53 protein-coding genes (1 of these 53 running past the window's edge) are annotated in these 56603 nt (G+C 68.2%); 34 read left to right on the forward strand and 19 right to left on the reverse strand.

What is annotated here, in order from left to right; translation table 11 throughout:
- The 3 genes from ABNX41_RS14380 to ABNX41_RS14390 form a co-directional block, all read left to right on the forward strand.
- On the forward strand, positions 1-3513 hold a 3513-nt coding region (locus ABNX41_RS14380; RefSeq protein ID WP_438670422.1), incomplete at its 5' end, for a MupA/Atu3671 family FMN-dependent luciferase-like monooxygenase.
- On the forward strand, positions 3506-4150 hold the full coding sequence (locus ABNX41_RS14385) for a 4'-phosphopantetheinyl transferase family protein (protein ID WP_438670423.1): 645 nt from the start codon (positions 3506-3508) through the stop codon (positions 4148-4150). The genes ABNX41_RS14380 and ABNX41_RS14385, both read left to right, overlap by 8 nt.
- A 121-nt stretch (positions 4151-4271) precedes the next feature.
- On the forward strand, positions 4272-4496 hold the full coding sequence (locus ABNX41_RS14390; protein WP_438670424.1) for a hypothetical protein: 225 nt from the start codon (positions 4272-4274) through the stop codon (positions 4494-4496).
- Between the two features lie 14 nt (positions 4497-4510).
- Here the strand turns inward: ABNX41_RS14390 and ABNX41_RS14395 are convergent, their stop codons facing one another.
- From ABNX41_RS14395 to ABNX41_RS14420, 6 genes are all read right to left on the reverse strand, one after another.
- Positions 4511-4729, reverse strand: coding sequence for a formate dehydrogenase subunit delta (locus ABNX41_RS14395; protein ID WP_438670425.1), 219 nt, complete (start codon positions 4727-4729; stop codon positions 4511-4513).
- Positions 4729-5544 (reverse strand): formate dehydrogenase accessory sulfurtransferase FdhD, encoded by an 816-nt coding sequence (gene fdhD, locus ABNX41_RS14400; RefSeq protein ID WP_438670426.1) that lies wholly within the window; start codon positions 5542-5544, stop codon positions 4729-4731. The genes ABNX41_RS14395 and fdhD overlap by 1 nt, the downstream gene beginning before the upstream one ends.
- Positions 5541-8456 carry a formate dehydrogenase subunit alpha gene (gene fdhF, locus ABNX41_RS14405; RefSeq protein WP_438670427.1) on the reverse strand — a complete coding sequence of 972 codons (2916 nt, stop codon included), beginning with the start codon at positions 8454-8456 and terminating at the stop codon, positions 5541-5543. Before fdhF ends, fdhD begins: the two co-directional genes overlap by 4 nt.
- Positions 8453-9982 carry a formate dehydrogenase beta subunit gene (locus ABNX41_RS14410; protein WP_438670428.1) on the reverse strand — a complete coding sequence of 510 codons (1530 nt, stop codon included), beginning with the start codon at positions 9980-9982 and terminating at the stop codon, positions 8453-8455. The genes fdhF and ABNX41_RS14410 overlap by 4 nt, the downstream gene beginning before the upstream one ends.
- Complete coding sequence (locus ABNX41_RS14415) at positions 9979-10446, reverse strand: formate dehydrogenase subunit gamma (RefSeq protein ID WP_438670429.1); 468 nt, start codon at positions 10444-10446, stop codon at positions 9979-9981. The genes ABNX41_RS14410 and ABNX41_RS14415 overlap by 4 nt, the downstream gene beginning before the upstream one ends.
- Positions 10447-10541: 95 nt before the next feature.
- Positions 10542-11426 (reverse strand): LysR family transcriptional regulator, encoded by an 885-nt coding sequence (locus tag ABNX41_RS14420; RefSeq protein ID WP_438670430.1) that lies wholly within the window; start codon positions 11424-11426, stop codon positions 10542-10544.
- Positions 11427-11544: 118 nt separating this feature from the next.
- Here ABNX41_RS14420 and ABNX41_RS14425 point away from each other — a divergent pair, with 118 nt between their 5' ends.
- From ABNX41_RS14425 to ABNX41_RS14465, 9 genes are all read left to right on the forward strand, one after another.
- The gene (locus tag ABNX41_RS14425; protein WP_438670431.1) at positions 11545-12339 is read left to right on the forward strand and encodes a S49 family peptidase; all 795 of its coding nucleotides are present in this window, start codon (positions 11545-11547) and stop codon (positions 12337-12339) included.
- Between the two features lies 1 nt (position 12340).
- Complete coding sequence (locus ABNX41_RS14430; protein WP_438670432.1) at positions 12341-12505, forward strand: hypothetical protein; 165 nt, start codon at positions 12341-12343, stop codon at positions 12503-12505.
- On the forward strand, positions 12502-13278 hold the full coding sequence (locus ABNX41_RS14435; RefSeq protein ID WP_438670433.1) for an SDR family oxidoreductase: 777 nt from the start codon (positions 12502-12504) through the stop codon (positions 13276-13278). Before ABNX41_RS14430 ends, ABNX41_RS14435 begins: the two co-directional genes overlap by 4 nt.
- A 301-nt stretch (positions 13279-13579) precedes the next feature.
- Positions 13580-15433: an excinuclease ABC subunit UvrC gene (uvrC, locus tag ABNX41_RS14440; RefSeq protein ID WP_438670434.1), complete on the forward strand. Its 1854-nt coding sequence runs from the start codon at positions 13580-13582 to the stop codon at positions 15431-15433.
- Between the two features lie 288 nt (positions 15434-15721).
- On the forward strand, positions 15722-16288 hold the full coding sequence (locus ABNX41_RS14445) for a manganese efflux pump MntP (protein WP_438670435.1): 567 nt from the start codon (positions 15722-15724) through the stop codon (positions 16286-16288).
- Positions 16289-16379: 91 nt separating this feature from the next.
- The gene (gene pgsA, locus ABNX41_RS14450) at positions 16380-17045 is read left to right on the forward strand and encodes a CDP-diacylglycerol--glycerol-3-phosphate 3-phosphatidyltransferase (protein WP_438670436.1); all 666 of its coding nucleotides are present in this window, start codon (positions 16380-16382) and stop codon (positions 17043-17045) included.
- Positions 17042-17290 carry a molybdopterin converting factor subunit 1 gene (moaD, locus tag ABNX41_RS14455; protein WP_438670437.1) on the forward strand — a complete coding sequence of 83 codons (249 nt, stop codon included), beginning with the start codon at positions 17042-17044 and terminating at the stop codon, positions 17288-17290. The genes pgsA and moaD overlap by 4 nt, the downstream gene beginning before the upstream one ends.
- A gap of 7 nt (positions 17291-17297) precedes the next feature.
- On the forward strand, positions 17298-17738 hold the full coding sequence (locus ABNX41_RS14460) for a molybdenum cofactor biosynthesis protein MoaE (RefSeq protein WP_438670438.1): 441 nt from the start codon (positions 17298-17300) through the stop codon (positions 17736-17738).
- Positions 17739-18047: 309 nt separating this feature from the next.
- Positions 18048-18959, forward strand: coding sequence for a L,D-transpeptidase (locus ABNX41_RS14465; RefSeq protein ID WP_438670439.1), 912 nt, complete (start codon positions 18048-18050; stop codon positions 18957-18959).
- Positions 18960-19020: 61 nt separating this feature from the next.
- On the opposite strand, the gene ABNX41_RS14470 is transcribed toward ABNX41_RS14465, so the two are convergent.
- Positions 19021-19320: a cupin domain-containing protein gene (locus ABNX41_RS14470; protein WP_438670481.1), complete on the reverse strand. Its 300-nt coding sequence runs from the start codon at positions 19318-19320 to the stop codon at positions 19021-19023.
- 251 nt (positions 19321-19571) lie between these two features.
- On the opposite strand from ABNX41_RS14470, the gene panB reads away from it, so the two are divergent.
- Positions 19572-20420, forward strand: coding sequence for a 3-methyl-2-oxobutanoate hydroxymethyltransferase (gene panB / locus ABNX41_RS14475; protein ID WP_438670440.1), 849 nt, complete (start codon positions 19572-19574; stop codon positions 20418-20420).
- Positions 20417-21256 (forward strand): pantoate--beta-alanine ligase, encoded by an 840-nt coding sequence (gene panC, locus ABNX41_RS14480; protein WP_438670441.1) that lies wholly within the window; start codon positions 20417-20419, stop codon positions 21254-21256. Before panB ends, panC begins: the two co-directional genes overlap by 4 nt.
- A gap of 36 nt (positions 21257-21292) precedes the next feature.
- Here panC and ABNX41_RS14485 read toward each other — a convergent pair whose 3' ends face one another.
- From ABNX41_RS14485 to ABNX41_RS14510, 6 genes are all read right to left on the reverse strand, one after another.
- Entirely contained in the window at positions 21293-24715 is a 3423-nt protein-coding gene (locus ABNX41_RS14485; protein ID WP_438670442.1) for an error-prone DNA polymerase, read from the reverse strand.
- Positions 24712-26292, reverse strand: coding sequence for a Y-family DNA polymerase (locus ABNX41_RS14490; RefSeq protein WP_438670443.1), 1581 nt, complete (start codon positions 26290-26292; stop codon positions 24712-24714). Before ABNX41_RS14490 ends, ABNX41_RS14485 begins: the two co-directional genes overlap by 4 nt.
- A complete protein-coding gene (locus ABNX41_RS14495; RefSeq protein WP_438670444.1) occupies positions 26207-26791 on the reverse strand; it encodes an ImuA family protein in 585 nt (194 codons plus the stop codon). The genes ABNX41_RS14490 and ABNX41_RS14495 overlap by 86 nt, the downstream gene beginning before the upstream one ends.
- Positions 26792-26805: 14 nt before the next feature.
- Positions 26806-28860, reverse strand: a complete 2055-nt coding sequence (locus ABNX41_RS14500) for a sensor histidine kinase (RefSeq protein ID WP_438670445.1) — start codon at positions 28858-28860, stop codon at positions 26806-26808.
- Positions 28853-30109, reverse strand: coding sequence for a sigma-54-dependent transcriptional regulator (locus tag ABNX41_RS14505; protein ID WP_438670446.1), 1257 nt, complete (start codon positions 30107-30109; stop codon positions 28853-28855). Before ABNX41_RS14505 ends, ABNX41_RS14500 begins: the two co-directional genes overlap by 8 nt.
- A 129-nt stretch (positions 30110-30238) precedes the next feature.
- The gene (locus ABNX41_RS14510; protein WP_438670447.1) at positions 30239-31243 is read right to left on the reverse strand and encodes a LysR family transcriptional regulator; all 1005 of its coding nucleotides are present in this window, start codon (positions 31241-31243) and stop codon (positions 30239-30241) included.
- A gap of 446 nt (positions 31244-31689) precedes the next feature.
- On the opposite strand from ABNX41_RS14510, the gene fdnG reads away from it, so the two are divergent.
- From fdnG to ABNX41_RS14550, 8 genes are all read left to right on the forward strand, one after another.
- Positions 31690-34782 (forward strand): formate dehydrogenase-N subunit alpha, encoded by a 3093-nt coding sequence (gene fdnG, locus ABNX41_RS14515; RefSeq protein WP_497883252.1) that lies wholly within the window; start codon positions 31690-31692, stop codon positions 34780-34782.
- The gene (fdxH, locus tag ABNX41_RS14520; RefSeq protein WP_438670448.1) at positions 34779-35720 is read left to right on the forward strand and encodes a formate dehydrogenase subunit beta; all 942 of its coding nucleotides are present in this window, start codon (positions 34779-34781) and stop codon (positions 35718-35720) included. The genes fdnG and fdxH overlap by 4 nt, the downstream gene beginning before the upstream one ends.
- 14 nt (positions 35721-35734) lie before the next feature.
- Positions 35735-36391: a formate dehydrogenase subunit gamma gene (locus ABNX41_RS14525; RefSeq protein WP_438670449.1), complete on the forward strand. Its 657-nt coding sequence runs from the start codon at positions 35735-35737 to the stop codon at positions 36389-36391.
- On the forward strand, positions 36388-37260 hold the full coding sequence (fdhE, locus tag ABNX41_RS14530) for a formate dehydrogenase accessory protein FdhE (protein ID WP_438670450.1): 873 nt from the start codon (positions 36388-36390) through the stop codon (positions 37258-37260). Before ABNX41_RS14525 ends, fdhE begins: the two co-directional genes overlap by 4 nt.
- Before the next feature lie 364 nt (positions 37261-37624).
- Complete coding sequence (locus ABNX41_RS14535) at positions 37625-39232, forward strand: OpgD/OpgG family glucan biosynthesis protein (protein WP_438670451.1); 1608 nt, start codon at positions 37625-37627, stop codon at positions 39230-39232.
- The gene (locus ABNX41_RS14540) at positions 39229-39429 is read left to right on the forward strand and encodes a hypothetical protein (RefSeq protein ID WP_438670452.1); all 201 of its coding nucleotides are present in this window, start codon (positions 39229-39231) and stop codon (positions 39427-39429) included. The genes ABNX41_RS14535 and ABNX41_RS14540 overlap by 4 nt, the downstream gene beginning before the upstream one ends.
- A complete protein-coding gene (gene mdoH / locus ABNX41_RS14545; RefSeq protein ID WP_438670453.1) occupies positions 39426-41303 on the forward strand; it encodes a glucans biosynthesis glucosyltransferase MdoH in 1878 nt (625 codons plus the stop codon). Before ABNX41_RS14540 ends, mdoH begins: the two co-directional genes overlap by 4 nt.
- On the forward strand, positions 41300-42469 hold the full coding sequence (locus ABNX41_RS14550) for an OpgC family protein (RefSeq protein WP_438670454.1): 1170 nt from the start codon (positions 41300-41302) through the stop codon (positions 42467-42469). Before mdoH ends, ABNX41_RS14550 begins: the two co-directional genes overlap by 4 nt.
- Before the next feature lie 131 nt (positions 42470-42600).
- Here the strand turns inward: ABNX41_RS14550 and ABNX41_RS14555 are convergent, their stop codons facing one another.
- On the reverse strand, positions 42601-43830 hold the full coding sequence (locus tag ABNX41_RS14555; RefSeq protein WP_438670455.1) for an argininosuccinate synthase: 1230 nt from the start codon (positions 43828-43830) through the stop codon (positions 42601-42603).
- 165 nt (positions 43831-43995) lie between these two features.
- Between ABNX41_RS14555 and ABNX41_RS14560 the strand changes: the two genes are divergently transcribed.
- Both ABNX41_RS14560 and ilvA read left to right on the forward strand, forming a co-directional pair.
- A complete protein-coding gene (locus ABNX41_RS14560; protein ID WP_438670456.1) occupies positions 43996-44757 on the forward strand; it encodes a hypothetical protein in 762 nt (253 codons plus the stop codon).
- A 39-nt stretch (positions 44758-44796) separates the two neighbouring features.
- Complete coding sequence (gene ilvA / locus ABNX41_RS14565; RefSeq protein WP_438670457.1) at positions 44797-46056, forward strand: threonine ammonia-lyase IlvA; 1260 nt, start codon at positions 44797-44799, stop codon at positions 46054-46056.
- On the opposite strand, the gene ABNX41_RS14570 is transcribed toward ilvA, so the two are convergent.
- A complete protein-coding gene (locus tag ABNX41_RS14570; protein WP_438670458.1) occupies positions 46019-46432 on the reverse strand; it encodes an Hpt domain-containing protein in 414 nt (137 codons plus the stop codon). The genes ilvA and ABNX41_RS14570 overlap by 38 nt on opposite strands.
- A 408-nt stretch (positions 46433-46840) precedes the next feature.
- Positions 46841-47194: an ArsR/SmtB family transcription factor gene (locus ABNX41_RS14575; protein WP_438670459.1), complete on the reverse strand. Its 354-nt coding sequence runs from the start codon at positions 47192-47194 to the stop codon at positions 46841-46843.
- Positions 47195-47421: 227 nt separating this feature from the next.
- Here ABNX41_RS14575 and ABNX41_RS14580 point away from each other — a divergent pair, with 227 nt between their 5' ends.
- The 5 genes from ABNX41_RS14580 to ABNX41_RS14600 all read left to right on the forward strand — a co-directional run bounded on the left by ABNX41_RS14580 (position 47422) and on the right by ABNX41_RS14600 (position 50062).
- Complete coding sequence (locus tag ABNX41_RS14580) at positions 47422-47808, forward strand: AtpZ/AtpI family protein (protein WP_438670460.1); 387 nt, start codon at positions 47422-47424, stop codon at positions 47806-47808.
- A gap of 44 nt (positions 47809-47852) precedes the next feature.
- Positions 47853-48563, forward strand: a complete 711-nt coding sequence (locus ABNX41_RS14585; RefSeq protein ID WP_438670483.1) for a F0F1 ATP synthase subunit A — start codon at positions 47853-47855, stop codon at positions 48561-48563.
- 46 nt (positions 48564-48609) lie between these two features.
- On the forward strand, positions 48610-48846 hold the full coding sequence (locus tag ABNX41_RS14590; protein ID WP_226936586.1) for a F0F1 ATP synthase subunit C: 237 nt from the start codon (positions 48610-48612) through the stop codon (positions 48844-48846).
- 90 nt (positions 48847-48936) lie between these two features.
- Positions 48937-49488 carry a F0F1 ATP synthase subunit B' gene (locus ABNX41_RS14595; RefSeq protein ID WP_438670461.1) on the forward strand — a complete coding sequence of 184 codons (552 nt, stop codon included), beginning with the start codon at positions 48937-48939 and terminating at the stop codon, positions 49486-49488.
- Between the two features lie 4 nt (positions 49489-49492).
- Complete coding sequence (locus tag ABNX41_RS14600) at positions 49493-50062, forward strand: F0F1 ATP synthase subunit B (protein ID WP_438670462.1); 570 nt, start codon at positions 49493-49495, stop codon at positions 50060-50062.
- A gap of 171 nt (positions 50063-50233) precedes the next feature.
- Here the strand turns inward: ABNX41_RS14600 and ABNX41_RS14605 are convergent, their stop codons facing one another.
- Both ABNX41_RS14605 and ABNX41_RS14610 read right to left on the reverse strand, forming a co-directional pair.
- On the reverse strand, positions 50234-50881 hold the full coding sequence (locus ABNX41_RS14605; RefSeq protein WP_438670463.1) for a YiaD family glycine zipper/OmpA-like lipoprotein: 648 nt from the start codon (positions 50879-50881) through the stop codon (positions 50234-50236).
- A 175-nt stretch (positions 50882-51056) separates the two neighbouring features.
- Positions 51057-51896: a methylated-DNA--[protein]-cysteine S-methyltransferase gene (locus ABNX41_RS14610; protein WP_438670464.1), complete on the reverse strand. Its 840-nt coding sequence runs from the start codon at positions 51894-51896 to the stop codon at positions 51057-51059.
- Positions 51897-52055: 159 nt separating this feature from the next.
- On the opposite strand from ABNX41_RS14610, the gene nth reads away from it, so the two are divergent.
- Positions 52056-52697: an endonuclease III gene (nth, locus tag ABNX41_RS14615; RefSeq protein WP_438670465.1), complete on the forward strand. Its 642-nt coding sequence runs from the start codon at positions 52056-52058 to the stop codon at positions 52695-52697.
- Positions 52694-53677 (forward strand): adenosine kinase, encoded by a 984-nt coding sequence (locus ABNX41_RS14620; protein WP_438670466.1) that lies wholly within the window; start codon positions 52694-52696, stop codon positions 53675-53677. The genes nth and ABNX41_RS14620 overlap by 4 nt, the downstream gene beginning before the upstream one ends.
- Positions 53678-53790: 113 nt before the next feature.
- Here ABNX41_RS14620 and ABNX41_RS14625 read toward each other — a convergent pair whose 3' ends face one another.
- Positions 53791-54846, reverse strand: coding sequence for a zinc ABC transporter substrate-binding protein (locus ABNX41_RS14625; protein WP_438670467.1), 1056 nt, complete (start codon positions 54844-54846; stop codon positions 53791-53793).
- Positions 54847-54915: 69 nt separating this feature from the next.
- Between ABNX41_RS14625 and ABNX41_RS14630 the strand changes: the two genes are divergently transcribed.
- The 3 genes in view from ABNX41_RS14630 to ABNX41_RS14640 are tightly spaced (each overlapping or abutting the next) and all read left to right on the forward strand, a layout consistent with a single transcriptional unit that may run on beyond the window.
- Positions 54916-55431, forward strand: coding sequence for a Fur family transcriptional regulator (locus ABNX41_RS14630; RefSeq protein WP_438670468.1), 516 nt, complete (start codon positions 54916-54918; stop codon positions 55429-55431).
- A complete protein-coding gene (locus ABNX41_RS14635) occupies positions 55428-56195 on the forward strand; it encodes an ATP-binding cassette domain-containing protein (protein WP_438670469.1) in 768 nt (255 codons plus the stop codon). The genes ABNX41_RS14630 and ABNX41_RS14635 overlap by 4 nt, the downstream gene beginning before the upstream one ends.
- A protein-coding gene (locus tag ABNX41_RS14640) for a metal ABC transporter permease (RefSeq protein WP_438670470.1) crosses the window boundary here: on the forward strand, positions 56188-56603 show its 5' portion. The gene runs 376 nt beyond the window's last position; the window shows 416 of its 792 coding nt (coding positions 1-416); it begins with the start codon at positions 56188-56190; its stop codon lies off the right edge, out of view. The genes ABNX41_RS14635 and ABNX41_RS14640 overlap by 8 nt, the downstream gene beginning before the upstream one ends.

A 56603-nucleotide genomic window follows, 5' to 3' on the forward strand; every position in this document is an offset into this window, starting at 1 on the left:
CCCGACTGGCGCGCCCTGCCGCTTGCCGCGCCGCTTCCGGCGCTTGCCCTGGCGGCCCTGCGCGCGACCGGGGCGGAGGCGGCGGATTTCGCCCGTGCGGCGCCGGGGCTTCCCGGTTACGTCGCGCCCTGGCAGCCCCTGCGCGCGGCGCTTGCCGGATCCATCGGGGAAAGCCTGGGCCGGGTGGCGGCGGAACTCGCGCGCCCGGCGCCTGGCTGGCCGCTCGACCTGATGACGCGCGACGGCGCCTTGGCGGGGTTGGCGGTGCCGCAGGTCGGCCTGTCCGAGGCCGGGCCGGTCGCGGGGACAGCGATCACCCTGACCCCCGAGGCGCTGCATTACGATGCCGCCCGCCTCGCGCCCGAGGCGGCGCAGGTGTTGGCCCGCCGCATCGGCTTCATCGCCGGGCGGATCGCCGCGCTTTCGCCGCAGGCCCCCGCGCGCGACCTGCCCGCCCTGACCGAGGCCGAGCGGGACGAGGCGATCGACCGCTGGAACCGGACCGAGGTGGCGCATGACCGCAGCCTCATGGTCCATACCGCCTTCGAGGCGCAGGTCGCGCGCACCCCCGAGGCCCCGGCACTGGCCTTTGAGGGACAGGTGCTGACCTATCAGCAGTTGAACGCGCGCGCCAACCGTGCCGCCCATGTGCTGATCCAGATGGGGGTGCGGCCGGGCACGCTGGTGGGCCTCTCCACCCGCCGCAGCCTTGATCTGGTGGCGGGCGCGCTGGCGATCCAGAAGGCGGGCGGGGCCTATGTGCCGATGGACCCGGCCTATCCGGCCGAGCGGCTGGCGCTGTTCGCCGAGGATTCGGCCTGCCCGGTGATCGTGACGCAATCGGACCTCTCGGCGCGTCTGCCCATGGGCGTGGCGCGGCTGGAGCTCGATACCGACGGGCGGCTTGCGGATGCGGCCGCGACCAACCCCGAAAGCGGCGTCGCCCCCTCGGACGTGGCCTATATGATCTATACTTCGGGCTCCACCGGGCGGCCGAAGGGGGTCATGGTCGAACATCGCAACGTGCAGAACTTCTTCACCGGCATGGATGCACGGATCGGGCCCGAGCCGGGGGTCTGGCTGGCCGTCACCTCGCTTTCCTTCGACATTTCGGTGCTGGAGCTGTTCTGGACGCTCGCGCGCGGGTTCAAGGTGGTGATCTCCTCGGACGAGAACCGGGCGCTGGTTTCCTCGGGGCGGATCGCCTCTGCCCAGCCGATGGATTTCTCGCTCTACTACTGGGGCAACGACGATGGCCAGGGGCCGAAGAAATACGAACTTCTGCTGGAAGGCGCGCGCTTTGCCGACCAGCACGGCTTCAAGGCGATCTGGACGCCCGAGCGGCATTTCCACGCCTTCGGCGGGCCCTATCCGAACCCCAGCGTGACCGGCGCCGCCGTGGCGGCGGTGACGAAGAACCTTTCGGTCCGGGCCGGATCCTGCGTGGTGCCGCTGCACCATCCGGTGCGGGTGGCCGAGGAATGGGCGGTGATCGACAATCTGACGAACGGCCGCGCGGGCCTTGCCATCGCCTCGGGCTGGCAGCCCGAGGATTTCGTGCTGCGCCCGGAAAACACCCCGCCCGCGAACAAGGCGGCGATGTATCGGGCCGCCGATCAGATCCGCCGGTTGTGGCGTGGCGAGGGGGTGGATTTCCCCAAGGCCGACGGCACGCCCTTCACCGTTCGCAGCCAGCCGCGCCCGGTGTCGAGGGAACTGCCCCTGTGGGTGACCACGGCGGGCAATCCGCAGACCTGGCGCGAGGCGGGCGAGATGGGCGCGAATGTCCTGACCCATCTTCTGGGCCAGTCGATTGCCGAGGTGGCCGAGAAGATCGGCCTCTATCACGCCGCCCTGCGCGCGGCGGGCCATGATCCGCAGGATTTCACCGTCACCCTGATGCTGCACACCTATGTCGGGCGCGACCGCGCCCAGGTGCGCCGCGTGGCCGAGGGGCCGATGAAGGCCTATCTCGCCGCCGCCGTGGGCCTGGTGAAGCAATATGCCTGGGCCTTCCCGGCCTTCAAAAAGCCCGAGGGCGTCACTGATCCGATGGACATCGATCTGCGCACGCTTTCGGCCGAAGAGAACGAGGCGATCCTCGATTTCGCCTTCCAGCGTTATTTCGAGGAATCGGGCCTGTTCGGCACGGTCGAGGATGCGCTGGCGCGGGTTGAGCAGCTCAAGCGCATCGGCGTGGATGAGGTGGCCTGCCTGATCGACTACGGCATCGCGCCCGACAAGGTGATGGAGGGGCTCTATCCCCTGGCCGAGGTGGTGCGCCGCGCCAATTCCGGCGGCGGCGTCGAGGAGGACGATTTCTCGATCGCGGCGCAGATCATCCGCCATGGCGTGACCCATCTGCAATGCACGCCCTCGATGGCGCGGATGATCGCGATGAACGACGACAGCCGCATGGCCCTTGGCCGGATCGGCACGATGATGGTGGGGGGCGAGGCGCTGCCCGGCGCGCTGGTCTCCGATCTGCGTCGCGCGGGCGTGGCGCGGCTTTTGAACATGTATGGTCCCACCGAAACCACCATCTGGTCGAGCGTGGAGGAGGTTGGCGAGACCGAGCCGGTGTCGAACATCGGCACCGCCCTGGCGAACCAGCAGCTTTACGTCCTCGACGAGGCCATGGCCCCGGTGCCCCCGGGCGTCGAGGGCGAGTTGTGGATCGGCGGCGAGGGCGTGACGCGCGGCTACTGGCAGCGCCCCGACCTGACCGAGGAACGGTTCAAGCCGAATCCGTTCCATCCCGGGCGGATGTATCGCACCAGCGATCTGGTCAGGCGCCGTCCCGACGGCAAGGTGGATTTCATCGGCCGCACCGACCATCAGGTGAAGCTGCGCGGCTACCGGATCGAACTGGGCGAGATCGAATCGGTGCTGGAGGCGCAGCCCGGCGTGCGCCAGGCCGTGGTGATGGCGCGCGAGGACAGCCCCGGCGACCTGCGGCTGGTGGCCTATGTCACCGGCACCGCGCATGAGCCCGCCTTGCGCGCGGCTTTGGCGGCGGAACTGCCCGAACATATGCTGCCCGCGCATTTCGTCGCGCTCGACGCCTTCCCGCTGACGCCGAACCGCAAGGTCGACCGCAAGGCGCTGCCCGCGCCGCAGGCGGCGGCCCCGATCAGCCCGGCGGCCTTCAAGCCGCCCGAACAGGGCGTGGCGGCGCAGCTTGCCGCGATCTGGCAGCATGTGCTGGGGGTGCCTCGGGTGGGGGCCGAGGACAATTTCTTCGCCCTCGGCGGGCACAGCCTGCTGGCGGTCCAGGCCCATCGCGAGATCCGCGAAAAGCTTTCGGCCAAGGTCTCGATCACCGATATCTTCCGTTTCCCGCAGCTTTCGGCGCTGGCCGCGCATATCGAGGGGCCGAGGGCCCCCGCGCCCGCGCCCGCCGTGGCGCAGCCGTTCCGCGCCGATCCGGCCCCGACCATCGGCGGAACGCTGGATGACGCGATGGCGCGGCGGCGCGCGATGCGGCTGGCGCGGCGCGGCGTGGATGCCTGATCTGGTCAGGCTCGCGCAGGCGGCGCGGCGGATCCTGCCGCCCGGCTGCACCGTGGCGGCGCGGGATCCGCGGCAACCGGCGGCTCCCTTCCCGGGCGAGGCGCTGTCCGGCGCCCTGCCGCCGCGCCTGCGCGAGTTTTCGGCCGGGCGACAGGCGGCGCGGGCGGCGATGGCGGAACTGGGCCTTGCCGCCGCCGCGATCCCCCATGGCCCCGACCGCGCCCCGGTCTGGCCGAAGGGGGTCGAGGGCACGATCACCCACAGCGCCCGGGCCTGCCTCGCCGCCGTTCGACCGGCCTCGGGCGGCGGGATCGGGCTTGACCTGGAAGAGGATGCGGCACTTCCCCCCGATCTGTGGGAGGCGATCCTGTCGCCGTCCGAGCGGGAATGGGCCCTGTCGCGCCCCGATCCCGGTCGTGCCGCGCGGCTGGTCTTCAGCGCCAAGGAGGCCGCCTACAAGGCGCAATATCCCCTGACCCGGCAGGTGTTCGGCTTCGAGGTGCTGGCGCTTTCGGTCCGGTGCGACCGGCTTTCGCTGCGCTTCGTGCAGCGCATCTGCAGCTTCGCCCCGGGCGCGGCCATCACCGGGCGCTGGCGCCGGGTCGAGGGCCATATCCTGACCGCCTGCTGGCTTTGATGCCGCAGTGCCGCGACGAATTGTCGCGACAACCCCGGTTTTTGCGTTAGACTGCCCTCTCGGAGAGAACGGTCGGCCCATGGCTGCGCAAGCGGACCGAGCGGAACCGGACAGGGAGGGGATGATGAAACTGCTCGCGGTGCTTTGCGTGATCGGCTGGTCGGGTTTCTGGGTGTTCGGCTATCTCGCGCTGACGGAAGGGGGCGCAGAGGTGACGGTCGCGATGCTTCTGTCCGCCCTGGGGCTTTTCACCGGCCTTTTCAGCTATCTGCGGCTGGCGCGGCAGGTCGATCCCGGGCGCTGGAGCCATGTCCGCCAAAGCGCGGGCGGCGCAGCGGAACTCTAAGCCCGGCGGATCCTTCAGCCCGGCGGGCGGCGGATCTGCGGCGCGGATTCGACCACCATCGGGCGCAGGCCGTCCGCTTCGCCATCCAGCAGCTCAAGCAGCCGGGCGCGCATCCCCGGTTCCCAGAAGTCGTTGATATGGGCGGCGAGTCCGGCCACGCCCTCGTCATGCGGCTTCGTTTCCATGAAAAGCGCGATCTGGTTCGCCATGCGGATGATCTTTTCGCGCGACATCAGCGGGCCCCCGCGACGGATCCGGCAAGAAGCCGGTCGGAATGGGTGAAAAGCTCGAACCGCGCGCCGCGCGCCAGCGCGATCAGCGTGATCCCCAGCCGGTCCGCCAGGGCGACCGCATCGGCGGTGGGGGCCGAAACCGCGATCAGCACCGGCGCGCCGATGGCGGCCACCTTCTGCACCATGTCGATCGACACGCGCGAGGTCAGCAGCACCGCGCCCGGCCCATGCGGATGGCGAACCAGATGCCCGGCCAGCTTGTCGAGCGCATTGTGCCGCCCGACATCCTCTCGCGTGGCCAGCAGGGCGCCGCCGGTCCAGTATCCGGCGCAATGGGCGGCGCGGGTCAGGTCGTGCAGCGGCTGCCGGGCGGGCAGGGCGGCGATGGCGGCGCCGACCTCGTCGGGGGTGATGCGAAAGCCGGTCTCGGACACCGGGGCGCGTTCGCGCAGCGCCTCGCGGATGGAATCGATGCCGCAAAGCCCGCAGCCCACCGGCCCGGCCATGGTGCGGCGGCGGGCGGCGAGGCGCGCCTCGGCCTCGGGCACCAGCCAGCTTTGCACGTCGATCCCCTGGGTGCCGCGCTCGACATTGACTTCAAGGATCTCGTCGGGCCGGGCCAGCCCTTCGGTCAGCGCGAAACCATAGGCGAAATCCTCAAGATCAGCAGGCGTCGCCATCATCACAGCCTGGGTGGAGCCGTTGAAGGACAAGGCGACGGCGCATTCCTCGGGCAGCAGGCGGGCCCCCTGTTCGGGCGCCCCCGGCCCGCCGAACACCAGCCGGGGCAGCGGCCTTGCGCCCTGCACCGTCATTCCGCCGCCGGAAGGATGCGCCGCGCGCGCGCGGATTGCATGTCGTATTCCTCCTGCCAGCGGCTCGGCCCGTTGGAAAGCCGGACCTCGACCGCGGTCACCTTGTATTCGGGGCAGTTGGTCGCCCAGTCCGAGTAATCCGTGGTGATGACATTGGCCTGGGTCCGCGGGTGGTGGAAGGTGGTATAGACCACGCCGGGGCTGACTTTCTCGGTGATTTCGGCGCTGAGGCTGGTCTCGCCCGCGCGTGAGGCCAGCCGCACCATGTCGCCCTGGCGGATGCCGCGCGCCTCGGCGTCATGGGGGTGGATCTCAAGCACATCCTCGGCATGCCAGGCCACATTCGCGGTGCGCCGGGTCTGGGCGCCGACGTTATATTGCGAGAGGATCCGCCCGGTGGTCAGAAGCAGCGGAAAGCGCGGGCCGGTCCGTTCGTCGGTGGCGACATAGGCGGTGCGGATGAACCGCCCCTTGCCGCGCACGAAACCGTCAACATGCATCATCGGCGTGCCCTCGGGTGCCTTGTCGTTGCAGGGCCATTGCACCGAGCCGAGCCGGTCGAGCCGTTCATAGCTGACGCCCGCGAAGGAGGGCGTGGTCATGGCGATCTCGTCCATGATCTGCGAGGGATGGGTGTAAGTCCAGCCCCTCTCCTCGCGCCCGGTTTCGCGCAGGATGGCGCGGGCCAGCATCTGGGTGATCTCCCAATCGGCATGGCCCTGCCGGGGGGCCATCACCCGGCGCACCCGGTTGATGCGGCGCTCGGCATTGGTGAAGGTGCCGTCCTTTTCCAGAAAGCTCGATCCCGGCAGGAAGACATGGGCGTAATTCGCGGTCTCGTTGAGGAAGAGATCGTGGACGATCACGCAATCCATCGCCGCGAGCGCCGCCGAGACATGGCGGGTGTCGGGGTCGGATTGCAGGATGTCCTCGCCCTGGCAGTAAAGGCCCCGGAACCCTCCCTCGACGGCGGCGTCGAGCATGTTGGGGATGCGCAATCCCGGCTCGGGGTCGATGGTGACGCCCCAGAGCGTCTCGAACACCTCGCGCACCTCGGCGCCCTTGACATGGCGGTAGCCCGGCAGCTCATGCGGGAAGGAGCCCATATCGCACGAGCCCTGCACGTTGTTCTGCCCGCGCAACGGGCTGACGCCGGTGCCGGGGCGGCCGATATTGCCGGTCAGCATCGCCAGATTGGCGATGGCGATCACGGTGGTAGAGCCCTGGCTGTGCTCGGTCACGCCCAGGCCGTAATAGATCGCGCCATTGCCGCCGGTGGCGTAAAGCCGGGCGGCGGCGCGCAATTCGGCCGCGGGCACGCCGGTCAGCAGCGCGACCGCCTCGGGGGCGTGGCGGGGATCGCGGATGAAGTCGAGGTAATCGGCGAAGCTGTCCATATCGCAGCGGGCGCGGATGAACTCTTCGTCCAGCAGGCCCTCGGTGACGATCACATGGGCCAGCGCCGTGATCACCGCGACATTGGTCCCCGGCGTCAGCGCAAGGTGATGGGCGGCGCGGAAATGCGGGCCCTCGGCCATTTCGGTGCGGCGCGGGTCGATCAGGATCAGCTTCGCGCCCTGCCGCAGGCGCTTTTTCAGCCGCGAGGCGAAGACCGGATGGCCGGAATGCGGGTTGGCGCCGATCACCAGCGCCACGTCGCAATCCTCGACCGAATCGAAATCCTGCGTGCCCGCGCTGGTGCCATAGGTCTGGCCCAGCCCATAGCCGGTGGGCGAATGGCAGACGCGGGCGCAGGTGTCGGTGTTGTTGTTCAGGAATACCGCACGGGCGAGCTTCTGCACCAGCCAGGTCTCTTCGTTGGTGCAGCGCGAAGATGTGATCACCCCCACCGATCGCCGCCCGTGCCGGGCCTGGATCGCGGCCATGCGGCGGGCGGCGAATGCCATCGCCTCGGACCAGGACACCTCCTGCCAGGGGTCGGCGATGCTCTCGCGGATCATCGGCTTGAGGATGCGGTCGCGGTGGCTGGCATAGCCATAGGCGAACCGGCCCTTGACGCAGGAATGGCCCCGGTTGGCCTTGCCATGTTTCCAGGGCACCATCCGCACCAACTCGTCGCCGCGCATCTCGGCCCTGAACTGGCAGCCCACGCCGCAATAGGCGCAGGTGGTCAGGACGGCGCGCTCGGGCGTGCCGATTTCGAGCACCGATTTCTCGATCAGCGTGGCGGTGGGGCAGGCCTGCACGCAGGCCCCGCAGGAGACGCAATCCGAACCGAGGAAATCGTCCCCGCCGGCGCCCGCGTGGATGCGGCCGTCGAAGCCCCGGCCCTCGACCGTCAGGGCGAATGTGCCCTGCACCTCCTCGCAGGCGCGGACACAGCGGTTGCACAGGATGCATTTCGACGGGTCGTAGCTGAAATAGGGATTGCTGTCGTCCCTGGGGCGCCAGTCCGGGTTGGCCTGGCCCCCGGCATCGCGGGGGCGGAAATGCGTGGCCTCGGGCTGATAGCGGACATCGCGCAGCCCGACCGCCCCGGCCATGTCCTGCAATTCGCAATCGCCATTGGCGCCGCAGGTCAGGCAGTCGAGCGGATGGTCCGAGACGTAAAGCTCCATCACGCCGCGCCGCAACCGCTTCAGCCGCTCGGTCTGGGTGCGGACCCGCAGCCCGGGGGCGACCGGCGTGGTGCAGGAGGCGGGCGTGCCGGTCCGGCCCTCGATCTCGACAAGGCAGAGACGGCAGGAACCGAAGGCCTCAAGACTGTCGGTGGCGCAAAGCTTCGGCACGCCGATCCCCGCCTCGGCCGCCGCGCGCATGATCGAGCTGCCCTCGGGCACGGTGACCTCGAATCCGTCGATCTCCAGCGTGACCATGGTGCTGGAGCGCGCGGCGGGCGTGCCCATGTCGCGATCCTGGCCGGGCAGGGGCGGAAGGATGAAATCTTTCATTCGGCGGCCTCGCGGGCTGGGGGCGCAAAATCATCGGGGAAATGGCGCAGGGCCGACAGCACCGGATAGGGCGTGAACCCGCCAAGCGCGCAAAGCGATCCCGCCTTCATCGTGGCGCAAAGGTCCTCCAGCAGCGCGACGGCGCCGTCGTCGCCGCGCGCGATGCGGTCGATGGTCTCGACCCCGCGGCGGGCGCCGATACGACAGGGGGTGCATTTGCCGCAGGATTCGATGGCGCAGAATTCCATCGCGAAGCGCGCCAGCCCGGCCATGTCGGCGGTGTCGTCGAACACCGTCATCCCGGCATGGCCGATCAGCGCATCCTGGCCCGCGTATTCCTCATATCCGAAGGGGATGTCGAATTGATCGGGCGACAGATAGGCCCCGAGCGGGCCGCCCACCTGCACCGCCTTCACCGCCCGGCCCGAGGCGGTGCCGCCGCCGATCTCGTGCACGATCTGGCCAAGCGTCAGGCCGAAGCCCGCCTCGAACAGCCCGCCGCGCCGGACATTTCCGGCGATCTGCAACGGGATCGTCCCGCGTGAGCGTCCGATGCCGAAACCGGCGTAATGCGCCGCGCCGTGGCGCAGGATCGCGGGCACCGTCGCCAGCGAGATCACGTTGTTCACCACCGTCGGCCGTCCCATGAACCCCGCAAGCGCGGGCAGGGGCGGCTTGGCGCGGACGGTGCCGCGCCTGCCCTCAAGGCTGTTGAGAAGCGCGGTCTCCTCGCCGCAGACATAGGCGCCGGCGCCGATCCTCAGCTCCAGATCGAATGCCTGGCCCGAGCCGAGGATCGAGGGGCCCAGCACCCCCTCGGCCCGGGCGATGGCGATGGCCCGGGCCATGGTCCGGTTCGCATCGGGATATTCCGAGCGCGAATAGACGAAACCCTTCCGGGCCCCCACGCCAAGCCCCGCGATGACCATCCCCTCGATCAGCGAGAAGGGATCGCCCTCGATCAGCATGCGGTCGGCGAAGGTGCCGCTGTCGCCTTCGTCGGCATTGGCGACGATATATTTGCGCGGGCCGGGCGCATCGCGGACGGTTTTCCATTTGATGCCGGTGGGAAAGCCCGCGCCGCCCCGCCCGCGCAGGCCCGAGGCGGCGATTTCCTCGACGATGCCCCCTCCGGCCTCTTCGGCAAGCGTCAAGGCGCGGGCCAGCCCTTCAAGCCCGCCATGGGCGCGATACTGCGCCATGGAAAGCGGCTCGATCACGCCGCAGCGGGCGAAGGTCAGCCGGGTCTGCGCCCGCATCCATGGCAGGTCCTCGGTCGGGCCGAGGCCGAGCGGGCCACCGTCGAAGACCTGGGTCACCGTCTCGGGCGTCATCGGCCCGAAGGCCTGGCGGCCCCGCGGGGTCTCGACCTCGACCAGCGGCTCCAGCCAGACCATGCCGCGGCTGCCGTTGCGCAGGATTTCGACCGTCAGGCCGCGCCGCGCCGCCTCGGCCTGCAGTGCGGCCACGACCGCCTCGGCGCCAAGCGCCCTTGCGGCGGCATCGCGTGGGACCCAGACCCTCATGCCAGCTCCCCGATCATCCGGTCGAGCCGCGCGGGATCGACCCGCCCCGCCACCTGACCGTCCAGCATCGCCGCCGGCCCGCAGGCGCAAAGGCCCAGGCAGAACACCGGCTCCAGCGTCACCTGCCCATCGGGGGTGGTGCCGTGCCAGTCGATGCCAAGCCGGGCGCGGGCATGATCGGCGAGCGCCGCCGCGCCCATGGCCTGGCAGCTTTCCGCCCGGCACAGTTTCAGCACATGCCGCCCGGCGGGGCGGGTGCGGAAATCGTGATAGAAGGTCAGGACCCCCCAGACCTCGGCCCGCGAGATCATCTGGTGCCGCGCGATCCGGGGCAGGGCCTCGTCGGGGATATGGCCGAAGGTGGCCTGGACCGCATGCAGGATCGGCAAGAGCGCGCCTTCCACCCCGTCATGGGCGGCAAGAATCGCGTCGAGACCGTCGGCGATCCCGGTTGTATCGGACATGCTGGCGATCTCCCCTTCGCTGGCTAAGGGAAAGGGTGCCGCAGTCCGGCCGCGCGATCAATTCGAAATGGCCATCACCGGATAGGCATGGGCTATCATCCTCTGCGTCGCGCCAGCCTTTGCGCCGCGTCGACAAGGGCGGTCAGCAGCGGGGTCTGGGGATCGCGCCGGGGGGCGATCAGGCCGACGAGATGGCCGGTCGCGGGCGCGGTCATCGGGATCGAGACCAGCCGCCCACCGGCCGAGAACATCGCCGCCAGCCGCTCGGGCACGATCGAGGCCCAAGCCCCGGTCTCGACATGGCTGACAAGGACGATGGTCGAATTCGACTCAACCCGTGGCAGGCGGGCGGCCCCGGCCAGATGCTGGTCGATGATGCGGCGGTTCTGCATGTCGGCGGTCAGAAGGCACAGCGGCTGGCCCGCCGCCTCGGTCCAGGTGACGCGCTCCTGCCCGGCCAGCGCCGCATCCGGCGTGCACAGGAAACGGTAGCTTTCGGTGTAAAGCGGCACCTGGCTGACCCGGCCCAAGGGTTCGTTGTCGAGATAGGTGATCCCGGCTTCCAGCTCCAGCCGCTCGATCCCCGCGAGGATCTCGGCGCTGGTGCGCGACAGGATCGAGACCGAGACATTCGGGTGGCGGTCCAGATAGGGGCGCGTCAGTTCCGCCACCATCGGCAGGGCGGTCGGGATCACCCCGATCCGCAGCCGCCCCGACAGGCCGGAATGGGCCGCGCGCATCTCGTCCTTCAGGGCGCGCACGTCGCCGACGATCCGCAGCGCCCGCTCCAGCACCTGGTTGCCCTCGGGCGTCAGCCCCTGGAAGCGCGAGCCGCGATGGACGAGCTGGACGCCAAGCTGCTCCTCCAACTGCCGGATGCCAAGCGACAGCGAGGGCTGGGTGATGCCGCAGGCCTCGGCGGCGCGGCCGAAATGGCGCTCACGGGCGAGCGCGATGAACATGGTCAGCTTGTCGATCATGGTTTCCCACCTGTCGGGCCAGAGTGGCCCGCACCGCCCCCGCCCGCAAGCGTGAAACCCGGCGCTGCGGCGGGGAAGGGGCCTTGCCCGCAGACGGCGGGGCGCCTAACTCTGTGCCATGCGTATTGCCTTGCCCTTCCTTCCCAAACCGCCGGTCGTGCCGGTGATCCGCCTTCAGGGCGCCATCGCGCCCGGCGGCAGGGGGCTGAACGACCAGGGCCTGGCCCCGGTGATCGAGCGGGCCTTTGCGCGCGGCAAGCCCGCGGCGGTGGCGCTGGTGATCAATTCGCCCGGCGGATCGCCCGCGCAAAGTTCGCTGATCGCGTCGCGGATCCGGCGGCTTTCGGACGAGAAGAACGTGCCCGTCCACGCCTTTGTCGAGGATGTGGCCGCTTCGGGCGGCTATTGGCTGGCAACGGCGGCGGACCGGATCTGGGTGGACGAAAGCTCGATCCTCGGCTCGATCGGGGTGATTTCGGCCGGTTTCGGCTTTGCCGAGCTGATGGAGCGCCACGGCATCGAGCGTCGGGTCCATACCGCCGGGCGCTCGAAAAGCTTCGCCGATCCGTTCCGCCCGCAAAGCGAAGAGGATGTGGCGCGGATCCGCGCGCTGCTGGCGCCGCTGCACGAGACCTTCATCGCCCAGGTGAAGGCCCGGCGCGGCACGCGCCTGGCCGAGGGCGAGGATCTTTTCAACGCCGACATCTGGCTGGGCCGCCGCGCGGTGGAGCTGGGCCTTGCCGATGGCGTGGCGCATCTGGCGCCGAAGATGAAGGAACTTTACGGCGAAAAGGTCCGGCTGATGCCGCTGGGTCAGAAGAAGGGGCTGCTGCGCCGCTTCGGCCTTGCCGCCGGAGAGGCCGCGCTCGCCACGTTTGAGGAGCGCGCGCTTTGGGCGCGCTACGGGCTCTGACATGCTCTGGAAGATCGTCATCGTCTTTCTTTGCGCCATGGTGCTGGTCGGCATGATCGGCAAGCTGATTTTTCCAGATGCGCGCCTGACCGGCCGCAAGGCCACCTGCACCGCCTGCGGGCGCCCGCGCATCGGCAAGGCCCCCTGCGCCTGCGGCAAGAGATGAGCGCGGCCCTGGTCACCGGGGCCGGGCGGCGGCTTGGCCGGGCGATGGCGCTGCATCTGGCGCGGTCGGGTCATGACGTGGCGGTGCATCATTCCACCTCGGGCGACGAGGCCGAGGCGGTGGCCCGGGAAATCCGCGCGCTCGGCCGCCGGGCCGTCACGCTGCGGGCCGACCTGCTGGTCGAGGCCGAGACCGAAGGCCTGATCCCGCGCGCCGTCGAGGCGCTCGGGCCCTTGACGGTGCTGGTCAACAACGCCTCGATCTTCGAATACGACCGGATCGACACCGCCACCCGCGAAAGCTGGGACCGCCATATCGAATCGAACCTGCGCGCGCCCTATGTGCTGATCCAGGGCTTCGCCCGCCAATGTCCGTCGCCCTTGCTCGACGAGGCGGGTGAGCCGCTTGCGCAGGGGCTGGTCGTCAACATGATCGACCAGCGGGTCTGGAAGCCGACGCCGGAGTTTTCCAGCTACACCATCGCCAAGATGGGCCTTTGGGCGCTGACGCGCACGGCGGCGCAGGGGCTCGCTCCCGCGATCCGGGTCAATGCCATCGGTCCGGGGCCCACGCTGCGCGGCGGACGGCAGACCGAAGACCATTTTGCCCGCCAGCGCGCGGCGACGATCCTGGGTCGCGGGGCGGGCGAGGAGGATGTGGTCGCGGCGCTTCAATTCTTCCTGCAAAGCCCCTCGGTTACCGGGCAGATGATCGCCGTCGACGGTGGTCAGCACCTGGGCTGGAAGACCCCGGATGTGCTGGGGGTCGAGTGATCCCTGTAAAGTTGTCCACCTTGGCCGAGGGCGTCACGGCGCTGTTACCTAACCGTCTGATTTGCAATGAAATTACCCATGAGTTAAAAATATATCATTACAAATCAATCGTTTGCAGAAATGCCCAAAAAGTGGGCGGTACGGGGAGCGGTGCGGAAAACAAGGAAAAATCCGGCCTCGGGAAAGTTTCTCCGCAATGTTATCCACAGAAACCGTGGACTTCTTCCCTCTTGCCCCCGGGCGTGGTTCATTGCAGCCGACCGCGCCAGAATCGTGTTCTTCCTGATCGGGCCATGCGCAGATGACCACCCCGCCCCTGACCGGACATGACCTGATACACGACTATCTGCGGATGCTGGATTCCAGCCCCGGCGTCTATCGCATGCTGAATGCCCAATCCGAGGTGCTTTACGTCGGCAAGGCGCGCAACCTGCGCGCGCGGGTGTCGAATTATGCGCGCGCCAGCGGGCATTCGATCCGCATCCAGCGGATGATTTCGGAAACCGCGTCGATGATGTTCCTGACCACGCGGACCGAGGTCGAGGCGCTGCTGCTGGAACAGAACCTGATCAAGCAGCTCAAGCCGCGCTACAACGTGCTGATGCGGGATGACAAGAGCTTCCCCTATATCCTGATCGGCAAGGCCCATCCCTTTCCGGCACTGAAGAAGCATCGCGGCGCGCGCAAGGAAAAGGGCAGCTATTTCGGCCCCTTCGCCAGCGCGGGCGCGGTGAACCGCACGCTGAACCAGTTGCAGAAGGTGTTCCTCTTGCGCAACTGCACCGATCCGGTCTTCGCCAGCCGGACCCGGCCCTGCCTGCAATTCCAGATCCGGCGCTGCGCCGCGCCCTGCGTCGGCCGGGTGAACGAGACGGAATATGCCGCCCTGGTCCACGATGCCGAGCGTTTCCTGTCGGGCAAGTCCACCGGCGTCCAAGCCGATCTGGCGGGCGAGATGCAGAAGGCCTCGGATGCGATGGAGTTCGAGCGCGCTGCCGCCCTGCGCGACCGGATCAAGGCGCTGACCGCGGTGCAGAGCGCCCAGGGCATCAATCCGCGCGGCGTGGCCGAGGCGGATGTGGTGGCCGTCCACCTCGATCACGGCCAGGCATGCGTGCAGGTCTTCTTCGTCCGCGCGAACCAGAGCTGGGGCAACCGCGACTTCTATCCCCGCACCGGCTCGGGTGCCGAGGAGCCCGAGATCCTCGAGGCCTTCCTGACCCAGTTCTACGACGACAAGGAGCCGCCCCGGCTGGTCCTGTTGTCGCATCCGCTGGAGAACCCCGACCTGGTGGCCGAGGCGCTGTCGGCCCGCGCGGGCCGCAGGGTCGAGATCGCCGTTCCGCAAAGGGGCGAAAAGGCCGAGCTGGTCGAGAATGCCAGCCGCAACGCCCGTGAAAGCCTTGCGCGGCGGATGTCGGAAAGCGCGACGCAGAACCGGCTGTTGCAGGGGCTGGCCGATGCCTTCGACCTCGACGGCCCGCCGCGCCGGATTGAAGTCTACGACAATGCGCACATCCAGGGCGCCCATCCGGTGGGCGGCATGATCGTGGCCGGGCCCGAGGGTTTCATCAAAAGCCAGTATCGCAAGTTCAACATCAAGGGCGAGGCGGGCGCCCCCGGCGACGATTTCGGCATGATGCGCGAGATGCTGACCCGCCGGTTCGAGCGCCTGGTCGCCGAGGATCCCGACCGCCGCTCGGACAGTTGGCCCGACCTTCTGCTGATCGACGGCGGGGCGGGCCAGGTCTCGGCCGTGGCCGGGATCATGGCCGATCTGGGGATCGAGGACATCGCCATGGTCGGCGTCGCCAAAGGGATCGACCGCGACGCGGGCAAGGAAGAGTTCCACCGCATCGGCCAGCGCCCCATGGCCCTGCAACGCAACGACCCGGTGCTGTATTTCATCCAGCGCCTGCGCGACGAGGCGCACCGCTGGGCCAATGGCGCGCATCGGGCGAAACGGGCGAAGACCGTGGGCGCCACGCCGCTTGACGAGATCCCCGGCGTGGGGGCCGCGCGCAAGCGCGCCCTGCTGTCGCATTTCGGATCGGCCAAGGCGGTCAGCCGGGCGGCGCTGCCGGATCTGATGGCGGTGGACGGCATTTCCGAGGCCATGGCCGAGACGGTCTACAACTTTTTCCACCGCGACTGAGCGGCCCGGGCCGGTCCTGCGTCGCCGGTCCTGCAAATGCGTATCAGTTTCAACACATTGATTTCATAAGATATTTTTATAAATTTGGCTTGATCTGGCGGAAAGCTCGCTTATGAAGGCCGCCATCGGGGAGTAGCAGCCGCCGGACCCATCCGGGCGGAAGCGCGTCAACATCCTCGCGGAGGTACTCCGCGTGGCGCGTCGGCCTTCGGGGCCTTGCAAGACCGTGGAGGACGGACCCTGCGGGCGGGGTCCGTCCTGCGCCAGGTCAGCCCCGGAGGATCCGCAATGTCGCCCGTCGCAATCGGCGTTCTGGCCATTTCCATGTCGGTGGACGCCTTCATCGCCGCCTTGGGGCAGGGGGTGGGGCGCAGGCGCCCGGGCTTCGGCTTCGCGATGCGCACCGGCTTCGTCTTCGGCGCCATCGAGATGCTGACGCCGCTGATCGGCTGGCTGCTGGGCACCGCCGCCAGCGTCTATGTCCAGATCTTCGACCACTGGATCGCCTTCGCGCTTCTGGTCGGCGTGGGCGGGCGGATGGTGCTTCAGGCGCTGAACCCGCCCGTGGACGAAGACGGCATGCGCCCCAGGGCCACCGGCTGGGCCCTGATCGCCACCGCATTCGGCACTTCGATCGACGCGATGGCGGTGGGGGTCTCGCTGGCGTTTTTCGAGATCAACATCATCGTCGTCTCGCTGGCGATCGGTCTTGCGACCATGATGATGAGCACGGCGGGCGTCCTGGCGGGCGGGCTGGTCGGGTTGCGCTTTGGCCGATGGGCCGAGGGGGTGGGCGGGATCGCCCTTGCCGGGCTGGGCCTGATGATCCTGGTCGAGCATCTGGGCCATCCCTGATCCGGGCCACGGGGCCGGAGGTCGTCCGGGCGCGGGGGCTGCACGGGTGTTTTCCCTTTCGCCGCCCGCGCGCATCGGCTACCAATCGCCCATGCGTTGGACGATCCCGAATATCCTGACGGTTCTTCGGCTCTTCGCGGCCCCCGGGGTTGCGGTGATGTTCCTTTATTTCCAGCGCCCCTGGGCCGACTGGCTGGCGCTTGCGCTGTTCGTGGGGGCGGCGATCACCGATTACTTCGATGGCTATCTGGCCCGGCTGTGGAAGCAGGAATCGAAATTCGGCGCCATGCTGGACCCGATCGCCGACAAGGCCATGGTGGTGATCGCGATCATGGTCATCACCGGCTACAACGGGATGAACCCCTGGCTGATCCTGCCCGCGACGATCATCCTGTTTCGCGAGGTCTTCGTCTCGGGCCTACGCGAATTCATGGGGGCGAAGGCGGGGCTTCTGAAGGTCACCAAGCTGGCGAAATGGAAGACCACGGCGCAGATGGTGGCGATTGCCGCGCTGTTTCTGGGCACCGGGCTGGAATATGTGAACGGGCTGGCGGTCCATGGCATGACCGCCGACGAATATGCCGAGGCGGTGGCGCTTGGCGAGGCCGATCCGATCCGCGCCTGCGGTTCGCGCGATTGCGCCTCTTTCGCCAATCTGGTCGGGCTGGTGCTGATCTGGATCGCGGCGGTGCTGACGGCCCTGACCGGATGGGAATATTACACGAAGTCGCGGCCCTATCTGCGGGACGACGCATGATCGAGGTGCTGTATTTCGCCTGGCTGCGCGAAAGGGTGGGCCTGCCGCGCGAGAGGGTCGAGACCGGGGCCGCCACCGTCGCCGGTCTGGTCGAGGAACTGATCGCGAGGGGCGAGGGCTACGCCCTGGCCTTTCAGGACCGAGCCAGCCTGCGGGTGGCGCTGGACCAGGAGATGGCCGAATTCTCCTCTCCGCTGGCGGGGGTGCGTGAGGTCGCCTTCTTTCCGCCGATGACCGGCGGCTGAGGCCGGGATGCGCGTCATCCTTCAGCCAGAGCCCTTCGACGCCGGGGCCGCGCTTTCGGACTTTTCGGCCGGGCTGCATGCGGCCGGGGCGGTGGTCAGCTTCTCGGGCCTCGTGCGCGGCGAGGGCGGGCGCCTTGTCGCGATGGAGATCGAACATTACCCCGGCATGACCGAAAAGGCCCTGGCCGCCATCGCGGCCCAGGCCCGGGCGCGCTGGTCGCTGGAGGATGCGCTCGTGATCCATCGCCACGGCAGGTTGCGGGTGGGCGAGACGATCATGATGGTCGCCACGGCCGCGCCCCATCGCGCGGCGGCTTTCGAGGCGGCGGCATTCCTGATGGACTACCTGAAATCCCGCGCGCCCTTCTGGAAGAAAGAGATCGGGCCGGATGGCGCGACCTGGGTCGCGGCACGCGAGAGCGACGAGGCGGCCCTGCGCCGCTGGTGATCCGGGGCGTTCCGGGCGCCTGCGCGAAGGCGCTGCGCGTTTTGTGAAAATCCGACCGGGATTCGGGCATCGCGATGCGATCGGGCTGCAAGGAAGCCCCGACCGGCCCGGCAGGTGGAAATCCGCGCCGAAAACGTCCCGGAAACCACGATCCCCTGACTTTCCGCAGCCTTGCGCCATGCGGGGGCTTGACGCCTTCCCCCCGGCATGGCGCAAGGTGCCGCAAGAGAGGGCGCCCTGTCGCTTGGGCCCGCCTTGCCGGTTTCTCCGGCCTGTTTGACAGAATGCAACTGAAGACGGATCCCGACCGTGACGCTTTTTCTCCCGCGCCTGAGCGCCCTTGCCGCCCTTGTCCTGCTGGCCGCCTGCGGCCCCAAGCCCCGGGTCGAGGCACCCCCGGCTGTCACCGTCCCGGGGTATGAGGCGGTACAGGACGGCAACTACCTGATCCCGGGCATCGACCCGATGTATCTGCGTGAGGAAAACCGCCGCGCCGAGGTCGAATACACCGCGGGCGACGCGCCGGGCACCATCGTCGTCGATGTCTATGTCCGCCAGCTTTACCTGGTGCTCGAAGGCGGCCGCGCGCTGCGCTATGCCATCGCCGTCGGGCGCGAGGGCACCTCCTTCCGGGGCAATGGCTATATCGGGCGCAAGGCGGAATGGCCAAGCTGGACGCCCACGGCGAACATGATCCGCACCCAGCCGGAAATGTATGCCGAATTCGCGGGCGGCCTGCCCGGCGGGCTTGAGAATCCGCTGGGCTCGCGCGCGCTTTATCTCTATCGCGGCGGGCGCGACACCATGTTCCGCATCCATGGCACCGTCGACCCTGCCTCGATCGGGCGGGCGACCAGCGCGGGCTGTATCCGGCTGTTCAACCAGGACGTGATGGATCTTTACGAGCGGGTGGGCTCCGGCGCGCAGGTCAAGGTCCGCACGCTTGAGGAAAGCATCGCCATCGAGGGGCCATATATGGATGACGCATGGGGGCGCGCCGTGCCCGAAACCCCCGAGAATATCGCCCGTAAGGAGCGCGAACTGGTCGAGCGCGCCGAGATCGAGGCCCGCCAGGCCGCCGAGGCCGAGGCGCGGGCCGAAGCCGAACGGATCGCCGTCGAAAGGGCCGCCGCCGAGGCCGAGCGCGAGCGTCTGCGCCAGTGCCGCCGCCAGCGCATCTCGGCCGAGGATTGCCCGCCTTCGGTCGTGGTCGAGATCTGAAAACCCCGATGCTCCGACGCCGCCCTGGTTTCCCGGGGCGGCGTTCCGCATTCGGCCCGGATCAGACCTTGATGACGTAATCCTTCAAGGTGGTCTCGATCACCTCCCATGTGCCTTCGAAACCCGGGCGGATGACGAAGCGGTCCCCGGCCTTCAGATGGGTCTCGCGGCCCTGGGCGTCGGTCAGGATCGAATGGCCCTCGTGGATCAGGACATATTCCCATTCCGAATAGGCGACCTTCCACTTCCCCGGCGTCGCCTGCCACAATCCGCAGAAGATCCCGTCCGGGGTTTCCTCGATGCTCCAGCTGGTGTGGACCGGGTCCCCGGCCAGCCGCTTTTCCGGGGCGGGCCGCTCGATCTCGGGGGGATGCCGTCGCGGGTCACGCGCAGGATCAGGGGGTGGGTCACGGGAAACCTCCTTGCCGAAACCGGCCGTCGCAGGCGCCGAGAGTGCCGTCGCTAGGGGCGCGGGGTCAAGCGAAAGCCGGGCGGGGAACCCGCCGGAACAGGGCGGGGCCTTCGGTAAAACTTGCGCCGCATTCTTGCGCAGCGCGCGCGGCTGTGCCCTTATGCCGGGCGATCCGAGAACAGCCGGAGGCCAGAAAGCCGATGAGCGCCAGCACTTCCCTCAAACCCGTCCTGCCGCCCGAGATCCGCGCAAGGAAAGGCGGCGATCCGATCGTGGTCCTGACCGCCTATACCACGCCGGTCGCCCGGCTGGTCGATCCGCATTGCGACGTGGCGCTTGTGGGCGACAGCCTGGGCATGGTCGTGCATGGCCTGCCCTCGACCATCGGCGTGACGATGGAGATGATGATCCTGCATGGGCGCGCGGTGATGCGGGGGCTGTCGAAGGCGATGTGCGTGATCGACATGCCCTTCGGATCCTATGAGGAAGGCCCCGAACAGGCCTATCGCAACGCCGCCCGGCTGATGGCCGAGACCGGCGCCCCCGCCGTCAAGCTGGAGGGCGGCACCCATATGGCGCCGACCATCGCCTTCCTGACCGCGCGCGGTGTGCCGGTGATGGCGCATATCGGACTGACGCCTCAGGCGGTCAACACGCTGGGCGGCTACAAGGTCGTCGGGCGCGGCGCCGAGGCCGAGGTGCTGATGGAGGATGCCCTTGCGGTCGAGGCCGCCGGGGCCTTCTCGGTCGTTCTGGAGAAGGTGCCCGAGGGGCTGGCCGCCCGCGTCAGCCGCACGCTCTCGATCCCGACCATCGGCATCGGCGCGGGCGTGGGCTGCGACGGGCAGGTGCTGGTCGTCGACGACATGCTGGGGCTTTTCACCGATTTCCGTCCGAAATTCGTCAAACGCTATGCCGAACTGGGCAAGACCGCGGACGATGCCATCGCCGCCTATGCCGCCGATGTGCGCGCGCGCCGCTTCCCCGCGCCCGAACATGCCTTTGCCGATATCCTGCCTGCCAAATCCGCCGCGAAAGACCCCAAATGACCGAGATCATCCATGCGGCTGCCGAATTGCGCAGCCGCGTCCGCGCCTGGCGCGCGGCGGGCGAGATGGTGGGCGTCGTCCCCACCATGGGCGCCCTGCATGAGGGGCACCTGTCGCTGGCCCGCCGCGCGCGGCGCGAATGCGACCGGGTGATCACGACGATCTTTGTCAATCCGACGCAGTTCAACAATCCCGACGACCTGCAGAAATATCCCCGCACGCTTGAGGCCGATGCCGCGCTTCTGTCCGGCGTGCCTGTGGATGTGGTCTTCGCGCCATCGGTCGACGAGATCTACCCCGAAGGCTTCGTGACCCGGGTGTCGGTGGGCGGTGTCTCGGAACCGCTGGAGGGCCAGATGCGGCCCGGCCATTTCGACGGCGTGGCGACGGTGGTGACCAAGCTTTTCGGCATGACCGAGGCCCATCGCGCCTATTTCGGCCAGAAGGACTGGCAGCAATTGCAGGTGGTCAGCCGCCTTGCGCGCGACCTGAACCTGCCGGTGGCCGTCGTCGGATGCGAGACCGTGCGCGAAGCGGACGGGTTGGCGATGTCCTCGCGCAATCGCCGCCTTTCGGCCCCGGCGCGCGCGAATGCGCCCCGGCTGCATGCCGCGATGACCGCCGCCGCCGAAGAGATCCGCGCGGGCCAGCCCGAGCGGCAGGCGATCCGCGATGCGGGCGCGGCGGTGCTGCGGGCGGGGTTCGAGCGGGTGGAATATATCGAATTGCGCGATGCCGAGACGCTTCTGACCTCGGAGGATCCGGGTCGCCCGCGCCGGATGCTGGCCGCCGCCTGGATCGAGGGCGTGCGGCTGATCGACAATATCCCGGTCTGAAACCCGGACTTGAAGAACGGGCCGGAACCGGGGCTTTCAGTGAAAGTCGCGGCTGGGAAACAGCCTTTTGGCCTGTTCGCGCGGATGGCGCGCCCGGGGGGCGACCCGCGCGCGTCCGGCCCTTGGCGCGTTGTCGGCCTGGGGCTGGGTCAGGCCGACGGCGCCGTCGAGCGGATGGCCCAGATCGGTCAGGCGATGCGAAAGATCCTCGATCCGCGCCGCGATCAGATGGGTGACGATCCCCTCGCGCTGCAGCCGCCCGGTCACGCGCAGAAGCCTGCCCCCCATGACGGCGCGGCGGAAACGCTGGTTCACCTTGGGCCAGACCACGATATTGGCCACGCCGGTCTCATCCTCCAGCGTCAGGAAGATCACGCCCGAGGCGGTGCCGGGGCGCTGGCGGGTGATCACCAGGCCGCAGACCGACAGATGGCGCAGCCCGGTCCGGGCCAGATCGGCATTCGGGGTCAGCCCCGGCAGGGCGGGACGCAACAGTTCCATTGGATGGGCGCGCAGGCTTAGCCGCAGGGCGATGTAATCCTCGACCACCTCCTCGCCCAGATCCATGGCGGGCAGGGGGGTGTCGGGCTCGTTCAGCCCCTCGCCGTCCAGCGGGTCGGCGAAAAGCGGCAGCGGCGCGGGGGCGCGGATCGCCCGCACCGCCCAAAGCGCATCGCGCCGCGTCAGGCCGAGGCCCGCGAAGGCATCGGCCTCGGCCAGCCGCTCCAGCACCGCGGGCGCAAGGCCTGTGCGCAGCCAGAGCGTCTCGGGGTCGTGATAGCCGTTGCCGCGCGCATCCGCGATCCGCATGGCTTCGGCCTCGGCGAAGCCCTTGATCTGGCGGAACCCCAGCCGCAGGGCCAGCCGCCCGTCGGCGCGCCGCTCCAGCCGGTTGTCCCAGGCGCTGTGGTTGACGCAGACCGGGCGGATCTCGACCCCATGCTCGCGGGCGTCGCGCACCAGTTGGGCCGGGGCGTAGAAGCCCATCGGCTGGCTGTTCAGAAGCGCGCAGGCGAAGATCGCCGGATGGTGGCATTTCAGCCAGGACGAGACATAGGTCAGCATGGCGAAGGCCGCCGCATGGCTTTCGGGGAAACCGTAATCGGCAAAGCCCTCGATCTGCGAAAAGCAGCGTTCGGCGACCTCGGGCTCATAGCCGTTCGCCAGCATTCCGGCGATGAACTTGCGCTTGTGCTGGCCGATGGTGCCCATGCGCCGGAACGAGGCCAGCGAGCGGCGCAGTTGGTCGGCCTCTTCCGCCGTATAGCCCGCGCCGATCTGGGCGATGCGCAGGGCCTGTTCCTGAAACAGTGGCACACCCAGGGTTTTCGCGGTGACGGCCTCCAGCGCCGGGCCGAAGGGTTCGGGCGCCTCAAGCCCCATGCGGCGGCGGATATAGGGTTTCACCATGCCGCCCTGGATCGGGCCGGGACGGACGATGGCGACCTCGATCACCAGATCGTAGAAGATGCGCGGCCGCATCCGGGGCAGGAAGTTCATCTGCGCCCGGCTCTCGACCTGGAACACCCCAAGCGCATCGGCGCGGCACAGCATGTCATAGGTGCGCAAATCCCCCTGCGGGACCGAGGCGATGCTGTGGCGGATGCCCTCATGTTCGTCGAGCAGGTCGAAGGCCTTGCGGATGCAGGTCAGCATGCCGAGCGCCAGCACATCGACCTTGAGGATCCTCAGCGCGTCGATGTCGTCCTTGTCCCATTCGATGCAACTGCGTCCCTCCATCGCGGCATTGCCGATCGGGCACAATTCGTCCAGCCGGCCCCGGGTGATGACGAAGCCGCCGACATGCTGGGACAGATGGCGGGGAAAGCCGACGATCTCGCCGATCAGGTGGATGGTCAGGGCAAGGCGATGGTCCTCGGGGTTCAGGCCAAGCTCGCGCAGCCGCGCGGGATCGGGGCCGCCGTTCGACACCCCCCAGATCTGGCCCGAGAGGCTGGCGGTCACATCCGCGCTCAGCCCCATGACCTTGCCCACCTCGCGGATCGCGGCGCGGGCGCGGAAATGGATCACCGTGGCGCAAAGCCCGGCGCGGTGGCGGCCGTATTTGTCGTAGATCCACTGGATCACCTCTTCGCGCCGCTCGTGTTCGAAATCGACGTCGATGTCGGGCGGCTCGCCCCGGTGGCGCGAGACGAAACGCTCGAACACCATGCCGATCATGTCGGGCGAGACATCGGTGATGCGAAGCGCCCAGCAGATGATGGAATTCGCCGCCGAGCCGCGCCCCTGGCACAGGATGCCCCGGCTGCGGGCGAAGCCGACGATATCGTGCACGGTCAGGAAATAGGCGGCATAGCCGAGGTCGGCGACGACATTCAGCTCCTTGTCCAGCAGGGCCTGCCGATGTTCGGGAATGCCGTCGGGAAAACGCTGCGCCAGCCCCTCTTGCGCCAGCCGGGCCAGCCGGTCCTGCGGCGGCTCGCCCTCGGCGATCTCGTCGGGATAGTCGTAACTCAGTTCGGACAGGTCGAAGCCGCAGCGCGCGGCGATTTCGGTGGTGCGGCGGATCGCGGCGGGATGGCGGTGGTAAAGCCGGGCCATCTCGGTCGCGCCTTTCAACCGGCGCTCGGCATTCATCAGCGCGCGGGTGCCGATGCGGTCGATGGTCAGCCCCTCGCGCAGGCAGGTCAGCACATCGGCCAGCGGGCGGCGGTGGGCCCGGTGCATCAGCACATCGCCCAGGGCGACCATCGGGGTCGAGGCGCGGCGGGCGATACCGGCACAATCGTCGAACCAGGCCTGGTCGGTGCCGTCGTAGCGCGGCGCGGCGCCCAGAAAGACATGGCCGGGATAGCGCCGCGCCATGCGGCGGAGCGGATCGAGGGCCGCGCCCGGATCGGCCCCGGCGGGGGGCAGCGCGATCAGGATCATGCCCCGGCAGCCGCCCGTCTCATCCGGTGCCGTCAGATCGGCAAGGCCCAGGTGGCATTCGCCCTTGCCCGCCCGCCGTTTGCCCAGGGTCAGCAGGCGCGAGAGACGATGGTATGCCGGAAGATCCGTGGGCAGGGCCAGCCATTCGACCGGGCTGTCGTGCAGCGCCAGCCGCGCGCCGCTGATCAGCCGGGGCAACGGCGGCTGTGGGCCCCCCGCACCGGATGTCGCATCGGGCTCTTCTTCAGGCGCGGGCAGGGCCGGGACCTGCCGCGCGCCGGTTTCCTGCCGGGAGGAGGTGTCGAACTGGCGGGTCGAGCGGATGGTCGGCGCGGTCTCGGCTTCCTCGCGCAGGGTCTTCAGCGCCGACCAGGCCCGGACCACCCCGGCAAGGCTGTTGCGGTCGGTGATGGCGATGGCTTCAAGCCCCAGTTCCACGGCGCGCCGCACCAGTTCCTCGGGATGCGAGGCGCCGGTGAGGAAGGTGAAATTCGTGGTCACGCAAAGCTCGGCATAGCGCGCTTCGCCCGGGTGCGGGGGCGCAGAGGCGAGGGCGGGATCCGTCACGCGAATTCGCCCTGCACGAACCAGCCCGGATCCTGCGGGGTGTGGAACAGCCACAGCCGCCGCCCCTCGCGCGTTTCGATCCGCCAGTAATCACGCAATCCGCTGCGCCAGGCGTCGTCCTCGGCCAGCCACCACTCCGGGGCGATTCGCTCGGGTCCGGTGGCGCGGGCGGTGGTCAGCCGCATCCGCCGCCAGCGGAACCGGGCGGGCGGCTGGGAAGGGGCGGCGGCCAGGATCGGCTCGGGCGGGAACAGCAGCAGCGGGCGCGGCGGCGCGGGCCAGGTGAGCGGATCGATGCCGGACGTGCTGCGAGGGGCGGCGGCCGGGGGCCGCGTCCCGGTCCCGGTCCCGATCCGGGGCTGAGGCTGGGGCGCGGGCTCCGCCCCGCCCACGGCGGGCCGCAGGACGAAGCCGCGCTCGGGGATATGGCTGTCGGCGGGCTGAAAGCGGCAGATGTTCTCAAGCCCGATCCTTGTGCCGATGCGGGTGACCAGATCGGCCAGCCGCTCGGGCCCGCGACTGGCCCCCTGACTGGTCCCCTGGCCGATCTGCCGCGCGGGCAAGGGTTCGACCGACACGGCCTCAAGATGGATCTGGTCGATGCCCCAGCCGGAATCCAGCGCCTTGATCCCGCGGGTGAACAAGGGCAGGATCCGCTCGGGGTCGCGCATCGGCGCGGCAAGCGGCAGATCCACCCGCAGCCCGGCCTGATCGACGCGGCGCAGGGTCAGTCGCAGGGCGCGGGCGCCCGCCTCCTGCGCATGCAGCTTCGCGCAGACCGCCTGCAGAAGCCGCGCCGTCGCCGCCATGACATCCGCGCTCAGCCCCAGGGGTTCGGGCAGGGTCAGCCTGGCGGCAAAGCGCGGCGGTTCGGTCAGCGGCGTTACCGCCTCGGGCTGCGCGCCCGTCGCCTGGTCCAGCCGCAGCAGCAGCCCCGGCCCGAAGCGGCGCGCCAATGGCGCGCGCGGCGCCGCCATCAGCGCGCCGATCCGGCGCAGGCCCAGCCGTTGCAGCGCGGTATCGGTGGCCTCGTCCAGCCGCAGCGCGGCGACCGGCAGCGGGGCCAGCGCCCCGGCGGTGCGGCCCGGCGGGGCGATCCCCTCGGCGTGATGCGCCAGCGCCCAGGCGGCGCCGCGCGTGTCGGCCAGGCCGAGCCGCAGGTGAAGCCCCGCCCGCGCCATCTGCGCGCGCATGTCGTCCAGCATCGCGGGCTCGCCGCCCCAAAGATGCGCCGCCCCGGTGATGTCGAGGACCAGCCCCTCCTCGCCCTCCAGCCCGACCCAGGGGCAGTAGCGCAGGGCCCAGCGACGCAGCGCGCCCAGCGACCAGGCCTCGCGCAGCGGGTCGGCGGGCCGGGTTTGCAGGCCGGGGCAGAAGGCGCGGGCCTCGGACAGCGCCATGCCGCGCCAGAGCCGCGCGGCTTCGGCCGCCGGATTCAGGCAATGGATCCTGTCGGCATTGCCGGTGCGCAGGATGGTGACGAAAGGCCCCTCAACCGGGTGCCGCCGCAGCGCCCGGTCGCTCGACAGCCGGGGAAACCACATCGAGACGATGCGCCGTCCTGTCCCACCGAACATGCCAGACTCCAACTGTTCCTGATTTGTTCTTGATAATCTCCCACCGCATCGGAGTCGAGTCCGCCGCCGCCCCGGCCTCGAAGACCGGGGCGCAATGCCAGCGCGTCTCGGCGGCGGGGCTGCCCATGCCCTCGGGGATCAGGCACAGCCCGGTCGCCCCGCCCGCCTGCGCGGCGAGTTGCAGCCGCCGCCCCTCGCGCAGGTTCAGCGCGCGCGAGGTTTCCGCCACCACGAGGCCCGTCGTGCCGTCGCGCAGGGCCTCTTCCGCGACGGCGAGCGTGTCGGTCTGCCGTGGCGTGCGCGCGATCAGAAGCCGGGCCGGATCGCAGAAGGCGGCCAGGCCCGAGGGCGCGAGCATGCCGGTCTGCCCCCTTTCGCGCAGCCACAGCACCGGGCCGGTGCCTTGCGCGCAGATGATCGCGGCGAAGGCGATGGCGCCGGGCCCGCAGACCTCATGGACGCGGGCGGGACGCAGGGGCGGGGGCGGGGCGGCGCTCATGCGGCCAGCCTATATCAGGCCGGGCCTGATTCCCATGGTTTGTTCTGCATGCGTTCCATTCCCGCCTGTGGCAGCCAGACGGTGAAGCTCGCCCCCGCCCCGGGGCGGCTGGTCGCGCGCAATTCGCCGTTCTGGCGGTTGACCAGGGTCTGGCAGATCGAAAGCCCAAGGCCCGAACCCAGCGTCCGGCGGGTGGTGAAGAACGGGTCGAAGATCCGCGCGAGTGTGGCCTCGTCCATGCCGGTGCCGGTGTCGCGCAGGGTGATCCGCACGCCCTCGCGCCCGTCCGGCGCGGGGGCATCCTCGCAGGTCAGGTGCAGCTCTCCGCCCTCGGGCATGGCCTGGATCGCATTCACCGCCAGATTGACGAGGACCTGCTGCATCTCATGCGGGCTCATGCCCACGGGGCGGGTCGAGCGCAGATCGCTGGCCAGCACGATCCCGCCCGGTTCCAGCAGATGCCGGATCAGCGGTCGCAGGCCGCGACAGACCTCGGCCGGATCGGTGGGCGCGCCGTCGGCGGCGAATTCCTCGGGCCGGGCGAATTGCAGAAGCTGGCTGACCAGCACGCCGATGCGGCGGATCTGATCCTCGATCAGCGCGAATTCGGTCGCGCAATCGTCCAGACCATCGTTCGGGCGGGCGGCCATCACCATGCGCAGCACCTCAAGATTGCCCTGGATCACGGCAAGGGGATTGTTGATCTCATGCGCGATGCCGGTGGTCACTTCGCCGATGGTGGCAAGCTTTTCCGACAGGACCAACTGGCGCGTCGCGGCCTCAAGCGCCAGGTTGGCATGGCGCAGTTCGGCGGTGCGGACCTCGACCCGGGCGTTCAGGTCCCGGTTCAGCCCGCGCAGCTCGCGGTCGCGCTGCTGCAGGAGGTCGAGCAGCCGGTCCAGATGGCGGGCCAGATGGATCAATTCGTCCGCGCCGGGGGGCGCGCCGCTGCGCGCGTCCATGTCGCCGGCCTCGACCAGGCCGATGGTGATCCCCATCGCCTCGACCGGGCGGAAGATGCCGCGGGCCCAATGCAGGAACAGCGGCACCGACAGCGCGCCGATGGCCAGGAAGGCCAGCCCGGCGATGGCCCAGGTGACGCGCCGCGCGGCGCTGTAGGGCGCCCTGGGAAAGCCGGTGTAGAGCATGCCCACGCGCGCGCCCCGGCTGTCGATGATCGCGTCATAGGCCGAGACATACCAGTCATCCACCACGAAGGCGGTGTTGCGCCAGGCCTCGCCCGTGCCCAGGACGCGCGCACGTACTTCGGCCGAGGCGCGGGTGCCAAGCGCCCTTTCCCGCCCCGAGGGGCGCAGGGTGGTCGCGATCCGCGTATCGCCCAGAAACAGCGTGGTGACGCCGTGGTCGAAGCCGCCGGTGTCGCCGGTGATGCCAGGATTGGTGGCGGGATAGACCAGATCGTTGATGCGATCGACGAAATCGTCGTTCCGGTTCAAGAGAATGCCGCCTGCGAGCACGCCCTGTCCCCGGGGAAGGGCGACCGGGGCGGCGGCCAGGATGACCATGCCCCGGCTTTCGGCCTCCTCCGGGTCGGAGCGCAAGGCCACGCGCGCCCGTTCTGCCAGCGCGGGGGAAAGCGCGGTCAGCGCCTCGGGCGACAGGATCTCGATCCCGGCTGCGACCTCGCCCGCCCGGGCGGCCAGGATCAGCGGGCTCTCCGGGGGAAGCGGGCTTGCAGCACCGGCGTTCGGCGGCGCGGGATGGGCGGCCAGAACCCGGCCGCCTTCGTCGGTGAGGATCAGGAAGTCGAGGCCGGAGGCCGAAAGCGCGGGCCCGACCTGTCCGGGCCCCTCGGCCAGCGCATCGCGCAGCCGGGCCGAGCGCGCCAGCCCGTCGATCCCCTGCGCGGTATTGTCGACCAGATGCGACAGATATTGCTGCGCCACGGTCAGGTCGCTGCCGACGCGGGCGGCCAGGATCTGGTCGGTGCGCCAGGTCCAGCGTTGCATCGTCACCCCCATCAGCAGTGGCATCAGGAGCAGCGTGGGCAGAAGCGCGATCACCAGAAGCCGGGTGCGGACCGACTGCCAGGGCGGGGTTTCAGCCACTGGCGGTTCCATCCGGCGGCGGCGGCGCGTCCGGCGCGATCACATCGGCCGGAAACCGGCCGAGGATCAACGCGCGCTCGACCAGGTTGCGCAATTCGCGCACATTGCCGGGCCAGGGCTGGGCCAGCAGCGCGGTCTCGACCGGCGGGGTGATCTCGACCGGCGCGAGGCCGAGATCGCGCGACAGCCGTTCCATGAACATCCGGGCGAGTTCGACGACATCGCCGCCGCGCGCGCGAAGCGGGGGCATGTGCAGATGCAGGATGTTGATGCGGAAGAACAGATCGGCGCGGAACCGGCCCTCGGCCACCCGGGCCTCAAGATCGGTGTTGGTGGCGAAGATCAGCCGCAGGTCCACCGGCAGCTCCCGCTCGGCCCCGAGGGGGCGGATCCGGCGATCCTCGATCACCCGCAACAGCCGGGCCTGGGTGGTCAGCGGCAGTTCGGCGATCTCGTCCAGAAACAGTGTGCCGCCCTGAGCATGCAGGAACAGCCCCTCGCGATGCGCGCCCGCGCCGGGGAAGGCGCCCTCGACATGGCCGAAAAGCTCGGATTCGACGGTATCCTCAAGGATGCCCGCGCAATTCACGGCGATGAAATGCCCGTTGGCGCGGTCCGAAAGGCCGTGGATCATGCGCGCCGCCACCTCTTTGCCGGTGCCCGAAGGCCCGGTCAGAAGCACCGAGGAGGGCAGCGGCGCCACGCGCGCGATGGTGGCGCGGATCTTTTCGATGGCGTCGGAACTGCCGACCAGCCGCGCCTGATCGGGATCGGCGCCGCGCCGCAACTGATGGCGCAGCACCTGGTTTTCGCTTTTGAGCCGGGTCTGTTCGACCGAGCGCAGCACCGCGTTCAGAAGCTGGTTCGAGCGGAAGGGCTTGAGGATCAGATCGGCGGCCCCGGCATGCAGCGCCTCGATGGCCATCTCCAGATCGGCGAAGGCCGAGATCAGCACCACGGGCGGCACGAAACCCTTCTGGCGCTGGCGCACCAGCCAGTTCAGCCCGCGCTCGTTGCCAAGGATGTTGTCCAGCACGATCACGTCGAAATGCTCGACCGCCAGCCAGTCGGCGGCCTCGCCGGTCGAGGCGGCAAGCTCGATCCTTCGGCATTGCGGGCCAAGCACCCGGGCGATGAAATTGCGCATCCCCGGCTCGTCGTCGACGACAAGGACCGAGGTCCGCGCCAGCCGGTCCGACCAGGTCGGATCCTGGCGGGTCGAGGCGATGATGCTGGCGGCGGTGGTCAAGCGGGATCCTTTCGGCCTTCGGGCATGGGGCCCGGCGTATGGCGGACGGACCCGGAAGGCGGCGCGATGATCGCATCTTGCCCCCCAGGGGACAAGCGGGGGGGGACAGGCGGCGCGCGCGGGCGGAGTTCAGGCCTCGGATGGGGGCTCTGTTGCCGGGGCTTCGCGCAGGGCCTCGACACAGTCGCGCAGAGCCAGCGCCATCGGCGATCGCGGCGCGCGTCCCGCCATCACGAGGCCAAGGCGCGGTTCCACCGTCTCGCCCGGGTCTCTGGAACTGGGGTCTCCGGAACTGGGACCTCCGGAACCGCGGGCTTCGGGGTCGCGCAGTTCGAGCAGCAGGATATCGTCCGATCCGGCGAGGAGGTTGCGAAACCCCTCGGGCACGATGGCGCACCACAATCCGCTGCGCAGATGCGCCAGCACCCCGTCGAGCGAGCTGCAGGTGACGGCGGGGCGGATCCCGCCCACGGCCATCGGACCGCCGATGAGGTCCTCGCCCAGGCAAAGCGGCTGCGTCGTCGCCTCGGACCAGGGAATGGCGGGTGCCGGTTCGAGAGGCCCCGGCGCGAAAGGATGGTCGCGGCGGCAGGCGAAGAGGGGCCGTTCGCGCCACAGCGGGATCGCCTCGGTCGCCGCGCCCCGGTTGCGGGGATTGCCCTTCCGCGCGGCGGGTTGGTCGCCCTGCTCAAGCCAGGTCAGGCCCGCATCCAGCGAGAGATCGGCAACCGCCTTGCGCAGATCCTCGGGCGCCAGCAGGCTGATGGCGATCCGGGCCATCGGATTGCGTGCCTCGAACAGGGTCGAGACCTCGGGCAGGCGCGGCATCGCCGAGGCGACGGCGCCAAGCCGCAGCCGCCCGGTCAGCCCGCCCTTGCGTCGCCCGCTGAGTTCGTCGCGCAGATTGCCGTAATCGGCCAGGATCCGGCGCCCGCGCGCCAGCACCTTCTCGCCCTCGGCGGTCAGGCCCATGAACCTTTGCCCCCGGACGATCAGAAGGCTGCCCAGATCCTCTTCAAGCTTGCGGATGGCCAGCGAAAGCGCGGGCTGGCTGACGCCGCACAATTCGGCCGCGCGGCCGAAATGGCGCTCTTCGGCAAGGGTGACGAAGTAATCCAGATGCCGGATCAGCACGGTCCGGCCCCGCTGCCCCGCCCGTCGCGCAGCGCGGCGCTATACAAACCACCTGATTTCGATATGTATTCCAGAATATATCGAAACGGATCTCGAATCGGTGCCATCGCTGCCATCGGCTGACGATCCTGGGGCATGGCGGTTCCCTTGTGCTGGCCCGAGGGGGCGCTGCGGCCATGACGGCGCGCTTCACAGTTTCTTGATATGCTTTGCATATCGCATAATAATCAAAAAATATCACAAAACAAAGTCGTTTCGCAACAAAACCTTGGTAAGCCTTTGTAAATAAGTCGGGAATTTTTTCCGGTCGTTATGCCGCAGCACGGCGAAGACCGCCCGCAGCGGGCCCGGGTTGCGGCTTGTCTGACCCCTGGGGCGCCCGCTACCTGAGCCGAAGTTCGGTGTGCAATGGCACACAATCCAACCGGCAAGAGCGGGACGGCACCATGGATGGCACCAGATTGAATCTTGGGCGGCGGAGTTTCCTGAAGATCCTGGGCGCGGGGGCGGCGGCGCTTTCGGCGCAGGCCATCGGCCTTTCCACCGCCGAGGCGCAGGTCTCGGCCGGGGTGCGGCCCTTCAAGCTCTTGCGCGCCAAGGAAACCCGCAACAACTGCACCTATTGTTCGGTCGGCTGCGGCATCCTGATGTATTCGCTGGGCGATGGCGCCCGCAATTCCAAGCCGCGCATCTTCCATATCGAGGGCGATCCCGACCATCCGGTCTCGCGCGGGTCGCTCTGCCCCAAGGGGGCGGGGCTGATCGACATGATCCATTCCCACAACCGCCTGACCCATCCCGAATATCGCGCGCCGGGATCGAAGGAATGGGTCAGGATCAGTTGGGAAGAGGCGACGACGCGGATCGCGCGGCTGCTCAAGGACGATCGCGACGCCAATTTCATCGCGCGCAACGAAAAGGGGCAGTTGGTCAACCGCTGGCTGACCTCGGGCATGCTGGCCTCTTCGGCGGCCTCGAACGAAACCGGGGTGCTGGATTTCAAATTCGCCCGCTCGCTGGGGATGCTCGGCCTCGATTGCCAGGCGCGGCTGTGCCACGCGCCGACGGTTTCGGCGCTGGCGCCCAGCTTCGGGCGCGGCGCCATGACCAACCACTGGGTCGACATCAAGAACGCCAATGTGGTGATCGTGATGGGCGGCAATCCGGCCGAGGCCCATCCCGTGGGCTTCAAATGGGTGATCGAGGCCAAGATCAAGAACAAGGCCAAGGTGATCGTGGTCGATCCGCGCTTCAACCGCACCGCCGCCGTGGCCGATATCTTCTCGCCGATCCGGGCCGGGTCGGACACCGCCTTCCTGATGGGGGTGGTGCGCTATCTTCTGGAAACCGACCAGATCCAGCATGAATATGTCCGCGCCTATACCAATGCGACGTTGATCGTGCGCGAGGATTTCGGCTTCGACGAGGGCGTCTTCTCGGGCTTCGATCCCGAGACGCTGGTCTACGACAAATCCTCCTGGACCTATGAGCGCGACGCCGAGGGCAATGCCCTGCGCGACATGACGATGACGCATCCGCGCTCGGTCCTGCAACTGCTGCGTCGGCATGTCGACCGCTATACGCCCGAGGTGGTCGAGGACATCACCGGCGTCAAGCGCGAGGATTTCCTGCGCATCGCCGGGATCATCGGCTCCTGCTCGGCCAGGGACAAGACCATGACCTGGCTCTACGCGCTTGGCTGGACCCACCATACCGGCGGCGCGCAGATCATCCGGGGCTCGGCGATGATCCAGCTTCTCCTGGGCAATATCGGCATGGCCGGGGGCGGGGTGAACGCGCTGCGCGGGCATTCGAACATCCAGGGCTATACCGACCTTGGCCTGCTGTCGGTGCGGGTGCCGGGTTACATGAACCTGCCGAGCGACAACCAGCAGACCCTGGCGCAATATCTGGAGGAGACCACGCCGAAGGATGTGGTGCCGGGTCAGGTCAACTACTGGAAGAACACACCGAAATTCTTCATCTCGATGCTGAAGAACCTCTATGGCAAGCATGCGACGGTGGCGAACGACTTCGCCTTCGACCTCTTGCCGAAATGGGACCGCAGCTATGACATGCTGGCCTATTTCGACATGATGTATAACGGCGAGGTCAACGGCTATATCGCGCAGGGGTTCAACCCGCTGGCGGCGATGCCGGACAAGAACAAGACCTCGGCCGCGCTGGCCAAGCTGAAATTCCTCGTCGTGATCGACCCGCTGGTGACCGAGACCTCGAATTTCTGGCGCAACGAGGGGCGGTTCAACGACGTCCCCACCGAGGAGATCATGACCGAGGTGTTCCGCCTGCCCTCGAACTGCTTCGCCGAGGAAGACGGGGCCATCGTGAACTCGGGCCGCTGGCTGCAATGGCATTTCGCGGGCCAGGAACCCCCGGGCGAGGCGCGCCACGACCCCGAGATCCTTGGCCGGATCATGATGGAGATCCGCCGCCTCTACGAGGTCGAGGGCGGCCCCTGCCCCGAACAGGTCCTGCACATGACCTGGGATCACGACACCTATCACGACCCCTATTTCCCCCATCCCGAAGAGATGGCGAAAGAGGCCAACGGCTATGCGCTGGAGGATGTCTTCGACGAGAACGGCACCCGGATCCTGCGCAAGGGGCAGTTGCTCGACAGTTTCGCGCAGCTTCGCGACGACGGCACGACGCAAAGCTATTGCTGGGTCTTCGCCGGGTCCTGGACCGAAAAGGGCAACCAGATGGCCAATCGCGACAATACCGACACCGGGCTGGGGAACACGCCCGGCTGGGCCTGGGCCTGGCCCGCGAACCGGCGGCTTCTTTACAACCGCGCCTCGATGGATGTGGACGGCAACCCGTGGGATCCGAACCGCGCCATCCTGCATTGGGATGGCGAGAAATGGACCGGCTCGGATGTGCCGGACTTTCCGGCGACGGTGCCGCCCGGCGCCCCGGCGGCGCCCTTCATCATGCTGCCCGAGGGGGTGGGGCGGCTGTTCTCGGAAAAGGGCATGAGCGACGGCCCCTTCCCCGAACATTACGAGCCGGTCGAAAGCCCGATCGCCAAGAACCCGCTGCATGAGACGGTGACCCACAACCCGACCGCGCGGATCTTCCAGAACGACCGCGAGCGGATGGGGAACCGCACCGAATATCCCTATGTGGCGACGACCTATTCGGTGACCGAAATGTTCCGGCACTGGACCAAGCACAGCCATCTGAACGCCATGCTGCAACCCGAGCAATTCGTCGAACTGGGCGAAAAGCTGGCGCGCGACAAGGGCATCGCCCATGGCGACACCGTGAAGATCACCACCAAGCGCGGCTATATCACCGCGAAGGCCGTGGTCACCAAACGGATGCGCACCCTGAACGTGGCCGGGCAGGAGGTCGAGCAGATCGGCATCCCCTGCCACTGGGGCTTCGAGGGCGCGACGAAGAAGGGCTATCTGGCGAACACGCTCTCGCCCGGGGTGGGCGACGCCAATTCGCAGACGCCCGAATTCAAGGCCTTCCTCGTCAATGTCGAAAAGGCCGTGGGGGAACTGGCATGAATTCGCAAAACGTCGTCCGCCGCTCGGCCACCTCCGGGCTGACCCCGGCGCCGCAGATCCGCGACCACCAGATGGAGGTCGCCAAGCTGATCGACGTGTCGATCTGCATCGGCTGCAAGGCCTGCCAGGTCGCCTGCAACGAATGGAACGACCTGCGCGGCCCGGTCGAGAACAACGTGGGCGTCTACGACAACCCCGCCGACCTGCATCCCGACACCTGGACCCTGATGCGCTTCACCGAGCATGAGGACGAAAGCGGCAAGCTGGAATGGCTGATCCGCAAGGACGGCTGCATGCATTGCGAGGATCCGGGTTGCCTGAAGGCCTGCCCGATTCCCGGCGCCATCGTGCAATACGCCAATGGCGTGGTGGATTTCCAAAGCGACCTCTGCGTCGGCTGCGGCTATTGCGTGGCGGGCTGCCCGTTCGACATTCCGCGCATCTCGAAGACCGACCACAAGGCCTATAAATGCACGCTTTGTTCGGACCGGCTGGCGGTCGGCCAGGCGCCGGCCTGCGCCAAGACCTGCCCGACCGGCGCCATCGCCTTCGGCTCGAAGGAAGAGATGAAGGACCTGGCCGCGACCCGGGTCGCCGAACTGAACGAACGCGGCTACGACAATGCCGGGCTTTACGATCCGGCAGGCGTGGGCGGCACGCATGTGATGTATGTGCTGCAACATGCCGACGATCCCGAACGCTATGCGGGGCTGCCGAAGGATCCCAAGATCTCGTCCATCGTCGAGGGCTGGAAGGACATGCTCAAGCCTGCGGCGGCGGTTGCTGGCGCGGTCGCGGTGGGTGCTATGGCGGCCCATTTCATCGGCGTCGGCCCCAATGAGACCGAGGACGACGACCATCCCGAAGGCAGCGACGCGAAGCTGCCCGAGGCGCCCCGCGACAACCTGCGTTCGATCCCGCGTCACGCGGCGGAGTGAGAGGGAGACAGGCGATGAAAAAGCTCAAGAACGACCAGATCCTGCGCACCAGATTCCCCGAGCGGCTTTGCCACTGGATGATCGTCCTGTGCTTCTTTCTGGCCGCGACCTCGGGCCTGTCGTGGTTCTTCCCGACGTTTTCCTGGCTTTCGGCCTTTCTAGGCACGCCGCAGATGGCGCGGGCGCTGCATCCGTTCCTGGGCATCGCGGTCTTCGTCGGGCTGTGCTACATGTTCGTGCGGTTCGTGAAATACAACCTGCCCGCGAAAACCGATGCGATCTGGTTTCGCAACGTCAAGGGTGTGGTGCTGAACAACCACGAACACCCGCTGCGGATCGGCAAATACAACGCCGGGCAGAAGGTGCTGTTCTGGCTGATCATGGCCTCGATCATCGTGCTGATGATTTCGGGCCTGATCATGTGGCGGGCCTATTTCGCCGAATTCTTCCCGATCCCGGTGCTGCGGCTGGCGATCCTTGCCCATTCGGTCGCGGGGATCGGGCTGATCCTGCTGATTCTTGGCCATATCTATCTGGCGATCTGGGTGCGTGGCTCCGTCACCGGCATGGTGACGGGCTATGTCTCGAAGGCCTGGGCGCGTCAGCACCACGACCGCTGGGCCGAGGAGCTTGAGGCGAAGAAGGCCGCCAAGGGGCGGGGCGAGGCATGAGCGGCGCGCCCGTCCTGCGGTCCTCGGTGCCCTCCGAGGAAGCCACGCGGCATTTCGATCCGGTGCTGCGCCCGGATCTGGCCGGGCTTTATGCCACCCGCGCCGCCCGGCTGCGCGAATTGGCTCAGGGCCACGACCTTGCCGATTACCTGCGCCTGGCCGCCGATGTGACCGAGGGGCAGGCCGCCAGCCTGGCGCGGGCCTGGCCGGTGGAGGCGCCCGCCCCGGTCGATCCGGCGGCGCTGGCGCGCTTTGGCGACTGGCCCGGGATTCTGGCCGGGCTGCTGGCCCATCTGCGGCCCCGCGTCCCGTCGCCGGTCCTGGCCCATCTCGACGCGCTGGCCGGGCTTTCCGAGGCGGAACTGCGGCAAGAGGCGCTCGCGCAGGTCGAGGGCCGTTTCGCCGAAGCCGAACCCGCCTATGCCCCGATCCTGCGCGCCGCGCTTTCGGTCGAGGTGGCCCAGGCCGCCCGCCGTGCGCCGCTTCCGGCCTCGGCGGGGCATGAGACCGCCGAATGCCCCTTGTGCGGCTCGGCCCCGGTCGCCAGCCTGATCCACACCGGCGACCGCCAGGGCATGCGCTACCTGCATTGCAGCCTGTGCGAATGCGAATGGCATATGGTGCGGGCCAAATGCTCGAACTGCGGCGATGCGGGGCAGTTGGATTACCTGAGCTTCGACACGCCCGAGGCCGCGATCCGGGCCGAGGCCTGCGGCGCCTGCGGCAGCTATCTCAAGGTGATCTCGCAGGAGCGCGCGCCGGAGGCAGAGGTGGTGGCCGACGATCTGGCAAGCCTGCTTCTGGACGATGCCGCGGTGACCGAAGGCTTTGGGCGCAGTGGCTTCAATCCCTTCGCCCTGCCGGGCTGACGAAATCCCACGCGACGGGCTTGTGCCGGGCGCCCTCGGGGGCGCGCGTGCTTGCCGATTTCTGCGTATGCGATGCGATTTTCCGCATCGGCAGCCTGCCGCCTTGGGGCGACGGGCGGTTTTCCCCTATCCTTAGGATCCGACCCGGGAACCCGAAGGGCGCGGGGTCGTTTTCCCGGGTGCCCCGGCGGCGTGCGAGGGCGGGTGTTGCGGGCGGTTCGGCTGCTTTCCACCATATTTCAGTGTTTTGCATACCAGCGTTGAACCGCCGACATGGGCTCTCCCCCTCCAATGTGAATGGTGCAGCGAATATGAAAACGATATAACAGGCCCCGCGATGAGCTTCTCAGATGGTGACCGGATCTTGCCGAATGTTCTTAGACCGACGCGCCGGGGCCTGATGGCCGGTGGTGCGGTTCTTGCGCTTGCAGCATTCACCGATCGCCTGCGCGCGCAGGAAAATCCCGACGCCGATGCGCCAGAGGAAGGCGCGGGCATGCCCGCTCAGCCGCGTTCCTTCGACTTCGACGTGCTGACCGAGATCGCCCGCCAACGCGCCGAATCGGTCGATCCGGCGCCGCCGTCGATGGATCCGGTGCTCGGCGCGCTCGACTACGACGACTACCAGCGAATCGCCTATCGCCCGGCGAATGCCCGCTGGGCGTCCGACCATGCGGGCTGGCAGTTGCAGCCCTTCCATCCGGGCTGGCTGTTCAACCAGCCGGTGAAGCTGCATGAGGTAAGCGCGGGGGCCGAGGTGCCGCTGGTCTTTTCGTCCGACGATTTCGAATATCGCAGCGGCATGAAGGCCACCGTGCCCGACGATTTCGCCTTGCCCGATGTGGCGGGGTTCAAGCTGACCTATCCGCTCAACCGCGCCGATCTTCAGGACGAGGTCGCGGCCTTCGTCGGATCGAGCTATTTCCGCGCCCTGGGCCGGGGCAGCCATTACGGCCTGTCGGCGCGCGGGCTTGCGGTGGATGCGGGCCTGCCGATCCCCGAGGAATTCCCCCGCTTTTCCGAATTCTGGCTGGAGCGGCCCGAGCCTGCCGCGCGCCATCTGCGGCTTTGGGCGCTGATGGATTCGGCGCGGCTGACCGGGGCCTATGAATTCCTGATCACCCCGGGCGAGACCACGGTGATGGAGGTGACAGCCCGGCTGTTCTTCCGCGTGGCGGTCACCGAGCTTGGCGTGGCGCCGCTGACCTCGATGTTCCTTTTCGGGGGCGTCAACCGCCCTGCCTTCGACGATTATCGCCCTCAGGTCCATGATTCCGACGGGCTCAGGATCGAACGCGCCGATGGCGACGTGATCTGGCGCGCGTTGAGCAATCCGGCCGAGATCGCCAGTTCCTATTTCGCCGAACCGGGGCTGCGGCGTTTCGGCCTGCACCAGCGCAGCCGGGGGTTCGAGGATTTCCAGGATGCCGGCGCGCGATACGAGCGCCGCCCCTCGCTGGATGTCGAGCCGATCGGCGACTGGGGCCCAGGCACGGTGCGCCTGTTCGAGATCCCGACCCGGCTTGAGGTGCATGACAACATCGGTGCCTTCTGGGTGCCAGCCGGAAAGATCGAGCCGGGCACGCAGCGCGAATTCCGCTACCGGCTGCATTGGGGCGATCTGGACCCCGACCCGGATGGCGACCTGGCCTGGGTCGCCGACACGCTTTCGGGCATCGGCGGCGCGGCGGGGTTGGACAATCCGCCCGACACCCGCAAGTTCGTGGTGGATTTCGAAGGCGGCGTCCTGGGCGCCACGCCCGAGGACGATCCGCTGATCCGTCCGGTGGTGAATGTCCGTGGCGGCACGGCCGAGATCGTGACGCTTTCGCGCCTGCCCCAGGGCAACCGCTGGCGGCTGGTGATGGACATCGCGGCCGCCTCGGGCGCCCTGGTCGAGATCAACGCCCATGTCGCGGGCCATGGGCGCAAGCTGAGTGAAATCTGGACTTTTCAATGGAAAAAGCCATGATCGCGCAATCGGAAATGACCGACCTTCGCAAGGATCACAGCCGGAAGGCGGATGAAGGCGCCCAGACAGGCGCCTGCGATCTGCCTGACGCGCCGCTGGCCATGCCGCTCCAGCGGCTCGAATCCGGCTGGCTGGCGGGCTGGGCCGAATTGTTCCGGGGGGGCTGGCGGGTCCACCCGCCTGCGGATGGATCGTGAGCGCGGCCGACACGGGGCGGAACGTCGAGGCCCATCCGCAGGCCGAGGGCGCCGAGCCCGGGCGCGTGATCGCGCTGCGCGGCCTTGCCATCGCGCTGTCGCTGGTGGCGGGATGCGCGGCGGGGGTGATGTTCCTGCAATATGCGGCCGCCACGCGGCTGAGCCATTGGGCCTGGGTCGCGGCGGTCCTGCTGAGCTTCTCGACCGCCTGGCTTGCCTGGGGTGCGATGCTGGGGCTGATCGGGCTCGCGCCCTCGCGGGTCCGGGTGCCGGAGGCAGCGACCATCAGCGGGCGCACGGTCGTCGTCATGCCGATCTGCAACGAGGATGCGCTGATCACCTTCGCCCGCATCGCGGCGATGCATCGCCAGCTTGCGGGCTGCCCGGCGCAGGTCGATTTCGCCATCCTCTCCGACACTCGCAGCGCCGAGGGCGCCGCCCGCGAAGAGGCGGCGCTGGCGCTCTTGCTGGCCGAGACCGGGGCGGACGCGCCGGAGGGTGGGGGCGGACGCATCCACTACCGCCGCCGCAGCGAGAATATCGGCCGCAAGGCGGGCAACCTGGCTGAATTCATCCGCCGCTCGGGCGCGGCTTGGGATTATGCCGTCATCCTCGATGCCGACAGCCTGATCGAGGCCGAAACGATCCTGCGGATGATTCGCCGGATCGAGGCCGAACCGCGTCTGGGCCTGCTTCAGACCCTGCCCTGCATCGTCGGCGCGCGATCGGTCTTCGGCCGCGCCATGCAATTCGCCGCAAGCTTCCATGGCCCGGTCTTCACCCGCGGCCTGATGCGGCTGCAGGGCGAGACCGGCCCCTATTGGGGCCATAACGCCATCCTGCGCATCCCGGCCTTCGCGCAATGCTGCGGCCTGCCGGAATTGCCGGGCCGCCCGCCGCTGGGGGGCCATATCCTCAGCCACGACTATGTCGAGGCGGCGCTTCTGGCGCGTGGCGGCTGGATCGTGCGTGTGGATGCCGATCTGGGCGGCTCTTACGAAGAGGCGCCCGAGAACCTTGTCGACCATGCCAAGCGCGACCGGCGCTGGTGCCAGGGCAATCTTCAGCATTCCAAGATCCTGCCCGCGCGTGGCCTGCGGTTCTGGAGCCGGGCCGCCCTGTTCCAGGGCATCGTGAGCTATCTGTCCTCGGCCTTCTGGGCACTGTTTCTGCTGACGGCGGTGCTGGCGGGGCTGTGGCAATCGGCGCCGGACTACTTTCCCGGCGTGGTGGCGATCTGGCACGACCGGGTGGGCTTCCTGCCGGTCTTCCCGCGCGACGAAAGCCTGCGCGCGCTCAGCCTGCTGGTGGGGATCTTCGGCCTTCTGCTGCTGCCGAAGCTGCTGGTCATGGCCGAGGCCTTCCTGACCGGGCGCAGCCGCGCCTTCGGAGGGGCGGGGGCGCTGGTCTCGCTTCTGGCCGAGCTTGCGCTGTCGGCGCTGATCGCGCCGGTGCTGATGGCCTATCAATGCCGCTCGATCCTTCAGATCCTGTCGGGGCGCGATGGCGGCTGGCCCGCGAACAACCGGGGCGACGGGCAATTGGGGCTGGCCGAAGCCTGGGCCGCCTCGCGCTTCATCACGCTTTGGGCGCTGGCGGCGCTGGTGCTGGCGCGGGCCTATGTGCCCGACCAGCTTCCCTGGCTGTTGCCGGTTCTGGTGCCGATGGTGCTGGCACCCGTGCTGATCTCGCTGACTTCGCGCCCGATCCCGGGCGAGGGTTGTTTCCTGACCCCGCAAGAGATGGAACCACCCGCAATCGTCGCCCTTCATGCCGGGATCGTCGCGGGTTGGAGCGGACCGCAGGCGCAATCCCGGACGGGTGCGGCAACCGGGGCCCAGGCCATTGCCAAGACGGGCGCGCTCACGCAATGAATGCCGCACAGGCCGTAAGCAGGGCTGGCGCGCCGGGACGCGATGCCAGGATCGACGCGATCCGGGGCCTTGCGCTGGTGATGATCTTCATCAACCACCTGCCCGGCAACCCGCTTGAGCGTCTGACCAGCCGCAATTTCGGCTTCACCGATGCGGCCGAGATCTTCGTCCTGCTGGCGGGCGTGTCCGCCGCGCTGGCCTATGGGCGGTATTTCGGTCCGGCCGAGGGCAGGGTCTGGCTTGGGCTCTGGCGCTGCTGGGGACGGGCCTGGACGCTTTACATGGCGCATCTGGTGATCTCGGTCCTGGTGATCGGGCTGGCGATGGCGATGCTGCGCTTTGCCGGTGATCCGGCGATGCTGACGCGCGACAATTTCAGCCTGCTGATGCGCGATCCGGTGGGCGTGCTGATCGGCCTGCCCGCGCTGACCCATCACTTCGGCTATATCGACATCCTGCCGCTTTATGTCGTGTTGCTGCTGGTGGCGCCGGGGCTCTTGTGGCTGGGGCGACGCAGCGCGCCCGCGCTGCTGCTGCTTTCGGTCGGGATCTGGCTTTGGGCCGGGCTGACGCGGACGAATTTTCCGGGCTATCCCGGCACGGGGCCCTGGTTTCTCAACCCGTTCAGTTGGCAGTTGATCTTCACCACCGGCCTGCTGACCGGGCTTTCATTGCGCGACGGGCGGCGGCTTGTGCCCGCGCGGCCCTGGCTGGTCGCGCTGGCGGCGGGCTGGCTGGTGCTGTCGCTGTTGTGGCTGCGCATCCCGGCGGTGCGCGAGCTCTGCAATGCCGCCATGGTCTGGATCGCGCAGATGGGCGCGCCGCGTCTGTTCACGAATTTCCACAAAGGCTATGTCGAGCTGCCGCGCCTGCTGCACCTGCTGGCGCTGGCCTATTGCGCCAGCGTCCTGCCGGGGTTGGCCCGCGTCTCTGCCGCCCGCCTTGCCGCGCCGTTGCGGGCCATGGGGCGGCAGAGCCTTGCGGTCTTCGCCTTCGGCACTGTGCTGAGCTTTGCCCTGCGGGCCTTTCACGATTTCAAGGCCGCAGGCGCGTTCTGGAGCGGGCTGGGCCTAACCTTTGGGGGGATCGTGGCGCTGGCGTTGCTGGCCTTGGCGCGCGAGAAGATCCGCCGGATGGCCGCGCAAGAGCCGCGCCGAAGTGCCTGAACCGGGCGCGCCTGCAGCGGAGGTGCCTGAATCTGGGGGCGTCTGAATCCGAGGGCCTGAACAAGCCGCCATGCAAAAGGGCCGCAGGCGAAGCCGCGGCCCTTCGGGCAAGATTTCCCGGGCCTTTGGCCTTACTTTTTCGCCACCCGGGCGTTCCGGGTCGCGATCAGGCGCAGGCGCAGGGCGTTGAGCCGGATGAAGCCCGCCGCATCCTTCTGGTCGTAGGCGCCCGCGTCCTCTTCGAAGGTGACGTGCTTTTCGGAATACAGCGAATGATCCGACCAGCGCGCCACGGTGCGGGCGACACCCTTGTAAAGCTTCAGCTTCACCGTGCCGGTGACATGTTCCTGGGTCTTGTCGATCAGGGCCTGCAGCGCCTCGCGCTCGGGCGAGAACCAGAAGCCGTTGTAGATCAGTTCCGCATAGCGCGGCATGATCGAATCCTTCAGATGGCCCGCGCCGGAATCGAGCGTGATCTGCTCGATGCCGCGATGCGCCTCCAAGAGGATGGTGCCGCCGGGGGTCTCATAGACGCCGCGCGACTTCATGCCGACGAAGCGGTTTTCGACGAAATCCAAGAGGCCGATGCCGTGCTTGCCGCCCAGTTCGTTCAGGCGCGTCAGCATGGTGGCGGGCGAAAGCGCCTCGCCGTTCAGGGCGACGGCATCGCCTTTCTCGAAGGTCACTTCGATGAATTCGGGCGTGTTCGGCGCATCTTCCACCGCGACGATGCGCTGCGCCACATAATCCGGCGCCTCCTCGGCGGGGTTCTCAAGCACCGTGCCCTCGGACGAGGTGTGAAGCAGGTTCGCATCCACCGAGAACGGCGCCTCGCCGCGCTTGTTCTTGGCGATCGGGATCTGGTTCAGCTCGGCGAATTCCAGAAGCTTCGTGCGCGAGGTCAGGTCCCATTCGCGCCAGGGCGCGATGACCTGGATCGACGGGTCGAGCGCGGCCACCCCCAGTTCGAAGCGGACCTGGTCGTTGCCCTTGCCGGTGGCGCCATGGGCGGCGGCATCGGCGCCGGATTTCTGCGCGATCTCGACCAGGTATTTCGCGATCAGCGGCCGCGCGATCGAGGTGCCCAGCAGATAAAGCCCCTCGTAGACCGCATTGGCGCGGAACATCGGGAAGACGAAATCCTTCACGAATTCTTCGCGAAGATCCAGGACATGGATGTTTTCTTCCTTGATCCCCAGCATCAGCGCCTTCTGGCGCGCGGGCTCCAGCTCCTCGCCCTGGCCCAGGTCGGCGGTGAAGGTCACCACCTCGCAGCCATATTCGGTCTGAAGCCATTTGAGGATGATCGAAGTGTCGAGACCGCCGGAATAGGCCAGCACGACTTTCTTGGGCTTTTTCATGTTGAAAGGCTCCATCGCCGGTTTGGCCCGCGATTAGCGGGAATTGGCGGGAAGGGCAAGGGAAGCCCCTGCGGTGGAAGGGCGCGGTTGACAGTTCGCGCGGCACGGGGAAGGTGGGTGGGCAGCCGCAATCGGGCTGCTGCAAACGGGCAGGCGGGATCGGAGATGAAGGGCGTTCAGATTTTCAGGCATTCACTGTATCAGGTGATCGGCAACCTCGAAGGGGCGCTGCGCGTCTCGGCTCTGCCCTATCTGGCGCAGGTTCTTCTCAGCTATACGTTGCTCAGCCAGGCCGATATTCTTTCGCTTGAGGTCGGACTGGACGCGGATCCCGGGGCGCTGGATCCTTCGGTGCCGCTGCGGTTCACCGGCGTGGGGCTGGTCTCGCTGGTGGTCTCGCTCTGGATCACGGTGGCCTGGCATCGCTACATCCTGCTGAACGAACTGCCGCATGGCGTCGTGCCCGCCTTCCGGGGCGCGCAGATCTGGGCCTATTTCCTGCGGGTTCTGGGCTATGGGCTGATCCTGAGCCTGCTTTACATCCTGCTTGCGATGGTGGCGCAGATATTCCTCGGGCTCGAGGTGGTCGGTGTGCTTCTCTCGACACTGATCGTCATGGTGCCGCTTGTGGTGGTGGGGTTCCGGCTGTCGTCCGCTCTGCCCGGCGTGGCCATCGACGCGCCGCACGGCTTTCTGGCGGGTTGGGCCGCGACCGCGGAACAGACCGGCGATATCGCGCTTGTCGCGCTGATCGCGGTGGGGGCGAACCTGCTTCTGAACGCGATCGGCATGGCCCTTTTCTCGGGGCTGCCGATCTTTGGCTTCGTCTGGGACGTTGCGGCGGGCTGGTTCGTGACCATGGTGGGTGCGTCGATCCTGACCACGCTTTACGGCCATTACATCGAGGGGCGGGCTTTGCGTGGGTGAAGGCTTGCACCGGGGCGCGGGTTGCGCGATTGCTGGCGCATGACCGGAATCTCTCAAGCCTTCCCCCTGGCCGCCCTCGCCGCCACGCGCGCCCTGCGCCAGCTGTTTCCCGAAACGCCGCTGCAGCGCAACGACTTCCTGTCCGCGCGTTACGGGGCCGAGATCTGGCTCAAGCGCGAGGATCTGACGCCGGTGCGCAGCTACAAGCTGCGTGGCGCCTTCAACGCGATGCGCAAGGTCCGCACGTCGCGGCCCGAACAGCGGCTGTTCGTCTGCGCCAGCGCTGGAAACCACGCGCAGGGCATGGCCTTCGCCTGCCGCCATTTCGGCGTTCAGGGCACGATCTTCATGCCGGTGACCACGCCGCAGCAGAAGATCGACAAGACCCGCACCTTCGGGGGCGAGAATGTCACCATCGTTCTGGAAGGCGATTATTTCGACCAGACCCTTGCCGCCGCGCAGGCGTTCTGCGCCGAGCAGGGCGGCCATTTCCTTGCCCCCTTCGACGATGCGGATGTGATCGAGGGCCAGGCCAGCGTCGGGGTCGAGATGCTGGAACAGCTTGGCCGCGCGCCGGATCTGGTGGTCCTGCCGGTGGGGGGCGGCGGGCTGGCCTCGGGGGTGACCGGCTATCTGCGCGCCGCCGCGCCCGAAACCGCCTTCCGCTTCGTCGAGCCGGTGGGCGGCGCCAGCCTTCTGGGCGCGATCCTCGAGGGGCGTCCGGTGAAGCTGCCCAAGGTGAACAGCTTCGTCGACGGCGCCGCCGTGGCGCGGCTTGGCGATCTGACGTGGCAGCGGCTGGACTGGGCGTGCGAGGCCGATGTGCTGCTGGCACCCGAGGACCGGATCTGCATCACCATGCTTGAGATGCTGAATGTCGAGGGGATCGTGCTGGAGCCCGCGGGCGCGATGTCGGTCAATGTGCTGCAAGACATCGCCGAAGAGATACGGGGCAAGACCGTGGTCTGCGTCACCTCGGGCGGGAATTTCGATTTCGAGCGCCTGCCCGAGGTCAAGGAACGCGCGCAACGCTATGCCGGGCTGAAGAAATATTTCATTCTGCGCATGCCGCAGCGCCCGGGTGCCTTGCGCGAATTCCTGACCATGCTGGGGCCGGAGGACGATGTGAGCCGGTTCGAATATCTGAAGAAATCGGCGCGCAACTTCGGCTCGATCCTGATCGGGATCGAGACCAAGCGGGCCGAGAATTTCGCGGCCTTCACCGCGCGGATGGAAGAGGCGGCCTTCGCCTATCGCGACATCACCGATGACGAGGCGCTGACCGAGATTCTGGTCTGAGCCCCCCGCCCGCCGCGCCGCGCGACAAGGCGGCAAGCAGGGCATCGCGCGAGACGGTATAGACCCGCGCCAGTTCGTCCAGGTCGACGGGAAAACCGGCGGCGCGCCCCGGTTGCGGCGCCCCCCCGTTGGTGGTCGCGGCAAGGCCCGCCGCCCGCTCGCCTTGCTGGCACAGGGCGGCAAAGGCCCGCAGCCCCAGGTTCAGCGCGCTGCCCTTGAGGAAATGGAGCTGCGCCTCCAGCTCGGCCGCCGACAGCCCGGGGCCCAGGCCCGAGATCACCTCGTCGGTTTCGTCGAGAAAGACCGAGACGACCGAACCGAGGTCGTCCTCGCCGATTTCCTCATGCAATTCGTCCAGCCTGTCGCGATCGATCATGACATCCCTCGGCTGGGTCAGGCTTTGGCTCAGCCGGTCCTTGATTCGCCCGGGGCCTGGCACCCGGTCGCCCCGCGGCAAAGCTCGCAGCCCTTCGTTAAGATCCGGTTGCCGGGGGCCCCTGGCCGGGGCGCCCGCCGCCCGGCCCCGCGTCAGATCCCCTTCTTGCGGATCGAGGAGAAGATCTGCTCGAACGCGATCACGAAGAGTAAGCGGTCTCTGGGCAACCCTCGCAGCCATCGCCAGCGGCCACCCGCAAAGCCGCATCGACGACCTGCTGCCCTGGGACTTCAGGCCGTCAAGCTAAGCTGCACGCGCTGCCCAGAGGCCGCTTACCTTAGACCTTACTCCCCCGGATACCAAGGTCGGTGCGTCTGGTGCATTGCCCGAAACATCTCCGAAAGGGGCTCACGCATCCTCTGCGCCCGCGCGGGGTTCCAGTTCCTGCGCCAGGAACCGCTCGAAGGCATCCAGATCGACGGGCTCGAACTGCCCGAACCCCTGCATCCAGACCGAGGCCGCGCGCAAGGCATCCGGCTCCAGCCGACACCAGACCACCCGCCCGCGCCGCTCACGCGAGATCAGCCCGGCCTCGGTCAATACGTTCAGGTGTTTCGAGATCGCGGCCAGGCTCATCTCGAAAGGGTCGGCGACATCGGTCACCGCCATGTCGTCTTCCAGAAGCATCGACAGGATCCTGCGCCGAGTCGGATCGGCGAGGGCGGCAAAGACCGTGTCGAGGCGGGTCGAAGGGGGCAACATGGAGCGACTATCCCCGCGCGCCGGACAACGATCAACCGCAAAGTTGAATATGCGGGGCAGGGCGGATCCCGGGTTTGGAAGGCGCGGGTCGGGGCGCGCCGGGTGGGCGAAACCATATACCATATTGAAATGACGTATTAATTCATCATGCCCGGTGCCCTCACGAATGGTTGACTCGGTTTCTGCACCCGCATAGAACCCTTGCCAGAGCCGAAGGGGGTCTCGTCATGGCTTCGGATCCCGATCCCGACAGGTTACGCGCGCTGGATGAGCGGATCGCGAAACTGAAAGGGGCGCCGAAGAAGACGGGGCAATCGACGGCGAAGGGTTTCTCGCAGGGCGAGGTGGCCTGGAGGATGGTGATCGAGCTGGCCACCGGCATCGCGGTGGGAACCGGCATCGGCTACGGGCTGGACCGGCTGTTCGGCACGCTGCCCGTCTTCCTGGTGATCCTGTCGCTTTGCGGCTTCGCGGCGGGGGTGCGCACCATGATGGGCACCGCGCGCGAGGTGGAGGAAAAACGTGTGGCCGAGGCCGCGCGGCACGACGGGGCGGCGCCGGGCGCGCCCTCGGATGACAACGGGGCGGCATCGGCCGCCGGACGCGAGGGGTAGAGATCGTGGCGACTGAAGGCGGAAGCGGCTTTGCCATCCATCCGATGGACCAGTTCATCATCAAGCCGCTGTTCGGTGACGGCCCGGTGCAGTGGTATACGCCCACCAACGTGACCCTGTGGATGGCGATCGCCATCCTCTGCGTCTTCGCGCTTTTCGTGCTTGCCACCCGCCATCGCAGCATCATCCCGACCCGGCTTCAGTCGGTGGCCGAGGTCTTCTACGGCTTCATCCACAATATGGTCGAGGAGGTTGCCGGTCATGACGGCGTGAAATACTTCCCCTATGTGATGACGCTGTTCCTGTTCATCCTGCTGTCGAACCTTGTCGGCCTGATCCCGATGAGCTTCACCTCCACCTCGCATATCGGGGTGACGGCGGGCCTGGCGCTGCTGGTCTTCTTCGGCGTCACGCTGATCGGCATCGCGCGCAAGGGGCTGGGCTTCTTCTCGATGTTCTGGGTCACCTCGGCGCCGCTCGCGCTGCGCCCGGTCCTGGCGGTGATCGAGGTCATCTCCTACATCATGCGCCCGGTTTCGCATTCGATCCGTCTGGCGGGCAACTTGATGGCGGGCCATGCGGTGCTGAAGGTCTTCGCGGGCTTCGCCTCGATGGCGGTGGTCGCCCCGGTGGCCGTGGGCGCCGCGACCGCGATCTACGCGCTCGAACTGCTGGTGGCCTTCGTCCAGGCCTATGTCTTCACCATTCTGACCTGCGTCTATCTGAAGGACGCGGTGGGCGACGCCCACCACTAAAGGTCCGAACCCTATCCAAGCCATTCCAACCAAAGGAGTCTACGACATGGAAGGCGAACTCGCTCTGCTCGGCAAATACATCGGTGCAGGCCTTGCGGCCTTCGGTCTGGCCGGCGCCGGCCTTGGCGTCGGTAACATCGTCGGCAAGTTCCTCGAAGGTGCGCTGCGCAACCCGTCGGCGGCACCGGGCCAGACCGCTAACCTCTTCGTCGGCATCGCCTTTGCCGAAGCGCTCGGGATCTTCTCGTTCCTGATCGCGCTTCTGCTGATGTTCGCCGTCTGATCCTTCTGACGTCTCGCATGAGGTGGGCGCCGGGGCGGGAAACGACCCCGGCGCCGCTTCAGGTTTCAGAAGCTCCGACGGAGAACCCATATGGAAACCGAAATCCCTGCCAGCGGCACGGCAAGCACCTGCCTCAACGCGGATGGCGGCGCCATCGGCATGCCGCAGCTTTGCGTGGACTGGCTTCCGAACCAGGTGTTCTGGCTGCTGGTCGCGCTGGTCGTGCTGTTTCTCATCCTGTCGCGCATCGCGCTGCCGCGCATCGGCGCCATCCTGGCCGAGCGCAAGGGCACGATCACCAGCGACCTTGCTGCGGCCGAAGAGCTGAAGCTCAAGGCCCAGGACGCGGAAAAGGCCTATAACGAGGCGCTGGCCACGGCGCGGAGCGAAGCCGCGAAGATCGTGGCGTCGGCCCGGGCCGAGATCCAGAAGGATCTGGATGCGGCCACCGCGAAGGCCGATGCCGAGATCGCGGCCAAGACCGCCGAATCGGAGCGCAGGATCGCCGGGATCAAGGCGGGCGCGCTTGAGGCGGTGGAAGCCGTCGCCAGGGATACCGCGGCCGAACTGGTCGGCTATCTTGGCGGTGCGGCGGATGCCGAGGCCATCGGGGCTGCCGTCGCGGCACGCGTGAAAGGGTAAGGCGATGAAGAAACTCTCCATCCTGCTCGTCCCGGTCGCGCTGTCGGTGATCTCTGGTCCCGCACTTGCGGCTTCCGGCCCGTTCTTCTCGCTGGGCAACACCGATTTCATCGTGTTGCTGGCTTTCATCGTCTTCGTGGGCATCCTGCTTTACGCGGGTGTTCCGGGCAAGCTCGCCGGTCTTCTGGACCGCCGGGCCGAGACCATCAAGGCAGAGCTGGCCGAGGCCAAGGCGCTGCGCGAAGAGGCGAAGGCCATCCTTGCCTCATATGAGCAGAAGCACAAGGAAGTGAAGGAACAGGTCGACCGCATCGTGGCTTCGGCCTCGGCCGAGGCGAATGCCGCCATGGTCAAGGCCAAGGACGATCTGGCGGTCTCGATCGCCCGTCGCCTTGCCGCCGCCGAAGAGCAGATCGCCGCCGCCGAGGCCAGCGCCCTGCGCGAGGTGCGCGAGCGCGCGGTTTCGGTCGCGGTTTCGGTCGCCGGTGAGGTTCTGGCCCGCCAGAACACCGCCGAAAGCGCCAGCGCCTCGATCGATGCGGCCATCGAACAGGTCGGCGCAAGGCTGCACTGATCCTGTCGCGATCCTGGTGAAATGCAAGGCCCCGCCGGTCGCTCGGCGGGGCCTTTGCCTTTGGCGCAAGGCTCCGGGACGGGGTCACATGGAATGGAAAAGGGTCGGGAGCTTTCCCGACCCTTCCGCATTCTTCCCGGGGCCCATCCCGGGGGCCGGAAAACCGTCGCCTCAGTTGGTCGGGCGGATGAAGATCTCGACCCGGCGGTTCTGGGCGCGGCCCTCGGCGGTGTTGTTCGAGGCGATCGGCTCGTTGAAACCCCGGCCAGAGGCCGTCAGCCGCGCCGAGGGCACGCCCGCATTGCGCAGGATCGTGGCCACGGACGAGGCACGGCGCTGCGATAGATCCATGTTGTAGGAGGCCGAGCCGGTGTTGTCGGTGTGGCCGACGACCTCGATCCGGCTTTGCGGATATTTCAGCAGGCTCGCCGCGACCGAATTCAGGTCGCGCGTCAGCGAGGGACTGACCGTCGCGCTGTCGGTGGCGAAGAGCAGTGCCTCGGGCATGTTGACGACAAGATGGTCGCCGCGATTGGTCACCGTGATCCCGGGCGAAAGCGTGCCGCGCAATTCCGCCGCCTGCTGGTCCAGCGAATAGCCGATGGCCGCCCCGGCGATGCCGCCGACCACGCCGCCGATCACGGCCTTTTCCAGCTTGTCGTCATTGGCGGTCGCCCCGGCCAGAACCGCGCCCGAGACGGCGCCGATCAGCGCGCCCTGTTTCTGGCGCGCGTTGGGATCGTCATAGGCATAGGGATCGACGCAGGCCGACAGGGCGATCAGGCCGGAAAGGCCCAGGACAAGAGAGGTTTTCGTCATGACATATGCTCACAGCCTTTGGGGTGGTCCGGCTTGTCGCTTGCCGGGCTCGACCCTTGGAATAGCAGTTTTCGCGGCTTCGGGACAGGGGGGGCATCATGGCGGGCGGGGTTCTGCCGTCAAGATCGCGTGGGGTCGTGCGGGCGGCCCAGGCCTTGTCGGCCCAAGTGTCGCGTTACAGGCCCGAGCGCGCGGCCTCCCAGGCCAGGATGGCGCGTTTCTGCCTCAGCCCCCAGTGATAGCCGCCAAGCGCGCCGTCGCGGCGGATCACCCGATGGCAGGGGATGAGGAAGCTGACCGGATTGCGCCCGACCGCCGTGCCGACGGCGCGCTGCGCGGTGGGGCGGCCGACGGCGCGGGCGATCTCGGAATAGGTGGTGACATGGCCCGAGGGGATACGCAAAAGCGCCTCCCATACCTTGATCTGGAACGGGGCGCCGATCAGGTGCAGCCGGGGCGCGGCGCTGCAATCGGCGGCCAGAGCCGCCTCGGCCAGCGGGCGCAGGCCGGTTTCGTCCCGAAGGTAGCGGGCCCGGGGCCAGCGCGCGGCCAGATCCTCGAACCCCGCCGCCTCGCCGCTCTCGGCGGTCAGGCCGATGCCGCAGATCCCCCGCGCCGTCGCCATCACCATGGCGGGGCCGAAGGGGCTGTTGAACATGCCCCAGCGGATCTCCAGCCCTTCGCCCGCGCGGGCATATTCGCCCGGGCTCATCGCCTCCCAGGTCAGGAACAGGTCGTGAAGCCGCCCCGGACCCGAAAGCCCCGCCGCCTCGGCGGTCTCAAGCGTGGTATGGCGGTCGGCCAGAAGCTCGCGCGCGAGATCGAGCGTCAGATATTGCTGATACCGCTTGGGGCTGACCCCGACCCAGGCCGAGAAGACGCGCTGGAAATGCGCGGGCGACATGTCCATGCGCCGGGCCAGATCCTCAAGCGTCACGCCCGGCCCGCTGCGGTCGATCTCGTCCAGCGCGCGGGCGATGACGCCATGGTGGTAACCGGGGCTGAGGTCGTGCATCAAGGCTCTCCTTCGGCGCGCGGGGAAAGGGGCCGGGCGCGGGTCGGGGCAGTCTAGCCGCCCACCCTGGGGCGCGCGACCCGGATCCTGCGGTTTTCGCATCAGGGGCGCCCGCCCGGACGGCTTGCCGACCGGGCCATCGCCGTGGCAGGAGGGGGCATGGCCCGGCAACTCGATTATCCCAGCATGCACGCCATCTTCACCCGGTTTCGCGAGATCGAGGCCGAGCCGAAGGGCGAACTCGACCATACCAACGCCTTCACCCTTCTGGTGGCGGTGGCGCTGTCGGCGCAGGCGACCGACAAGGGGGTGAACCGCGCCACGCGCGATCTGTTTTCCATCGCCGACACGCCGGAAAAGATGCTCGCGCTTGGGGAAGAGCGGCTGATCGAGTATATCAGGACCATCGGCCTTTACCGCAACAAGGCCAAGAACGTCATCAAGCTGAGCCAGCGGCTGATCGAGGATTTCGGCGGCGAGGTGCCGTCCTCGCGCGCGGCGCTGGTGACGCTGCCGGGGGTGGGGCGCAAGACCGCCAATGTGGTCCTGAACATGTGGTTCCGCATCCCCGCCCAGGCGGTGGACACCCATATCTTCCGCATCGGCAACCGCACCGGCATCTGCCCCGGTCGCGACGAGGCCGCGGTCGAGCGCGCGATCGAGGACAACGTGCCCGCCGAGTTTCAGCAGCACGCCCATCACTGGCTTATCCTGCACGGCCGGTATATCTGCGTGGCGCGCAAACCGAAATGCGGCATCTGTCCGATCCGCGAATGGTGCCTTTTCGAGGAGAAGACATGAAATCCTACCAGGTTGTCGGCATCGGCAATGCCATCGTCGACGTGCTTTCGACGGCGGACGACAGCTTTCTCGACCTGATGGGGATCGAGAAGGGCATCATGCAGCTTGTGGAACGCGAGCGGGGCGAGATGCTTTACGGCGCCATGAACGAGCGCCGCCAGGCCCCCGGCGGATCGGTGGCGAATACGGTGGCGGGGCTGGGGGCGCTTGGGCTTTCGACGGCCTTCATCGGGCGGGTGCATGACGATGCGCTCGGCCGGTTCTACGCGCGCTCGATGGCGTCCGAAGGCACCGATTTCGTCAACCCGCCGGTGCCGGGGGGGGAGTTGCCGACCTCGCGCTCGATGATCTTCGTCTCGCCCGATGGCGAGCGGTCGATGAACACCTATCTGGGGATCTCGTCCGAGCTTGGGCCCGACGACGTCTCGGGCCAGGTGGCGGGGGGCGCGGGGATCCTGTTCCTTGAGGGCTATCTCTACGACAAGCCCAAGGGCAAGCAGGCCTTCGAGCGGGCGGCGAAACTGACCCGCGCGGGCGGCGGCAAGGCCGGGATCGCGCTGTCGGACCCGTTCTGCGTCGACCGCCACCGCGCGGATTTCCGGCGGCTGGTGAAGGACCTCGACTACGTCATCGGCAACGAGCACGAATGGGCCTCGCTCTACCAGAGCGACCTGTCTTCGGCGCTGGAGCAGGCGGCGCGGGATGCGGGGCTGGTGGTCTGCACCCGCTCGGGCTCCGAGGTGATCGTGATCGAGGGCGAGGCCCAGGCGGTGGTGCCCGTGAACCGCGTGGTGCCGGTGGATGCGACCGGGGCGGGCGACCAGTTCGCGGCGGGCTTCATCTACGGGCTGGCGACCGGGGCGCCGCTGGAGGTCGCGGGCCGGATGGGTTGCGTGGCGGCGGCCGAGGTGATCGGCCATTTCGGCGCCCGGCCCGAGACGGATGTGAAGGCGCTGTTCCGCGCGGCGGGCCTGGTCTGAGCCGGGCCCCTCGGCTGGACGGGCCTCTGTCCGACCGAGTCCTGGCCTGAATGCGAACGGGCGGGGCCATGGCCCCGCCCGCTTTCCGTTCCGCGCCTTCGGCTCGGGTGGCTTCAATCCCCAAGGCAATCCGCAAAGCTCTGCGCGGCGCCGGTCAGCAGATCGGCATAAAGCGCGGGTCCCGGCTCCAGCGTGGACCCGACCGGATCGAGGCTGGCGCCGATGCGGGCGCCGCTGCCCTCGGCCAGTTGGGTCAGGTGTGCAGGGTCGTGCTGGGCCTCGGGGAAGAGGCAGAGGATTTCCCCGGCCTCGACGCGGGCGCGCAAGGCGCTCAGATGGCGCGCGCCGGGGGCCGAGGCATCGCCGAGCGCAACGGATCCGGCCGAGGTCAGCCCGTAGTGGGTGGCGAAATAGCCCCATGCGTCATGCGCCGTGGCGAAGGGCTTGTCCCGCACCGGGGCGAGCAGGGCGCGGGCCTCGGCATCGGCGGATTCGATCATCTCCGCCATGGCGGCGGCATTCGCGGCATAATGTGCGGCGTTTTCCGGGTCGAGCCGCGACAGTTCAGCCGCGATCGCCACAAGCCAGAGGCGGCCGTTCCCGGGGTCGAGCCAGGCATGGGGATCGGTGCCGCTGTGGTCATGCCCGTCATGGTCGCCTTGGTCGTGATCATGCGCGTGATCGTCGTGGTCATGCGTGTCCTCGGCATGATCGTGGTGCGAACCGCCGTCATGGTCATGATGCCCGTGGTCGTCATGGTCATCGTCATGCTCGTCATGGTCATCCGCCGCCTGCGCGCCGTAATCCTGCAGATGGGTGCCCTTGGCCTCCAGCAGTTCCAGCACCGCCGCATCCGCCGGGCGGTTCTTCAGCGCGCCGTCCAGCCAGGGCGTCAGCCTGGGGCTGACCAGCACCACCAGATCGGCCCGGGCGATCTGCCCCGCCTGCGAGGGCCGGAGCTGGAAATGATGTTCCGAGGCGCCCTTTTCCAAAAGCAAGACCGGCGTGCCCAGATCCCCCATCACCGAGGCCACCAGCGAATGCACCGGCGGGATGTCGGTCACCACCTGCGGCACCTCGGCCTGCGCCGGGCCCGCCAGCGCAAGGCCGAGCATGAGGGCTGACAGCGCCTTGGCGCTGGCTGTGGGCTTCGATATGATATAACGCATGGATCGGGCCTTTCCATTCTGGATCGCCCTGCTATCTATGTAATATCATAACACGTCAAGGGGGTTCGGATGCATCAGCGTGACGATGATTGCCCCGGCTGCGCCGATCCCGGCGCCGCCTTTGCCGCCCATGACCATGCCCATTGCGCGGACGACGTGCTGGCGCGTGCCGATGCGCTGGCGGCGCGTTCGGGTGTCAGGCTGACGCCGGTCCGGCGCCGGGTGCTTGAGATCCTGCTGGAGAACCACCGTGCCATTGGGGCCTACGATGTCCTGAAGCGTCTGGCCGCCGAAGGGTTCGGCAACCAGCCCCCCGTGGCCTATCGCGCGCTGGAATTCCTGACCGAACAGGGGCTTGTCCACCGCATTCGCCGGTTGAACGCCTTCATGGCCTGCATGCATCCGGGCGAGGATCACGCGCCCGCCTTCCTGATCTGCCGCGCCTGCGATGCGGTGGCCGAGGCCCACGGCGCCCCGGTGCGCGCGGCGCTGAACAAGGCGGCGGCAGAGGTGGGCTTTCTGGTCGAACGCGCCACGGTCGAGGCGCTTGGCCTTTGTCCCGCCTGCCGCGAGGCCGGGGCATGAGCCTGATCGAGGCGCGCCGGATCTGCGTCCGCCTCGGCGGGGCCGAGATCCTGCATGAGGTCTCGCTCTCGGTCGGCGCGGGCGAGATCGTGACCATCCTGGGCCCCAACGGCTCGGGCAAGTCGACGCTGCTGCGTGCGCTTCTGGGCATCGTGCCGCTGGCGGCGGGCCGGGTGACGCGCGCGCCCGGTCTGCGCATCGGCTATGTGCCGCAAAAGCTCGGCATCGACCGATCAATGCCGCTCAGCCTGCGGCGGTTCCTGTCGCTGCCGCGCCGGGTGAGCGATGCCGAGGCCGTGGCCGCGCTGGCCCGGGTCGGGCTGGAGGGGCGGGGCGGGCTGATGATGGCCGCGCTGTCGGGCGGGCAGATGCAGCGCGCGCTTCTGGCGCGGGCGCTGCTGGAGCGGCCGCAGATCCTGATCCTCGACGAGCCGACCCAGGGGCTCGACCAGCCGGGCGAGGCGGCCTTCTACCGGCTGATCGAAGAGGTCCGGGCCGAGACCGGCGCGGCGGTCCTGATGGTCAGCCACGATCTGCATGTCGTCATGGCGGCCAGCGACCGGGTGATCTGCCTGAACGGCCATATCTGCTGCGAGGGCGCGCCCGAGGTGGTGTCCTCGGCTCCGGAATACCGTGCGCTTTTCGGCATGGGCACCAGGGGGGCGCTGGCGCTTTACCGCCACGATCACGATCACGATCACGACCATTCCGGGCCGGTCGATCACCACCATCATCATGATCAAGGCGGGCACGGCCATGTTTGACGATTTCCTGCTGCGCGCCGGGCTCGCGGGGGTGGGGCTGTCGCTGGCGACGGGGCCGCTCGGCTCTTTCGTGGTCTGGCGGCGCATGGCCTATTTCGGCGATGCGACCGCCCATGCCGCCATCCTGGGCGTGGCGCTGGCGCTGGCGAGCGATCTGCCCATCGTCGCGGGCACCATGGTCGTGGCGCTGGCCATGGCGGTGACGGTGGCGACGCTTGCGGCCAAGGGTTGGGCGATGGACACGACGCTTGGCGTTCTGGCGCATTCCGCGCTGGCCTTCGGGCTGGTGGCGGTCAGTTGGTTTCCGGCGGTGCGGACCGATCTGTCGGCCTATCTCTTCGGCGATATCCTTGCGGTGTCGCGCGGGGATCTGGCGCTGGTCTGGGGCGGCGCGGTGCTGGTCGTGTC

This window comes from Pseudogemmobacter sonorensis (genome assembly GCF_042762395.1).
Lineage (GTDB): Bacteria > Pseudomonadota > Alphaproteobacteria > Rhodobacterales > Rhodobacteraceae > Pseudogemmobacter > Pseudogemmobacter sonorensis.

Bases quoted from the DNA above. Each gene is read 5' to 3' on its own strand.
- ABNX41_RS14385 (WP_438670423.1), top strand. From the start codon at position 3,506: ATGCCTGATCTGGTCAGGCTCGCGCAGGCGGCGCGGCGGATCCTGCCG.
- ABNX41_RS14390 (WP_438670424.1), top strand. From the start codon at position 4,272: ATGATGAAACTGCTCGCGGTGCTTTGCGTGATCGGCTGGTCGGGTTTC.
- ABNX41_RS14395 (WP_438670425.1), bottom strand. From the start codon at position 4,729: ATGTCGCGCGAAAAGATCATCCGCATGGCGAACCAGATCGCGCTTTTC.
- fdhD (WP_438670426.1), bottom strand. From the start codon at position 5,544: ATGACGGTGCAGGGCGCAAGGCCGCTGCCCCGGCTGGTGTTCGGCGGG.
- fdhF (WP_438670427.1), bottom strand. From the start codon at position 8,456: ATGAAAGATTTCATCCTTCCGCCCCTGCCCGGCCAGGATCGCGACATG.
- ABNX41_RS14410 (WP_438670428.1), bottom strand. From the start codon at position 9,982: ATGAGGGTCTGGGTCCCACGCGATGCCGCCGCAAGGGCGCTTGGCGCC.
- ABNX41_RS14415 (WP_438670429.1), bottom strand. From the start codon at position 10,446: ATGTCCGATACAACCGGGATCGCCGACGGTCTCGACGCGATTCTTGCC.
- ABNX41_RS14420 (WP_438670430.1), bottom strand. From the start codon at position 11,426: ATGATCGACAAGCTGACCATGTTCATCGCGCTCGCCCGTGAGCGCCAT.
- ABNX41_RS14425 (WP_438670431.1), top strand. From the start codon at position 11,545: ATGCGTATTGCCTTGCCCTTCCTTCCCAAACCGCCGGTCGTGCCGGTG.
- ABNX41_RS14430 (WP_438670432.1), top strand. From the start codon at position 12,341: ATGCTCTGGAAGATCGTCATCGTCTTTCTTTGCGCCATGGTGCTGGTC.
- ABNX41_RS14435 (WP_438670433.1), top strand. From the start codon at position 12,502: ATGAGCGCGGCCCTGGTCACCGGGGCCGGGCGGCGGCTTGGCCGGGCG.
- uvrC (WP_438670434.1), top strand. From the start codon at position 13,580: ATGACCACCCCGCCCCTGACCGGACATGACCTGATACACGACTATCTG.
- ABNX41_RS14445 (WP_438670435.1), top strand. From the start codon at position 15,722: ATGTCGCCCGTCGCAATCGGCGTTCTGGCCATTTCCATGTCGGTGGAC.
- pgsA (WP_438670436.1), top strand. From the start codon at position 16,380: ATGCGTTGGACGATCCCGAATATCCTGACGGTTCTTCGGCTCTTCGCG.
- moaD (WP_438670437.1), top strand. From the start codon at position 17,042: ATGATCGAGGTGCTGTATTTCGCCTGGCTGCGCGAAAGGGTGGGCCTG.
- ABNX41_RS14460 (WP_438670438.1), top strand. From the start codon at position 17,298: ATGCGCGTCATCCTTCAGCCAGAGCCCTTCGACGCCGGGGCCGCGCTT.
- panB (WP_438670440.1), top strand. From the start codon at position 19,572: ATGAGCGCCAGCACTTCCCTCAAACCCGTCCTGCCGCCCGAGATCCGC.
- panC (WP_438670441.1), top strand. From the start codon at position 20,417: ATGACCGAGATCATCCATGCGGCTGCCGAATTGCGCAGCCGCGTCCGC.
- ABNX41_RS14490 (WP_438670443.1), bottom strand. From the start codon at position 26,292: ATGTTCGGTGGGACAGGACGGCGCATCGTCTCGATGTGGTTTCCCCGG.
- ABNX41_RS14495 (WP_438670444.1), bottom strand. From the start codon at position 26,791: ATGAGCGCCGCCCCGCCCCCGCCCCTGCGTCCCGCCCGCGTCCATGAG.
- fdnG (WP_497883252.1), top strand. From the start codon at position 31,690: ATGGATGGCACCAGATTGAATCTTGGGCGGCGGAGTTTCCTGAAGATC.
- fdxH (WP_438670448.1), top strand. From the start codon at position 34,779: ATGAATTCGCAAAACGTCGTCCGCCGCTCGGCCACCTCCGGGCTGACC.
- ABNX41_RS14525 (WP_438670449.1), top strand. From the start codon at position 35,735: ATGAAAAAGCTCAAGAACGACCAGATCCTGCGCACCAGATTCCCCGAG.
- fdhE (WP_438670450.1), top strand. From the start codon at position 36,388: ATGAGCGGCGCGCCCGTCCTGCGGTCCTCGGTGCCCTCCGAGGAAGCC.
- ABNX41_RS14540 (WP_438670452.1), top strand. From the start codon at position 39,229: ATGATCGCGCAATCGGAAATGACCGACCTTCGCAAGGATCACAGCCGG.
- ABNX41_RS14550 (WP_438670454.1), top strand. From the start codon at position 41,300: ATGAATGCCGCACAGGCCGTAAGCAGGGCTGGCGCGCCGGGACGCGAT.
- ABNX41_RS14555 (WP_438670455.1), bottom strand. From the start codon at position 43,830: ATGAAAAAGCCCAAGAAAGTCGTGCTGGCCTATTCCGGCGGTCTCGAC.
- ABNX41_RS14560 (WP_438670456.1), top strand. From the start codon at position 43,996: ATGAAGGGCGTTCAGATTTTCAGGCATTCACTGTATCAGGTGATCGGC.
- ilvA (WP_438670457.1), top strand. From the start codon at position 44,797: ATGACCGGAATCTCTCAAGCCTTCCCCCTGGCCGCCCTCGCCGCCACG.
- ABNX41_RS14570 (WP_438670458.1), bottom strand. From the start codon at position 46,432: ATGATCGATCGCGACAGGCTGGACGAATTGCATGAGGAAATCGGCGAG.
- ABNX41_RS14575 (WP_438670459.1), bottom strand. From the start codon at position 47,194: ATGTTGCCCCCTTCGACCCGCCTCGACACGGTCTTTGCCGCCCTCGCC.
- ABNX41_RS14580 (WP_438670460.1), top strand. From the start codon at position 47,422: ATGGCTTCGGATCCCGATCCCGACAGGTTACGCGCGCTGGATGAGCGG.
- ABNX41_RS14585 (WP_438670483.1), top strand. From the start codon at position 47,853: ATGGACCAGTTCATCATCAAGCCGCTGTTCGGTGACGGCCCGGTGCAG.
- ABNX41_RS14590 (WP_226936586.1), top strand. From the start codon at position 48,610: ATGGAAGGCGAACTCGCTCTGCTCGGCAAATACATCGGTGCAGGCCTT.
- ABNX41_RS14595 (WP_438670461.1), top strand. From the start codon at position 48,937: ATGGAAACCGAAATCCCTGCCAGCGGCACGGCAAGCACCTGCCTCAAC.
- ABNX41_RS14600 (WP_438670462.1), top strand. From the start codon at position 49,493: ATGAAGAAACTCTCCATCCTGCTCGTCCCGGTCGCGCTGTCGGTGATC.
- ABNX41_RS14605 (WP_438670463.1), bottom strand. From the start codon at position 50,881: ATGACGAAAACCTCTCTTGTCCTGGGCCTTTCCGGCCTGATCGCCCTG.
- ABNX41_RS14610 (WP_438670464.1), bottom strand. From the start codon at position 51,896: ATGCACGACCTCAGCCCCGGTTACCACCATGGCGTCATCGCCCGCGCG.
- nth (WP_438670465.1), top strand. From the start codon at position 52,056: ATGGCCCGGCAACTCGATTATCCCAGCATGCACGCCATCTTCACCCGG.
- ABNX41_RS14620 (WP_438670466.1), top strand. From the start codon at position 52,694: ATGAAATCCTACCAGGTTGTCGGCATCGGCAATGCCATCGTCGACGTG.
- ABNX41_RS14625 (WP_438670467.1), bottom strand. From the start codon at position 54,846: ATGCGTTATATCATATCGAAGCCCACAGCCAGCGCCAAGGCGCTGTCA.
- ABNX41_RS14630 (WP_438670468.1), top strand. From the start codon at position 54,916: ATGCATCAGCGTGACGATGATTGCCCCGGCTGCGCCGATCCCGGCGCC.
- ABNX41_RS14635 (WP_438670469.1), top strand. From the start codon at position 55,428: ATGAGCCTGATCGAGGCGCGCCGGATCTGCGTCCGCCTCGGCGGGGCC.